Raw genomic sequence first — 55,864 nt, 5'->3', positions numbered from 1 at the left:
TGTCGGCCGAGGAGCACCTGGCCTGGATGGAGCAGCACGACAAGCTGGTGGATGACGTCCTGGGGCAGATGATGCGCGAGCACAAGTTGATGATGGCCGACAAAGAATGCCATCCGTAAAGAATTTCCCCATCTTCCAGGCCTTTCGTGATTGCTCCTTTGGCCTAGCGGCGCCTCTTTGGCGCCGCACTTTTTGTTGCTGACGCATTTGTAGTTTGGGGGTAAGCCGCCCGACAGGAAGTGGGCAATAGCATGAGATTTTCAACCATCCCAGCGAGGTCTCATCATGAAATACTCCCGTCCCAAAATACTGATCGCGGCGCTGCTGCTGGCCAACACGCCTCACGTATTTGCCGACTCGGCTGGCACTGATTCCAGCGCTGCTCGGCAATCCCCGGCCACGCCCGCCACACGCACCGTCTTCATCAAGCTGGATGACATCAGTTACGGCACAAAGTCGATCGATGTGAAGCCGGGCGAGACCGTCCGTTTTGTGCTGAAGAACGAGGGCGCATTGATGCACGAGTTCAACATCGGCCAACGCGCATCCCAGCTCGACCATCAACGCGAGATGGCCGCCCTGCTCAAGGATGGCACGTTGACCCCGACGGGCAAGGCCCAGTCGATCGTGTGGCGAGAACGCAACACAGGCCCTGGCGACGCCAGCCCGCCTGGGTATCCGGAAATTGTAGAGGCGAAGCACGACGATCCGAATGCTGTGCTGGTTGAGCCCGGGACGACCAAGGAATTCGTCTGGACCTTCGCCAACGCCACCAACCTGAACTTCGCCTGCACCATGCCAGGGCACTATCAGGCCGGAATGGTGGGCGACTTTGTGATGCGCTGAGTCGACGACCCATGCCCCCGGAACCCCCTACTGGGGGCATGAGGCCCGCCGAACCTTACAGATCTGTAGTTTTCGCGTAAGTCTGCCGGCAGCTCCGCCTGGCTAGCATCAAAGGCGTTTCAAACCACACCATCTTGCGAGGTTCAAAATGAACAACACCAAGCTCGCTTCTTCCCTGATTGCCATTGTCTCCCTGCTCACCGGTGCTATCGCCCAGGCCGATGCTGGCCACGCGAAGAATGATGTAGGGCGCCCCGGTACCTTGGCAGAAGTTGACCGCACCATCGAGGTGAAGATGGGCGATGTCTACTTCGCCCCGGAAAGCATCGATGTCAAAGACGGCGAAACCATCCGGTTCGTGCTGAAGAACGACGGTGCAATGCTGCACGAGTTCAACTTGGGTAAAGCGGCCGCCCATGCCGCGCACCAGAAAGAAATGGCGGCCATGTTTCAGAACGGCACGCTCAGCCCGACGGGGCGCAATCACGACATGCAGGCAATGGACCATACGATGGGCGGCATGAAGATGGTCGGCATGGAGCACAACGACCCCAACAGCATGCTGGTCGAACCTGGGGCCTCTAAGGAGCTGATCTGGACCTTCAGCAAAACCACCGGCTTGCAGTTTGCCTGCAATGTGCCCGGTCACTATCAGCTCGGCATGGTCGGTCCGGTCAACGTGAAGTGAGCGGTATTGATTGGCGTCAATTGGTGAACAAGGGGTGTCGTCTAGGCTGAGGTACGCGACAGCGGACGACATCTCCATCTCAGCTCAGGAGTTGACTCATGACGGAAACCCATCGCCATGGCCCCGAACCGGCCACACCCTTCTGGCGGAGCAAAGGGGGAATCGCGCTGATCATGCTGGTTGTGATCGGCCTGTTCTATGTGGCACGAGAGCACTACGGCCACCTCTCCCTGGCTTTGCCTTACCTGATCCTGCTGCTTTGCCCGCTGATGCACCTCTTCGGGCATAACCACGGTGGGCATTCTCATCAGAGCCGCGAAGATTCGACCAACACGGACAACAGAGGGAACTAGTCCATGCCCACCGCATCGTGCCAACACGACCATGACGACTCACATCCGAATGAGCAAGCGGATGGAAGTCAGCGCGATCCGGTGTGCGGCATGGCAGTGCCGCCGGACAGTCGCTTCAGCGAGCAGTACCAGGGGCAAACCTATCGCTTCTGCAGCGAGAAGTGCCTGAGCAAGTTCCAAGCGGAACCTGCGCGATACACCGGCTCAACCGTCGACCATGCGCATGCAGGCCACGGGCACGCCAGCCATGACCAGCCTGCCGTCGCGCAGTTACCCAGTGCAGGAGCTGCCGAATACACCTGTCCAATGCACCCGCAGATCCGCCAGCCTGGCCCCGGCAGCTGTCCTATCTGCGGAATGGCCCTGGAGCCTGTAATCCCTGAGCTGGACGAGGAAGAAAATCCGGAGCTCAAGGATTTCACCCGGCGGTTCTGGTGGACCTTGCCACTGACGGTCATTGTTACGTTGCTGGCCATGACGGCGCACCAGATGCAGTTGCTCCATGGCGCTACCCAGAACTGGGTGGAGCTCGTGCTGGCGACGCCAGTGACCCTGTGGGCCGGCTGGCCCTTCTTCGTGCGCGGGGTCGCCTCGATCCGCCACCGCAGCCCCAACATGTGGACTCTGATTGGCCTCGGGACGGCTGCGGCGTACCTCTACAGCGTCATCGCCACCCTCATTCCTCAAGTATTTCCGGCGACCTTCATGCAGGATGGCCGCATCGGCGTTTACTTCGAAGCGGCAGCGGTCATCATTTCGCTGACGCTGTTGGGACAAATGCTTGAGCTGAAGGCGCGCTCGCAAACCTCCGCGGCCATCAAGTCACTGTTAGGTCTTGCCCCCAAGACCGCTCGCCGCATCAAGGCCGATGGCGAAGAGGAAGACATCCCCCTGACCCACGTTCATACGGGGGACCACCTGCGGGTTCGCCCAGGTGAGAAGGTCCCAGTCGACGGGATCGTGCTGGAGGGCGAAAGCGCCGTCGATGAATCCATGCTGACCGGTGAGCCGGTACCGGTGATGAAAAAGGCCGGTGAGACCCTCATCGGGGCCACGCTGAACACCCATGGCAGCTTGGTGATGGAAGCGCAGAAAGTCGGCGCGGACACCGTGCTGTCGCAGATCGTGCAGATGGTCGCTCATGCTCAGCGCTCGAAGGCGCCCATGCAGCGCATGGCGGATATCGTCGCCGGCTACTTTGTCGTGGGGGTGGTGCTGATCGCGGTCCTGACCTTCTTCGGCTGGGGGCTTTTCGGACCAGAACCGGGTTGGGTCTATGGCCTGATCAATGCCGTCGCGGTGCTGATCATTGCCTGTCCGTGTGCACTGGGTCTTGCCACGCCGATGTCGATCATGGTGGCGACCGGCAAGGCTGCCGGTAGCGGCGTACTGTTCCGGGACGCCAGCGCCATCGAAAACCTGTGCAAGATCGACACCTTGATCGTGGACAAGACCGGCACCCTGACCGAAGGACGCCCCGTATTTCACAGCGTCGTGGGCACCAATCGGTTCGCACCGGCGGAGGTCCTGCGCCTGGCAGCCAGCCTGGACCAGGGCAGCGAACACCCCTTGGCTCATGCGATCGTCGACCATGCACGGGCAGCCGGGGTGGGCCTGAGCAAGCCGGACGCTTTCGAGTCCGGCTCCGGTATTGGCGTTCGTGGCCAGGTGGAAGGTCAGCAGCTGCAGCTGGGCAATACCGCCTTGATGGAGGACGCCGGGCTGGATATCGCCCTGCTCAGAGATCGAGCTGAGCTGCTCCGCCTGGATGGCATGAGCATCATGTACCTGGCCGTTGATGGTGTGCTGGCCGGTCTGCTCGCTGTATCCGACCCGATCAAACCGAGCGCCAAGGAGGCGGTGAAGCGTCTCCAGGACGAAGAGGTGAAGGTCATCATGGCCACCGGCGATGGGGTAACCACGGCTCGCGCGGTGGCGAAGCAATTGGGGATCGAGGAAGTCCACGGCGAAGTCAAACCCCAGGACAAGGAGAAGCTGGCGGCCGACCTGCAGGGATACGGCCGCCGCGTCGCGATGGCCGGCGACGGGATCAACGACGCGCCGGCACTGGCGCGTGCCGATGTCGGCATCGCCATGGGGACCGGCACCGACGTGGCGATGAACAGTGCCCAAGTGACCCTGGTGAAGGGCGACCTGATGGGCATCCTGCGCGCTCGGCAGCTTTCCGTGGCCACCGTGAAGAACATGCGCCAGAACCTGGGCTTTGCCTTTCTCTACAACGCGATGGGCATACCGTTGGCGGCTGGTTTGCTCTATCCCCTGACGGGTCATCTGCTATCACCAATGATTGCCGCGCTGGCCATGAGCGTCAGCTCGGCCTCGGTGGTCTTTAACGCGCTGCGCCTGCGGCGTACAGACATCGGCTAACTCGGTCAGCTACCAAGGTACGGCAAGCGGCGCGAAGATACGTGGTGTACCAGTCGCCAGGTCGTACCTGATCGGTGAGATACCCCCGTGATACTCGCGGGGGCCCTAGCGATTACGTGAGAGAGGCCTCAGCCATGATGCGCCACAAGTACTTCCCCCTGTTGCTCACCTTTGTCAGCTTTCTGCTCGCCGCAGTCACCCAGGCCGCGGAGCTGCCAGCGCCCATCAAGGCGATTGAGGCGCGCGGCGTCACCATCGTGGGCGAGTTCACGGCACCCGGCGGTCTGCGAGGTTATGCCGCGCGCTATAACGGCCAAGGGCTGGCTCTGTACCTCACGGCCGATGGCCAGCACGTGCTGGTGGGTACCCTGTTCGATGCCCAGGGCGAGGATCTGACGAGTGCAACGCTGGACCGTCTGGTTTTTGAACCAATGGCCAAGGAGGTGTGGGCACGTCTGGAAAAGAGCACTTGGATTGCCGATGGGCGCAAGGATGCCCCACGCATCGTCTACATGTTCGATGACCCGAACTGCCCCTACTGCAATAAGTTCTGGCACCAGGCGCGCCCGTGGGTTGAGTCCGGCAAGGTCCAGTTGCGCCACATCATGGTGGGCCTGCTCAGTCCCGATAGCGCCGGCAAGTCCGCGGCGCTGTTGACGGCCAAGCAACCAGAAGCCGCGCTGAAACAGCATGAGGTGGCCGGTGGCGGGAGCTCACTCAAGGCTCTGGAAACGGTACCCAGCACTGTCCAGGAACAACTCGACGCCAATCTTGCGCTGATGACTGAGCTGGGCAGCGAAGCAACGCCCACGATCGTCTATCGCGATGCCAAGGGCCGCCTGCAAATGCAGAAAGGATTACCGCCAGCTCAGGCCATGCCAGAGCTTCTGGGACCGAAATAAACCCCGGCCGGGGTTGACCTTCCCATCATGTCAAGGTCGAAGCTGCATGGGCGGCAAGAGTTGCCGGTCCAGCATGAGAGGCCCGCTATGTTCGTCTTGGAAGTTTCCGGTATGGGGTGTGGCAGTTGTGTCAGCAAAATCACCAAGGCCATCCAGGCAGCAGATTCGGAGGCCAAGGTCACAGTCGACCGCGCAGCAGGCAAGGTGACTGTTGAAAGTGCCATCGGCGCCGATCGTGTAAGGGAACTGGTGGAAACGCAGGGTTATCCGGCCAAGATCGACTGCAAGTAGCGCCGAACTGATTGTTTCTGCGAGACGATAAGGGTTTCCATCATCTCGTAAGCCAGCAATTGCGGTTAAGTTCCAACTCCACATGAGGCGCATACTTTGACTTGTTCTCGGCGAATTCAATCTTTGCACGGTAGCGTGTCATCGTGACCTTCCTTGCTCCGTTTGCAGGCTCTCCAGCTGCCTGTCTTCCGAAACCGGCCCCTTGCGGGGCCGGTCCTGTTTTTAGATCACACGCTTGATGCTGATGTAATCGCCCTGGGTTCGCAGGGTGACGGTAACCGGCTTGTTGGTGCGGTTGCGCCAGAACCAGCCATGCTTGCCGTCGAAGGCGGCCTCCAGCACGCCCGAGTCTTCGGAGGTGGCGCGGCCCTTGCCATAGCCGTGGTAGAAGTCGCGCGGGGCGCCGTAGGGGTCGCCGTGGGTGTCGTAGTTCACCGCGCCGCCATTGGCGGACCAGAGGTAATTCACCTTGGCGCCTTTCTTCATTTCCAACTTGATCTCGGCCCCCTGGTTCGGGCTCAGGGTAACGCTCATCTCATGCTGTAGGCCCGTGACCTGGGGCTCGGCAGCGGGTTGTTGAGCCTCAACCGGCGCGGTCTGAGTCGGGGCTGGAGCGGCTTTGGCAGGAGTTGGGGCTGACGGAGTGGTAGGCTCGACAGCGGCCACGGCCGGCGCCGTATCTGCCGAAGCGGGCTCGGCCTTGGCTGCTACCGCTTCGTCGGCAACAGCCTCCTCGGCCAGTTGCAGTTTGATTTCGCCCATCTGGGTCAGGCCCAGGACACGACCGACACCGGTGGGGTCGATGGCGTATTCCGAGGGCATGACCACGGTCACCAGCAGCACGCCGGCGGTGATCAGCGCGGTCACCGTGGAACGCAGCAGTTGGGCCGAAGAAGGAAGTTCGTTAAGGGTCGGAAGCTTGGTATTGAACATGGTCGGGAATCCTTACTGGGAGACGATGAGGCCGATGAGCTGGTAGCCCATCAGGAGGAAACCGGCGCTCATCATGGCGACGTTGGCGGTGTAGGCGTGGCGCCAGAAGCTGGCGGTACGCCGCCAGTAGCCCATGAGAATGAGGATGGTGCCGAGGGCCAGCAGTTGGCCGATTTCGACGCCGACATTGAAGGCGATCAGGTTGGGAATCAGGCCGTCCGGGGATATCTCGAATTCCTGGATCTTGGTGGCCAAGCCGAAACCATGAAGCAGGCCAAAGATCAGCGTGGCTGCATGGGTATCGGGCTGGTAGCCAAACCAGCGCTGGAAGGCGCCCAGGTTGTCGAGTGCCTTGTAGACCACCGAGAAGCCGATGATGGCGTCGATGACGTAGGCACTGATGCTGACGCTGGTCAGCACGCCGAACAGCAGGGTGACCGAATGGCCGACCGCGAACAGGGTGACGTACAGCCCCACGTCCTTGAGTCGGTAAAGGAAGAAGATCACGCCGAAGAGGAACAGCAGGTGATCGTAGCCGGTGATCATGTGCTTGGCGCCCATGTAGATGAAGGGCAGCAGCAGTACGCCGGTACTTTCCTGGATGAAGCCCTTGTCGCCTTCGGGCACGCCGTGGGCGAGTGCGTCGGGCATGGCCGCGAAGAGCAGGGCGAGTGCCAGCAGGGGCAGGAGTAGCGGCCGACGCAGGCGCGCGATAATGGCGCCCACTCCGCTCTGGGATTGCGATTGCATTGAGGTAGTCCTGGTTGTAATGGTCTGGAGCCGCTAAGTGGCTGCGTTCAGAGCACGAACCGGGAACGTGGAGGCCTTTCGATGAGGAACACCGGACCGTTGGGCAGCGACAGCTGCGAACGGGCAGCGGGAAGGCTGCGGTGAGGTTGCGCTGGGAGATCCAGCCGCGCGTTGAGGTGCGGGGTTTCGTGCAGATGATCGACGGTGTAAGGCGCGTGGTAATGGTCGCTACAAGCCTGGCAGCTCAGCGGCTCAACGTCGTCGTGCGAATGGCCATGCGCGACCTCAGAGGCGGGCTGGTTGACGTTGGACAGCAGTGCGGAGGCGTGTCCGACCCAGCCCATGAGCATGGCCAGGAGCAGCGCTACTACCACCTGTGTTCTGACAGCGTTGCCAAGCATTTCCGCTCTACCAGCCCCGAAGAATGACTGTTGGGTGTGTTTGCTATATCCCCCCCGGGGGGATAGGATGCGACGGTCAATATCGTTGCACGGGGTTTTGCGATGAGCAAGCACGAACATGGTCATCAGCACCAAAGTCATAGCGAAATCGTCAAAAGGTTGAAGCGAGCCGAAGGCCATCTGCGCAGCATCGTCACCATGATCGAGGACGGCCGCGCTTGCGTGGATATCGCCCAGCAGCTGCATGCGGTGGAAAAGGCTGTCTGCCAGGCCAAGCGCACGCTGATCCAGGATCACATCGACCACTGTCTTGAGCACACCGTGGGTGCGCTGACCAGTGGTGAGCGTGCACCCCTGGAAGAGTTCAAGCAGATCACCAAGTACCTCTGAGACCACCATGTCCAGCTTCGCCGAATTGCTGCAACAGGGCCCGGTCCACGCCTGGCTCTACATCCCCAGCGCCATTCTCCTGGGCGCGCTCCATGGCCTCGAACCCGGTCATTCCAAAACCATGATGGCGGCGTTCATCGTGGCTGTGCGCGGCACGGTGAAGCAGGCGATCCTGCTGGGGCTGGCGGCGACCGTCTCGCACACTGCGGTGGTCTGGCTGGTGGCCATGGCGGGCATGTACCTGGGCCAGAACCTGGATGCCGAAACCACTGAGCCGTACTTCCAGCTCGCGTCCGCCGTGATCATCGTGAGCATTGCGCTGTGGATGCTCTGGCGGACCTGGCGTGGCGAGCAGATGTGGCGCTTCGAGCAGGACGATGACCATCACCACGACCACCCACATGACGAAAGCCGACGCATCGACACCGGCCATGGGCGTGTTGAACTGTCGATTTTCGAGGAAGGGGTGCCGCCACGCTGGCGGTTGAACGTGCTCAGTGGCCACGCTTGGGCGGCCGGTGAGGTGGCCTTGCAGACCACCCGAGCGGACGGACGCATGCGGCGTTTCGCCTTTGCCGAGCGCGGTGGCTATCTGGAGTCCGTGGACGAGATTCCGGAACCTCATGAGTTCAGCGTCCGGCTCAGCCTGGGCCACGGCAATCACTCCCACGACTACGACCTGGACTTCTGCGAACAGGGGCACGAGCACAACCATGCTGAGCTGGAAGGGCTGGAGCTATCGCTGGAGGGCTACCAGGATGCCCACGAGCGGGCTCATGCCAACGATATCCGCACGCGCTTCGCCAATCGAAAGGTGACGACGGGGCAGATCATCCTGTTTGGCCTGACGGGAGGACTGATCCCCTGTCCGGCCGCCATCACCGTGTTGCTGCTCTGCCTGCAAGTGAAAGAGGTCGCCCTCGGCGCGGTGCTGGTGTTGTGTTTCAGCATTGGCCTAGCCCTGACGCTGGTGAGCGTGGGTGCGGCGGCGGCCATCGGTGCACGGCAGGCCTCCAACCGCTGGCCCTGGCTGGGCACCGTGGCGCGTCGCGCGCCCTATCTATCCAGCTTGCTGATCATTGGCGTGGGCATCTATGTCGGCATCCATGGCTGGATGGGACTGAGCGCGTAGGTGGTGTGGGAGGTAACCGGCTACCTGGGGCTGTTCCTGGCGGCATTCGGCGCCGCGACATTGTTGCCGTTGCAATCGGAAGCCGTGCTGGTGGGACTGCTGCTCAGCGAGCAGTACAGCGTTCTGGCACTGCTGCTGGTGGCCACCAGTGGCAACGTCCTGGGCTCGCTGGTGAACTGGTGGCTGGGGCGGTCAGTGGAGCACTGCCGTCACCGCCGCTGGTTCCCGGTCACCGAGGCCAAACTGGACAAGGCCCAGCAGGCCTACCACCGCTATGGGCGCTGGTCACTGCTGGCGAGCTGGGTGCCGATCATCGGTGATCCCCTGACCGTCGTCGCAGGGCTGATGCGAGAGCCACTGTGGAGCTTCCTGCTGATCGTGACCTTGGCCAAGGCTGGTCGCTATCTGGTACTCGCCGCATTGACTCTGGGGTGGGCGGGATGAGGATACCAACTCATTCGACAGCAGTCCCTGATCGCGATGGCAGCCTGGATCTCATCAAATGGGCCGCCATGCTGACCATGCTGATGGATCACCTTCGCTATCTCTGGTCAGATGCCGAGTGGTTGTTCATTGTCGGTCGGGCCGCTTTCCCGCTGTTTTGCCTGGGAATCGCAGCTAATGTCGCCCGTACCCGTACTGGGGACTTGTTCAACGACGGTAACGTTCGCTACCTCGGCTGGCTCATGGTCTTCTCGGTGCTATCCGAATTGCCCTACCGCCTGCTTTCCCCTTTGAGCAGTACCCTCAACGTGATGCCAACCCTGATGCTCGGGCTTCTGCTGGCGTGGGGCGTATATCACCGCGACCGTACGAGCGTTATGTTGGCGATAGCGACGTTGTTGATCACCACCGTTCTCCATTCACGCCTGATGTATGGCGCTGTCGGGGTGCTGTTGCCCGCCGCACTGCTACTAGCGATCAAACGCCCGTGCTGGTGGTGGCTACTCCCGTCGACGGTGGCGGTGTTGGCCAATAGCCGCAATCGCTGGTTGGCCGACTCGGGACTCACCCTTGAGACCGTGGCGATACTCACGACGGCATTCGCCACGCCGCTCTGGGGACTTTGGCTACTTCGCCAGAGGATTGCCCTGGATATCTGGCCGGTCCGGCGCTGGGGTTACTTCTTCTACCCCGGCCATCTGGTGGTGCTTCAAGTCCTGCGGCTCGCTTTGTAGCGATTGTCGGAGGTCTACGCGCTGTCCTCTTTGGCGATTTTGAAGCACAGGCAGACACTGATGCCTTCATTTGAACTTGGGAAATCACGTCCTTAGGACGTTGTCATTAGTCACCGGCTCTGCCTGTGACGATTGCTGGACTGAAAGGTGTACGACATAGGTGGCCAAAGAAAGCCGGACCGAATGCTTTTCGTAGGCTGGTGCTGAGCTTGCGAAGCCCAGCGATGTGCGGGTTGTTGGGCCTCGCTGCGCTCGGCGCCAACTTTCTACAGAGCGAGCAGGAGGCTTCACAAGCAGGAAAGGCCAACCTTACACAACTGTAATGTTCAGCTCAGGTTGCTGACAGCACGGGGTGGTTAAGGTGGCTTCGAGTCTGATACTCAGCCCGTACCTACCGGGCTAACCCGTACATATTCGAGGATACCCACATGAAATCCATGAAAGCTCTGTTTGTTGTTGCCGCCCTGACTGCTTCGTCCTTCGCTATGGCCGCTGGTGGCGGTGATCGGACCATGGCGCGTGCTGACAAGCTCGCCCAGGCGTCGATGGAAGCCTACCGCCTGGAGCAGCAGAAGGCCGAGTCGTCGGTCGCTGAAAAGGCCAAATCGGCTGAACATGCCAACTGCTGAGTCGGGGCGCGTTGGCCAACCTTACAGAAATGTAATCTTCTGAAAGGTTGGGATGTGGCAGCTTGTATGCTCGCGGGCGCGCGCCTCAAGGATGGCCGACCGCGGGCAAGCCCTCTAGGGTGCAGGAATCACCTGGTGCGGCAGCCTAATCGCGTTGGTTGTTCAGCGCTGGCTCCATTGACTCATTGGACATACACGGCATGCATTGCAAAACCTCAAGGCGAACCTTCGTCAAGGGCCTGGCCGCCGGCGGCATTCTGGGGGGACTGGGCCTTTGGCGTACTCCCGTCTGGGCGGTGACCAGTCCTGGTCAGCCCACTGTGCTGAGCGGTACCGAATTCGATCTGTTCATTGGTGAAACCCCAGTGAACATCACGGGCTCCGCGCGTACGGCCATGACGATCAATGGCACCATTCCGGGGCCAATTCTGCGTTGGCGTGAGGGTGACACCGTCACTCTACGCGTGCGCAACCGCCTGAGCGAAGACACCTCCATTCACTGGCACGGCATCATCCTGCCGGCCAATATGGACGGCGTGCCGGGCTTGAGCTTCCACGGCATCGCCCCGGATGGCATGTATGAGTACAAGTTCAAGGTCCACCAGAACGGCACCTACTGGTACCACAGCCACTCCGGGTTGCAGGAACAGATCGGCGTCTACGGCCCCATCGTGATCGAACCGAAGGAACCCGAGTCGTTCCAGTACGACCGCGACTACGTGGTGATGCTGAGTGACTGGACCGACGAAAATCCGGCCCGCGTCATGGCCAAGCTGAAGAAGCAGTCGGACTACTACAACTTCCACAAGCGCACCGTTGGCGACTTCATCAACGATGTGAGCGAGAACGGCTGGGCTGCCAGCGTGGCGGACCGGAAGATGTGGGCCGAGATGAAGATGAGCCCCACCGATCTCGCCGACGTCAGCGGCTACACCTACACCTACCTGATGAACGGCCAGGCGCCTGACGGCAACTGGACCGGACTGTTCAAGCCGGGCGAAAAGATCCGTCTGCGCTTCATCAACGGCTCAGCCATGAGCTACTTCGACGTGCGCATTCCGGGGCTGAAAATGACCGTGGTGGCGGCCGACGGCCAGCACGTCAAGCCGGTGAGCGTCGACGAGTTCCGCATCGCCGTGGCGGAAACCTACGACGTCATCGTCGAACCGACCAGCGAACAGGCTTACACCATCTTTGCCCAGTCCATGGATCGCACCGGCTATGCCCGCGGCACCCTGGCCGTGCGTGAGGGCCTGAGCGCTGCGGTGCCTGAGATCGATCCCCGTCCCTTGATCGGCATGGGTGACATGGGCATGGACCATGGCAGCATGGGCGGCATGGGCGGCATGGATCACGGCAGCATGGGGGGGATGGACCACAGCGCCATGCAAGGCGGTATGGCCGGCATGGATCACAGCAAGATGGCTGGGATGGACCACAGCGCCATGCAAGGCAATATGGCCGGCATGGATCACAGCAAGATGGCTGGGATGGACCACAGCGCCATGCAAGACAATATGGCCGGCATGGATCACAGCAAGATGGCTGGCATGGACCATGGCAGCATGGGTGGCCAGATGCAGGCCCACCCTGCCTCCGAGACCAACAACCCGCTGATCGACATGCAGACCATGACCCCAACCCACAAGCTGGACGATCCGGGGATTGGCCTGCGCAACAACGGCCGCCGCGTACTCACCTATTCCGACCTGCGAAGCACTTTCATCGATCCGGATGGCCGCGAGCCCAGCCGCACCATCGAACTGCACCTCACCGGCCACATGGAGAAGTTCGCCTGGTCCTTTGACGGCATCAAGTTCTCCGATGCCGAGCCGCTGCGCCTCAAGTATGGCGAGCGCGTCCGCATCACCCTGGTCAACGACACCATGATGACCCACCCCATTCACCTCCACGGCATGTGGAGTGACTTGGAGGATGAGAACGGCAACTTCATGGTCCGCAAGCACACCATCGACATGCCGCCGGGCTCCAAACGCAGCTACCGCGTCACGGCGGACGCTCTGGGTCGATGGGCTTACCACTGCCACCTGCTGTTCCACATGGAAATGGGCATGTTCCGCGAAGTCCGTGTGGACGAATGAGGAATCTTTCAATGAGCGAAATTATGAAGCGCAAGACTTTGATGGGCAGTGCGTTGGCCATGGCTGTGGCCGGGGGCCTCACCGCCGCATTGATGGTTCCGGTAGCCCTCGCCGGTGAAGGTAATACCGACCAGCAGAAAGGTCAGGCAGCCCAGGCGCAGCAAATGGACCATAGCCAGATGAACCACGGGCAGATGGACCACAGCCAGATGAATCATGACCAGATGCAAGGCATGGATCACAGCCAGCTGAAGGATCACGGCTCGATGAAGCACGAGCACAACGCGGACGAGGCTAAAGCGGGCCAGGATCATGATCAGTAGGATTTCAGCTCCATCTGCCCTAGCGCTGCTGGTCTCGTTCAGCGCCCTACATGCAGGCCTGGCGAGCGCTGCCGAGGAAATGGATCACAGCAAGATGAACCATGACCAGATGCAGGGCATGGATCACAGCAAGATGGACCATAGCCAGATGCAGGGTATGGACCACAGCAAGATGGACCATAGCCAGATGCAGGGTATGGATCACAGCCAGATGGACCAGGGCCAGATGCAAGGCATGGACCACAGCAAGATGAACCATGACCAGATGCAGGGCATGGACCACAGCAAGATGGACCAGGGTTCGGCCGAGACAGCCCCCGTCACGACCAGCCGGACGCCTATTCCGGTCCTGACCGACGCCGATCGCGAAGCGGCCTTCCCGCCGCTACCTGGGCACGGCATTCATGACAGCAAGGTCAACACCTTCTTCCTGCTCGACCAACTGGAGTATCAGGACGCCGACGAAGGAAGTGTGCTCAGTTGGGATGCTTCCGGCTGGATTGGCGGAGACGTCGACCGCCTATGGCTGCGTTCGGAAGGTGAGCGTACTAACGGGGTGACCGAGGAGGCCGAAGTTCAGGCGCTCTGGGGACACTCCATCGGACCTTGGTGGGATGTCGTCACCGGTGTTCGCCAGGACTTCAAACCCGGGTCGCCACAGACCTGGGGTGCCTTCGGTCTCCAGGGCATGGCGCTCTATGCGTTCGAGGCTGAAGCTACCGCTTTCGTTGGCGAGAATGGCCAGACCGCTGCGCGGTTGGAAGGCGACTACGACATTCTGCTCACCAATCGGCTCATCCTGCAGCCGACCGCAGAAGCGAATTTCTACGGCAAGAACGATCACGAGCGTGGCGTTGGCTCGGGCCTGGCCAACACCGAAGTCGGTCTGCGCCTACGCTACGAAATCCTCCGTGAATTCGCCCCGTACATCGGTGTCACGTGGAGCCGTTCCTACGGCAACACCGCCGACATGCTGCGCGACGAAGGTGAGGACGTAGACGAAGCACGCTTTGTTGCCGGTATTCGGATGTGGTTTTGAGAGGCCGACATGAAAAGAACAATTAAGACCTTGGCCATTGCGAGCACTGTGGGTTTTGTTGGAGTCATGGGCGTGGCGTATTTCGGCCTGGTCAATGTGGGCGCCGATGATCCGCACCTGGCCCCCGTCCACGCGTTTCTGACGATGGCCCGGGAGCGTTCGATTGAAGTGCGGGCGCGGGATCTGGAGGTGCCGAATCTGGAGGATGAAGCGCTGATTCGCGCCGGCGCCGGCAACTACAACTCCATGTGCATCGGTTGCCACCTGGCCCCCGGCGTGGCTCAAACCGAACTCAGTCAGAGTCTCTACCCTGCGCCGCCAAATTTGACCAAGGTCGGTGTGGATGGCAGTCCTGCTAGCGCGTTCTGGATCATCAAGCATGGCATCAAGGCCACAGGCATGCCGGCCTGGGGCAAGAGCATGGGTGACCAATACATCTGGGGCATGGTTGCCTTCCTGCAGAAGCTTCCTTCCCTGGACGCTGAGCAGTACCGCACGCTAGTGGCCAGCAGTAGTGGTCACCAGCACGGCGGCGGCGAAACCAAGATGCACAACCACGAAGGCCAGCACGGCGACAATGTGTCCGGGGGCGGAAGCCACCATGATGGCGCGGGAGAAGATCATCATGGCGCTGAGGCGGCGAGCCAGGCAGGCGATGATCACCATGGCGCTGGGCAGGCTGCTGAAGATCACCACGCCGGTGAGTCGGCCAGCCAGCAAGAGGATCATCATGCTGCTGAATCGAATGCCCAGGGCGGCTCGGATCATAATGCCGGCGAAGAAGGTGAGGCTAACCACCACGAGATGGAGCAGGCGCAAGACGAAGCAGCTCCGGCCCCTAAAAAGCACACCCATGCCGATGGCAAAGAGCACGTCCATGAAAGCTAAATCTCATCGCGTACTGCGGTTTGTCGCGCTCGCCTCTCTGTTCACCGTTTCCGCCGCCCAAGCAGCGGAAGCTTTGACGGTTGATGTCCACCGCAGCGCCAGTTGCGGCTGCTGCAAGAAATGGGTGGAACACTTGGAAGCCAACGGCTTCAAGGTGATCGATCATGTCGAATCGGATATGACCTCGGTCAAGCAACGCCTCGGCGTTGCGCCACGGTTGGCGTCCTGCCATACCGCGGTGATCGATGGCAAATTCATCGAGGGTCATGTCCCGGCTGCGCAAGTCGTCGAGCTCAGCAAGCGCTCTGATCTGCGAGGCATTGCCGTACCGGGGATGCCAGCCGGCTCTCCCGGCATGGAAGTGGGCGGAAAACAAGACGCCTATCAGGTCATTGGCCTGACCCAGGCAGGTACCGACCAGGTAATCGCCGACTACCCGGCCAAGTAACTACAAGTCCGACCGGCACGCCCGGCCAACCCTCAGGTTGGCCGGGCTTGCCTTCTTGGTTCCCCTCGCTTGCAACCGGCCCTGAACGGTTGGCGTCGTCCTGCTCCCTCCAGGCCGTTCGGACGGGAGCCCCCGCTGCAGCGCTGCTCTAGACTCTAAGTGGAGTGCTCGAACTTCCATGGTGAGTTCAGGATTCAGCGGAAGATCGGCACGGCAGCAACATTGTCCCGGAGGCTATGCAGCCATGTCGCGACCAATGTTCAGTTGCGCAGAGACCGATAGTGCGGACCTTGCTCAGGTGGCTTTAGAGCGCTGGCCCCGCGTCTGCTCCGCAAGATCAGTTCACATGCACGACCAGGGGAGCCAGTTGGTCACGACGACACCCGCCAAGTTACTTCAGGGTGCCATTGTCATCGCCTTGCTTTCGCTTGCCACGGAGGCTGCCGGGGCGGCAGACAGTGTCTCGCCAGCGAGTGCAGCTGCGGATGACCTGCAGCGCGTGGCTATCGTTGGTGGCAGCTATTTCTTCCGGCCTGACCATGTCGTTGTCAAAGCGGGCCGCCCCTTAGAGCTGGCCGTGCGGGTGGAGGCCGGCATCATCCCGCACCGGTTCGTCCTGGAAACGGCCGACGGAAGATCCCTGGCTGATGTGCCGATTAACGAGAAGACGAAGGTTCTGCGCTTTGCATTGCCGGCAGGGAAGTACCTGTTCCAATGCCCCAATCGGCTGCTGTTCTTCAAGAGTCATCGCGAGCGCGGGATGACCGGAGTGCTTGAGGTCAAGGAGTAGCCAGTGCGATGGAGTGCTCTGCTCATTGCGCTGCTTATCGGTGAAGCCATGGCTGACCCACTTGCCGAGGCGGTCATTCGCTTCCAGGAACTGAGCAGCTATCAAGCCACTGTGCGCTCGGTGGCAGCTGACGGCGAGCGGCAGGTCATCCGCTATTTCTTCCGTAAGCCCGGGTGGGTCAGGATGGAGTTCGCTGAGCCTCACAGAGGCGCCGTCCTGATCTACGATCCCTCGGCACGCCGTATCCACCTCTGGCCATTCGGCCTGAATAACCCCTTGGTGCTTCCCCTGGCCGCGGACAATCCCTTGATGCGTAGCCCCCGCGGCCACCGGGTCGATCGCTCCGATGTGGGCGCCTTGCTGGACACTCTCATCGCGCTACGCGCACGGGGCAACCTGGTCGCTCTGGGCCCTGCCGTGGTGTCTGAGCATCCTGCAGTGGGCATCGAGATTGTCGGCGCAGCCGCCATCAGCGTTTCCGGCGTTCATCGCTTTCAAGTCTGGTTGGCAGAAGACAGTTTGTTCCCGCTAAGGGTCAAGAGCTTTGACGTAGAGAACAAGCTGATGGAGACCGTTGACCTGACCGACGTGGCGATCGGCGTCCGATTCTCCGAGGACTTTTTCACCCCTTGAACGGGCGGATTGAGCATGGGCGGACGGGATTGTTATCACTACCACCTGATCACGCGATGGCAGCTCGATGCCCCCCTCGAATCCGTGTGGGATGCGATCTATAACGCCGAAGCTTGGCCGACCTGGTGGCCAGGTGTTCAGTGCGTCGAGACCCTCGACCGCGGCGATGCTGATGGTCTGGGGGCTCGGCAGCGCTATGTATGGCAAAGCGCGCTGCCTTACCGTTTGGCCTTTGTTACTCGGGTCACCCGGGTGGAGCGTCTGCGCCTACTGGAGGGGCGGGTCGAAGGGGACCTCGACGGAAGCGGCTGCTGGCACTTCAGCCAAGAAGCAGGACTGACCACCGTGTGCTTCGACTGGCGGGTGCGTACCACCGAGCGTTGGATGAACCTGCTCAGCCCGATGGCGGACCCCATCTTCCGCTGGAACCACAACGCCCTCATGCACAAGGGCGGCATGGGCCTGGCCAAACACCTGCATACGCGACTGCAAACGTCGGCCACACGGTCCCACCATGCAACTGGCGGACTGGGGCGTGGTGGCGGTCGGACGATGAAGCCCCTCAGCCTGCTTGGTCCTCTGCATGCTCAACCGTCGCACGTGGTCGCGGGGGTGACGGGCATTACTGCGGGCACTTTGGCGACCGCAGTGCAAATGCTCTTGTGGTGGATGGGTGGCACGCCGATGCTACCGACGCTGCTACGAGATGCCCGGCTAACCGCAGCAATCGTCCTGGGCCCTTCGATTCTGGCGACCGTTCCCGCGTGGCGCTGGGACATCCTGATGGTCGCGACACTGATTCATTTCAGTCTGTCCATCCTCTACGCTGCCATTGCCATGCTCTTCGCCTATCGTCGCGCTACTCCAGTTGCTCTCGTGGTAGGCGGACTCTATGGCGTACTGCTGTACGGCCTCAACTTGCATGCATTTACCGAACTCTATCCCTGGTTCACGCAAGCGCGGGGCTGGGACACCTGGCTGACTCATGTGATTTTCGGGATGGCCTTGATCGGCGGATGCAGGCTCTTTGAGCCTCAGGCAACGTAGGGGACCAACCGCCCGCTTGGCATTCGGCAGTGAGCTTGTTGCGTCGTTCAACGTGGCCGTATGAGCAGGTCCGTGGCGCAACAGGGTTTAGACCGTCGTCGCTCCAGCTGAGCGTTCGGACGGAAAAAAAAGAGGCGCCCGCAGGCGCCGAGGATTACCTCCAAGGGAGCACAATGGAGGTAATGGTGATGGATCTGGATGATCACCTTGCGAGCCGTTCACCCAAGTGCCGTTTACAGCACTTCAAGCGGGTATTCGACGATCAGCCGGAACTCATCCAGGTCCGACTCAAAGTCGGTGGCTCGCGTGGTGGCCTGGCGGATACGGAAGGACAGGTCCTTGAGCGAGCCACTTTGGACCACATACTTGGCCTCGATATCCCGCTCCCAGCGCTGCTGATTAGTCAGCGGATCGCCGTTGGCATCCCGGCGCATGTAGACGGCGTTGGCGTTGGTGTAGTCCGCGTCCCAGCCCTGCGCATAGCGGGTCATGAAACTCAGGCCGGGGACGCCAAAGGATTCCATGTCCAGGTCGTAACGGACCTGCCAGGACTGCTCCTTCGGCGAGTTGAAGTCGCTGTACTGGATGGAGTTGTCCAGGTAGATCGAATCGGACTGCCGCAGGTAATCGAAGTCATCGTCACCGTTGTTGCGCTGATAAGCCACGATGAGGCTGTGGGCGCCGAACTTCACCCCGGCCTTGCCGCTCCAGATGTTGTTGTTGAAGCTGCCGAGCAACTGTTTACCCTCGTCAACAGCCTTGTAGTAATTGAACCCACCAATCAGCGCTACGTCATCCGCCAGCGGATAGCTCAGCGTGGTGCCAAAGTAGTACTGGTTCCAGGCGTCCTTGAGGCGGCTGGTGTACAAGCTGACGGCAACGTTGTCATTCATCGAGTAGTCGCCGCCGAAGTAGGCGATCCAGGGCGAGTCCACCGCGCCGGCGTAGAAGGTCGCAAAACCATCCCGCATGCTGCTGGAGTTGGGCTGGCTCATCGCATGCAGGCGCCCCCCCTGCAGGGTCAGTCCATCGATGCTGGTGTTAGCCAGGGTGATACCCCGGAAGCTTTCCGGGAGCAGGCGCGAATCGCCGTATTGCACCACTGGCGTCACCGGGAACACATCACCGGCTTTGATGACGGTATCCATGTAGCGGGCTTTAACCGCACCCCCGATCTTGGAGTAGTCATCTTCGGGCTGACCAGCGCTGTTGTAGGGCATGACATCAACCGAACCGCCGGCACCTGATCGACCGTCACCCGAGTCGAGCTTGATCCCCAGCATGGCGAAGGCATCGACCCCAACGCCTACGGTGCCCTCGGTGAAGCCGGATTCGAACCGGCCCATGATTCCATGGGCCCACTCTTCGGAAAACCCGTTACCGGTGCGACTCGATTGGCCTTTGCGGAAATCGCGATTGAAATACAGATTGCGGTTGAGGATGGTAAGACTGCTGCCCTCGATGAAGCCTTCTGGCTTTGGCTCATCGGCCATTGCGCCGTGCCCAACGCCGATACCCAACGCAATGAGCGATAGACCAAACAGGCTCTTGTTGTTCATTTTCTACTCCTGGCGTGATTGGCAGTTCTTCTGTTAGTGGTTTCTTATTAAGAAGAGGTGGTGCGCTCACTCCGCTGATACGCACCACGGCCATAGTTCCACACGCCAACTAACGCGAGGATGACTTCAAAATTACTTTTCTGTCAGCAAAAAGTCAGAAAGCCAAGCTCAAAGTATCTCGATGTTATTCATTTATCAGCCGCCATGGGGACAGCCAAAGCCTTGGACGCGATACTCAATGGTGTGCAATTCGCCTTGGGGGTCCTCATAAGTCATTCGCGCTGGCACTACGCCGCAGGCACTGCTGCTGGGCGTGACGCTGACCACCTTGGCGATGTCCAGCTTCATCCCGTATTTGTAGTGTTTTACTGCCGGCGCAGCTTTACCTTGTGCTTCAGCATACTGCGCCATGGCTTTCTCATTGGACTGGAGCATTCGCCCAAATACCCGATCAGCCCCGCCTTCAGCCATCGCGAAGGATGAAACCGCCAAGAGCGATATGACTAAACCTGTTTGGAATGCTTTCATTTTGTTCACCTTAAGTTCGGTATACCCTCTGAAATGCTAGAAAGTTGACCTGTCATCAAGGTGAGATGAAAATTACATTTGTGTAAGCGTCGCGTCAGAAATCATGCCAGTTAACCGAGAACAACTTTATTAGAAACATCAATATTAGGATTGATTTCAAATTAATGGGGTGGGTGAACAAAGCGGCGCTTGACCTTACCGCAATAGCAAGGTCCAAACTGATGTGAAAGAGATGGCCAGAAGCGGGCGTAATAAACCTAGTCTCCTTAACAACTGCTGCCATCCTTACCCCTCGCGACATTCGCACGCCAGGGGAGTACCAGAACACGGTCGTGGTTCAGGAGAGTCCCCATGCGTAATCCCATTACCTACGCCACCCTTGCTGCCTTCATATCCCTTGCAACTGTTACCACAGGCTTTGCCGACCAGGCTCAGCCTGCTGCTCAAGGCAGCTCCGCAGCAACCAAGGGCGAGGACACGCACATGATGGATGGCAAGCAGATGCCGATGATGGACATGCAGGAGATGTCCAAGATGATGAAAAACTGCAATGCCATGATGGAGAGGATGAACAAGCAGATGGACAAGGCGGCTGCTCAAGGCGACAGCAAGGCCCAGTAGCGCCCTGACTCAGTCGCTGGCGTCCGCCCGAGCAATGAGGGGCCATCCGGTCTAGGCGGGGCCGCTTTCCGGGCCTCCTGCAGCGGGTTCCAACGACTGAGCTGCCACCGAAGCTCCGCTGCGTTCTGAGGAGGCGTCCGGCCATGAGCGACTTTTCCCTGCACTATGGGCACTGGTGGTGGGTGCTGGTGATGGTGCTGATTGCCTCCTGGCTGCTCTATCGCTTCGTAGCCCCGCGCAGTTGGCATGACTGGACCGGCGCCGGCCTGGTGCAGGCCTTTATCATCGCCTTGTACGCCGAGATGTATGGCTTCCCGCTAACGATTTATCTGCTGACGGGTTTCCTGGGCATCGAGCTGCCGCTGACGGGCTTCTCCGGCCATCTGTGGGCCACTTTACTGGGCTACGGCCTAGCCGGGGCCATGCTGGAGATGCTGTTGGGCGGTGTCTTCATCATCATTGGGCTGATGCTGGTGATTCGCGGCTGGGTCCAGGTCTACCGCGCGACCCTCCAGGGCCGGCTGGCCACCCAAGGGGTATATGCACTGGTCCGGCATCCGCAATACACCGGGATCATGTTGGCCGTGTTTGGGCAGATCATTCACTGGCCGACGGTGATGACGGTGCTGCTGTTCCCCCTGATCATCTATGCCTATGTGCGCCTCGCCAGACGGGAAGAAGCGCGATTGATAGAGCAATTCGGGGACGCATACCTGACCTACCGGCAGCATCTTCCGATGTTCTTGCCGCGCTGGCAGGCGTGGGGTGGTTGTCTCCGAGCGCTGTTCTCCCCGCAGCCGGATTAATCGGGGCCGGTCCATAACTGACCGAGTTCCGTGCCTACGGGACAAGGCCAGCACTCTCATCCCAACCTGCTTGCGAAGGCCCGCTAAGCGGTCATTTCAGCGTCTGACCGGCCTTGGCGATGACGCTCCAGGATTTGCCGCCATCCTTCGACACGTAGACGTCACGCTTGAAGGTGGCCATCGCCCATTCCTGCGGTTGAGTCGGGTTTTGTGCCAGGTAGGCTACGGCATCTTTTTGCAGCTCGGGCACGCTGAGCGGGGAAACCTGGCCGGTCGACAGCTCCAGCCTCGACAGCTTCGCTCCGTTGCCGTAGCTGCCGAACCACAGACTGGTGCCGTCCAGGCTGAAGGCAATGCCCAAGGCTTGTTCGCCCAAATTGAGGGCCTGGAACTGCTCGCCCGCATCGCGTGACAGATGCAAGCCGGTGCTGGTCGCCAGTGCGACCACTTTGCTGTCGGTCGGATGCACCGCCAGGGCGACGGGCGCTTCAGAGAGCCCCTGCGCGGCTGCGCGTTGCCAGTCGACGCCATCGTTCAGGCTGAAATACAAGCCGGGACTGCTCATGCGCGAGTTCGGGCGGTCGGTAAAAACGTAGAGCGCCCCATTGTCGAAGCCGCTGGCCAACAGGTGGAAGTCCGCTTCGCCCTGCAGACCCAGTTGCTCCCAGGAGCCACCACCATCAGTGCTCTTGATCACGCCGAAGGGGTTGGTCAGGCCGCTGCCTTGGGCCGGATGACCGCTGCTGTAGATTGCCCGACGGGTCACGGCATAGCCCATGTAGTCGTGTTCCGGTCCGGGGGCCTTGCTCCAGCGTCTGGCGCCGTAGATGGCCAGCCCGTGGTGGCTGGGAATGGACAGCCGTTGACCGTCCGGACTGTAGGCCAGGCCATGCACATGCATAAGGGTAACCGCCGCGTCACCGCACGCGGTGAGCAGCGCGAAGGCCATCAGACATCCGAGCGTCCTCGTTTGGCGTAGCCGCTGTTTCAGTTGCATCGCCAGTCCTCCAAGATCAATTGTTGAACCACGCCTGCCACGTAGCTGGGCGGTAACAATGGCCCCTTCCAAGCTCAGCGGCTAGCGGATTGATCGATGTGCCGGGGCGCGGTCGCAAGCCCAGCTTGCCGACAGGGGCGCTCAGCCGGGTGTTGGAGCAAGTCCCCCAGCCGCCGATCAGGCAAGTCCGCTGGAGCTGCCGGAGCATGGCACGGGTCTCCGGCATTTTCCCCGCCAGCGTGCAATTGATCAGCACTTTGAAGCGATATTCTGATATCTCATCGGGCTGTATTTGGCCCCGCCGGCCAAGGCCCTGGTGCTCCGCTGCGATGTGAAGAGCAGGTGCAGGCCCCGGAACGCACGCAACCCGACTTGCCGTTGGGAATCGGCCATATCCGCACACAAACTGGAAACAGGCTTTTCGTCATTCCGCAATTCCCAACCAAGTCTCAAAAATCAATCACTTATACGATCCATGGTGGAATTTTTGCTTTATCTCGGCATGCCCCCGTAAACGAACTATACGGACACTCCACTAGTCAACTAACGAAAGACAGGTGAGTTGGGGCAATCGACGCCCACCCCGTCGAACCCGGAATCGCCGGCAAAAGAAAAGCCCGCTGGCGCGAACGCTCAGCGGGCCTTCCCAACAGCGATCCGCTTAAAGTTCGGTATTGGACCCAGTGGCCGCAACGGCCGAATCGGGCTCGGCAATTTCCACCGGCAGTCCGTCTTCTGCCGCTACCACCTCACGCATGACATCCCACTCCAGGCGAATGGCGTTGGCCAGTTCCTCACGCTTGAACAGCGCGTTGATCACCGCCGTGTGCTTGTCCACTACCGACGGATCGCCGCGGTCGTCCAGCGGCGCATGAGCCTCCAGGTAAACCTTGCCGCCGCTCACACCGAACTTGTAGGGCTCGTTCATGATGCGCACCGGCGTACCCACCGGGGCCATGGCCGCCAGGGCCAGGACGTTGTTGTTGAGCATGCGGAAGCAGCCGTGGCTGACGCGCATGCCGATGCCGAACTTTTTGTTCGAGCCGTGGATCAGATAACCCGGCACGCCCAGGCTGAACTTGAACGGCCCGAGAGGATTGTCCGGCCCCGGCGGCACCACGGTCGGAAGCGGATCACCGTCAGCAGCGTGCTCTTCACGGATAGACTTCGGCGGATACCAGGCAGGGTTGGCCGTCTTGGCTGTAATGGTGGTAGCAGCAATTGGCGAGCCCCAGCCTTCACGGCCGATCCCCAACGGGTAGGTATGCACCACGTTCTTCCCTTTCGGGTAGTAGTACAGACGGTACTCGGCGAGGTTGATAACGATGCCTTCCCGCGGCCCCGGCGGCAGGATGTAGCGGGTCGGCAGGACGACCTCGGTGCCGGCGCCAGGGAGCCAGGGGTCCACGCCAGGGTTGGCGGCGACCATTTCCAGGTAGCCGAGGTCATTGGCCACGCCTATATCGGCGAAGGTGTCTTCATACTTGGCCTTGATCACCTGGACCTGGCCGACGATATCTTCGCCAGGCGGCGGAAGGGGCAGCTCCAGGGCTGCGACGGGGCCCGCCACCAGCAAGGACGCTAATGACAGGGAGCGGGCGACGGCTGGAAAGCGCGGCAACATCCGGGAATCCTTGTCAATTTGACTGATTTAAAGATTCAGAATTGTACACCGGCGCAGCCTCCGCCGGGAGCCCTCAGGCCTCCGACCAGACCGCGTGCTGGCCCCGCCTCTGGGTCTCCAGGGTCAAGCGACAGTTGGAGCACAGGCGCCGATCACGCTGTCCAGCCTACTCCAGCGCAGCTGCGCTGGGAGCAATCCACCGCACAGGGTATGGTCCGCGAGCCGCCAAGCTCGAGCTGGCGCGCGACCAGGTGCATGGGCCAGCTGCTGCGCCACCCACTGGCCGCAGCGGCGTCCTGATCAAAAACCAAGCGGAACATTAGGCCCGCAAAAACAAGAGGTTATAGAGCGAATGTCCTAATTTTCCGTTATCTCGGCACAACCCCTGATTCAGGCGCCGAGGGCCAGCCTCCATTCCAAAGGAGCACCTCATGAGGCTGGCGAACACAATTCCAGTTCCACCACTTGGTACTGGAACTTCGGCAAGCTGAGTCCATGTCTGCAAATGACTGGTGCGAGATCACCTGCTATGCATCGAGCCGGCCAGTCCTACCGCAACTGCTACGCCGGCTCGATTGGGCCGAGATTCGCCTCCCTGCTTCGGTGTGGACCAGCAGCGCGACAGACATGGCAGTCAGAGCTTTCTTCCTATAGTTGCTCCCTGGTGCTCGGTGGCTACGGCAGGGAGGTGCCCGCGGCGCATCAGGCGGTAGGCGGCCGGCAGGACGAACAGGGACAGCAGGGGCGCGGTGACCATGCCGCCGACCATGGGCGCGGCGATGCGGCTCATGATTTCGCTGCCGGTACCGCTGCCCCAGAGGATCGGCAGCAAGCCGGCGATGATCACCGCCACCGTCATGGCCTTCGGTCGCACACGCTGCACAGCGCCTTCGCGAATCGCCGCGAGCAGACCCTCCTCAGTAACGTCGCCGGCATCTTCGCGTTCGGCCCAGGCATTCTTCAGGTAGAGCAGCATGATCACGCCGAACTCGGCGGCGACGCCGGCCAAGGCAATGAAGCCGACGCCGGTGGCCACTGACAGGTTGTAGCCGAGCACATAGAGGAACCACATCCCTCCGGTCAGGGCGAAGGGCAAGGTGGCCATGATCAGCAAGGCCTCGTCGAACCGGGCAAAGGTCAGGTAAAGCAGGACGAAGATGATCAGCAGCGTGGCTGGCACCACCAGCTTGAGCCGGGCATTGGCCCGTTCGAGAAACTCGAACTGCCCCGAGTAGGTGAGGCTCATCCTCGGTTTCAGTTCGACCTGTTCGCTGACGACCTTGCGCAGGTCGGCCACCACCGAGGCGATATCCCGACCACGCACGTCGATATACACCCAGCCGGAGGGCCGGGCATTTTCGCTTTTCAGCATGGGTGGACCGTCGGTGGTCTTGATCCTGGCCACCATGCCCAGGGTGATTTGCAGGCCCTGCGGAGTGTAGATCGGCAACTGCTCCAGAGCCTCTGGCGAATCCCGCCACTCCCGTGGGTAGCGCACGCTGATCGGGAAGCGCGCCAGACCTTCGATGGTTTCGCCGATGTTCTCGCCGCCGATGGCACTGGCCACGATGGACTGGACGTCAGCGATGTTTAGCCCATAGCGCGCGGCGGCCTGGCGGTCGATGTCGACATCGACGTAGCGTCCGCCGGTGAGGCGCTCGGCCAGCGCCGAGCTGACACCAGGTACCGTCTTGGCGACCTGTTCCACCGCCTGCGTAACGGCATCGATGTGCGCCAGGTTGGGGCCGGCGACCTTAACCCCAATCGGGCTCTTGATCCCGGTGGCAAGCATGTCGATACGGTTGCGGATCGGTGGAATCCAGATGTTGGTCAGTCCAGGCACCTTCACCACCCGGTCCAGTTCTTCCACCAGCTTTTCCGGGGTCATGCCCGCGCGCCATTCTTCGCGCGGCTTGAACTGGATCGTGGTCTCGAACATCTCCAACGGCGCCGGGTCGGTGGCCGTCTCGGCACGGCCCGCCTTGCCAAAGACGTGTTTGACTTCCGGTACCGTCTTGATCAGGCGATCGGTCACCTGCAGCAGCTGGCTGGCCTTCTGTGCGGACAGGCCTGGCAGTGCCGAGGGCATGTAGAGCAAGTCGCCTTCGTCCAGGGGTGGGAGGAACTCACCGCCCAACCGCGAGATTGGCCACAGGGCGCTGACAAAGACCACCACAGCCACCACCAAAGTCATTTTGGGATTGCGTAGCACCCACTCCAGTGCGGGCTCGTAAATTCGGATCAGCCCGCGATTCAGCGGATTCTGCTCTTCCTTGGGAATGCGCCCGCGAATCCAGTAGCCCATCAGCACCGGTACCAGGGTCACCGACAGCGCGGCAGCGGTCGCCATGGCGTAGGTCTTGGTGAAGGCCAGCGGCCCGAACAAGCGGCCCTCCTGCGCCTCCAGGGTGAACACCGGGATAAAGGACAGCGTGATGATCAGCAAGCAGAAGAACAGCGCAGGCCCGACCTCGGCGGCGGCATCGGTCATCACCTGCCAGTGATGCTTGCCCTTCAACTCCTCGCCTGGATGGGCGGTATGCCACGCCTCGATCTTCTTGTGGGCGTTCTCGATCATCACCACCGCAGCGTCCACCATCGCGCCGATAGCAATGGCGATCCCGCCCAGGGACATGATGTCGGCGTTGATCCCTTGCTTCTGCATGATGATGAAGGCGATGAGCACGCCGATCGGTAGAGAGATGATCGCCACCAGCGAGGAGCGCAGGTGCCAGAGGAACACTGCACAGACCAAAGCGACCACGATGAACTCCAGCAGCAGCTTGTGGCTGAGGTTTGTCACCGCGCGATCAATCAACAGACTACGGTCGTAGGTGGTCACGATTTCCACGCCGGCCGGCAGGCTTTTCTGAAGTTCGTCCAACTTGGCTTTCACCGCGGCGATGGTCTCGCGAGCGTTCTTACCACTGCGCAAGATAACCACGCCTCCGACCGTCTCGCCCTGGCCATCCAACTCGGTAATTCCGCGACGCATCTCCGGCCCTTGCTGAATGGTCGCCACGTCGCCGAGGGTGACCGGCACACTGCCGCTGGCGAGTTTGAGCGGCACGGCGCGGAAATCGTCCAGTGATTTCAGGTAGCCAGTGGCGCGCACCATGAACTCGGCTTCAGCCAGGGTCAGCACGGCGCCCCCGGTTTCCTGGTTGGCCTTGCCGATGGCCTCGATCACTGCATCCTGGGTGATGCCCTGACTGGCCAGACGCACAGGGTCGAGCACCACCTGGTATTGCTTGACCATGCCACCCACCGTGGCCACCTCAGCGACGTTGGGCAGGGTCTTCAGTTCAAACTTGAGGAACCAATCCTGCAAGGCGCGCAATTGCGCCAAGTCGTGCCCACCGCTGCGGTCCACCAGGGCGTACTGGAAGATCCAGCCAACTCCAGTGGCATCCGGACCCAGCGCCGGTTTCGCGGTGGCGGGCAGGCGGCTCTGGATCTGGCTGAGGTATTCCAACACGCGGGAGCGGGCCCAGTACAAATCGGTGCCATCCTCGAAAATCACATAGACGAAGCTGTCCCCGAAGAAGGAATAGCCCCGCACCGTTTTCGCCCCCGGGACCGAGAGCATGGTGGTCGCCAACGGATAGGTGACCTGGTTCTCGACAATTTGTGGCGCCTGGCCCGGGTAAGGTGTGCGGATGATCACTTGGACGTCGGAGAGGTCGGGCAGCGCATCCATCGGCATGTTCTGAACCGACCAGACGCCCCAGGCCGTCGCGAACAGGGTGGCCAGTATGACCAGGAAGCGGTTGGCCAACGACCAGCGAATCAGCGCGGCAATCATGGCTGGCCTCCGAGCTTCTCCACGCGCTCAACCACCAGACCACTGTCGGTCTGGCGCACCGTGACACGGACCTTGTCGCCAGCCTTGATGCCAACCACCAGGGTGGGATCGGCCAGCGGGTAGGCCATGGTCATGCCCGGCATGCCCACTGTCTCGAATGGCCCATGGGCCAGGATAATGCTGGCAGCGTCGAACGCCATGACCTGCGCTTCGGCTTCGTCCCGCACGGGGGCGGCAGTGGAGGTGGGTTTGCTTTCGGTGGGCGCGGTCAGGCCCTTGAGGCTAGCCTCGGAGTCCAGCAGGAATTGCCCGGAAGCGACCACCTGCTGGCCTTCCGTGAGCCCTTGGGTCACCACGATGCGGCCGGCGCTCTCCGGCCCCAGCCGGACTTCCACCGGCCGGTAGCGCCCGCCGTCCTCAGCGAGCATGACCAAAGCGCGGCGGCCCGTGCGCATGACAGCTTCGCTGGATACCCACAGGACGCTCTGCGCGGAGGAACGATTCAAACGGACCTGGGCGGTCAGGCCGGGGCGCAGACGGCCATCGGGATTGGGCAATTCGACCCGTACCCGCAGTGTGCGACTGTCGGGGTTGGTTTCCGGCAGAATCGCATCGACTGTCCCTGCGAGCACTTCGCCAGGAAAGGCCGGCAGGCGTGCTTCAACCGCCTGGCCTTGCGCAATCGAGCCAGCTTCTGATTCCGGGACAGCAAGGCTCAGCCAGACGCTGCTCAGACCATTGATCCGGGCCAGATTGGTGCCGGCCGCCACCGTCATGCCGGCGCGCACGTCCAGTTCCTGGATGACACCACCAATCGGACTGCTCAACGTCAGAACCGGTCGGGACTTGCCGCTGCGTTCGACCTGGCTGATCAGTGCCGTCGGCATGCCCAGGAGTTGCAGCCGCTGACGTGCCGCTGCCAACAGGCTGGCATCGCCGTTGTGTTTCAGCGCGATGAACTCTTCCTGGGCGGCGGCCCAGTCCGGGATCAACAGGTCCACCAGCGGCGCTCCGGCCTTAAGCACATCCCCTGGCGCCCGGGCGTAGACCCGCTCGACGAAACCACCAGCACGCGCCTGGACCACCGCGACCTCACGTTCGTTGAGGGCCAGCACACCGACCACATCCAGGCTATTGGCAAGGGGGCCGCGAGTGACGGTGGCCAATCGCAGGCCCAAGTTCTGCGTCAGACTGGGATCGATGCTAATGGCGGTGCTGTCGGCGGCTTCGTCGGCATACTTGGGCATCAACTCCATGTCCATGAAGGGCGACTTACCCGGCTTGTCGAACCTCTGCTGCGGGTTCATTGGGTCGTACCAGTACAGCACCTTGCGTCCATCCTGAGCGGCAGAGCCGTGCTCGGCTGTCGCGTTGGAAGCGTCGTCCATGCTGGAGGAGGCGTACCAGTAACCGCCCGCCAAACCCAGGGCGATCGAAAGGCCGCTCAACAGCGCACCTTTCCAGAATTGTGCGCTCATTGGTGACTCTCCCCGTAGGTGAAGTGGAGCCTGGCGCCGGTCAGGGAACGCTGTCCCTCGACGTCAATGTGATTCAGGCGTGCCTCAATCAGCTCGCGGCGCGCTGCAATGACGGAGGACAGGTCACCCGTGCCGGCGCGGTAGCTGGCCGTGGTCAGGTCGACCTTCTCTTTCGCCAGCGGCAGCAGGCTGTCCTGGCTGCGACGGACTGAGCGGTTCAGGCGCTCGTACTCAGCAAGGTCCGCTTCCAGTTGCTGGGCGCTTTCCCGCGTGCGAGCTTCGCGCTCAGCCTCCAGTTGGTTGAGCTCGGCACGGCGGGCGGCGATCGTGGGGTTCTGCCGGGACCCTGGAAACAGCGGTAGGTCGAAGGTGAACTCCACGCTCACCATGTCGCCAAACTCACGGGCCCGGCGTTGGTAGTCGACCTCCCAGCTCCAGTCGGGCTTCTTCTCCGCCTCTGCCTCTCGAACTTTGGCTTCGGCCTCACCGGTGATGTGCGCATAAGCTGCCAGCTCAGGATTCCGCTCCAGCTTGCCGGCATACTCCGCAGCCGCAATCGGCCAGACTGGCAGTTCGCCGACCAAGGGCTCGTCCGCGGCAGGGCCGATCCAGCGGCGCAGCGCAGCACGTGCCTCGGTCTGCTGGCGAACCAGTTCGTCCTCCTGCTCGGCGAGTTGGGCCGCCTCCTGTTTCGCGGTCACCGCATCCGCGGCCTGGGCACGCCCCCCGGCAATTTGCGCGTTCACCGTAGTGGCCAGGAGCCGATTCTCCCGGAACAACTCGCCAAAGAGCGCTTGCTTGCGCTCCACCGAATAACGGGTGATCCAGGCTTCAGCTGTGCCCTGGCGAACCTTCAGGCGCTCGATGCGGCCATCGGCGGCCGCGCGATCAACGGCCGCATTGGCGACCTCACTGCGCGCCCGACGCTTGTCGCCGTTGGGCATTTCTTGCATGACCCCAACCATCTGCATGGTCATGAAGTCTTCCTTGAGGGTCCAGCGGTCGGGGCCGCCAACGGGGTAGTTCTGCACGCCGAGGATCAATTTTGGGTCTGGCAGTTCACCGGCAGGGATGGCTGCACTGCTGGCGGCTTGCAGTTTGTACGTCTGGGCGGCGAGAGATGGAGCGTTGTCCTCGGCCAGCCGCAAGGCTTCGTCGAGGGTCAAGTCGGCGGCGTGGCTAGGTGCGCCAATTACAGATGCCACCACGGCGGCGATTGGCCAGCCGGTGCAATAGCGTGTGGGGTTCATCGTCACGATTCCTGTGAAGCTCCGCTGCGCGGCATACGGCACGAACGGAGATTAGCTGCGCCGCGTGAGTTGCGCGGCAGTCAGTAGGGAACAGAAATCAAACGCGGGGGGGATGCCAGATGCTGGATGGCATTCGCTCAGGCAGGAAATCGCTGAAGGAGGTTGTTGCTACGGGGAAAGCCAGGTCTACAACTGGCTTCAGGAATCTCACCTGCAGGATGCTGAGGGTCTTGCATTCCAAGCCTGGCTTGCAGAGCTTGCCATGATCGGAATTGCCATGACAGCAGTCCGCGCCCGTGTCCATCACTTTGCTCATGCTCGCGGACTTCATCGGGCAGGGCTCCGACGGCGACTGCTCACCCGCCATCCCGTTGAAAGGAAGCGCGAAGCTAAACAGCAGGAGCAGACACAGGCGCAGGTAGCGTTGCATGTGGGGCAGTTTAGACCGGGCTCTGGGGGCTAACAATTACGATTCTGTAAGGCTTGGAGAGCGTTCGCCGAGGTTGATCGAGGGCTCCAAGTTGCCCATTTTTGACGCTCGCGTTCGCCCCTTGTGCCCGACAGAGCCCTCGTCTGCTCGTTCATGGAACGCTCACACACCGGACGTGGCTCTTGTGTGACTCAGATCGAAGCTTTGCTGCTCCATACTTCAGCCTCCCTGACCCGCTTGGAACCCAGCTCGAAAGCGCGGAATGAACCTGGGTGTGGCACGGGCATAAGCGTCGTAAGCAGCGCCAAACTCCTTGCGCATATCCCGCTCTTCGGTAACCGCCAAGCGTCCGTACATCACCAGCAGCACTGGGAACATCGCCAGAGTCAGAAGGGTTGGCCACTGAAGCAAAAAGCCTAGGAGAATCAGGACAAAGGCTACGTACTGCGGATGTCGAATCCAGGCATAGGGCCCAGCTGTGGCGAGAGAGTGTCGGCGTTGCGCGTGGTAGAGCACGTTCCACGCGGCCGAAAGCAGATAGAAGCCAAAACCCAGGAATATGTAGCTGGCAATGTGCAGCGCACTGAAATGCGGATTGCCCTTATCACCCAGCAACGTCGACCACAGATGCCCGGCGTCGTGGGACAGCAGATCGAGGTTTGGGAACTTGGACTGCAACCAGCCTGAAAGCAGGTAAATCGTCAGCGGAAAGCCATACATTTCCACGAACAGGGCGACGATGAACGCAGAAAATGCGCCGAAGCTCCTCCAGTCTCTGGCCGTCGCAGGTTTGAAGAAACTGAAAGCAAACATGATGAAGATCGCTGAGTTGAAGAAAACCAGCGACCAGAGACCATATGCGGTTTCACCATGGTTCATGATGGGTCTCCTGGATTACGGGTATCGGACTTCCCAGAGGGGGCCGATTTGCTCTGGCCTGAGTGATGGTGCCCCCCGTGCCCACGGTGCATGAAGACATGCATCAGTGGGCAGGCGAGTAACAGCAGATACGGCAGGGCGCCGACCACATGGGCCAGGTGTTCGGTCAGCAGGAAATAGCCGGCGACTCCACCGATCACCACAAGGCCGATTGCGTAGCGGGAACGCCAGAAGCTGGCTGGCGAGCTGTGTTCATCGGAATGATGGTTCATAGCGCCTCCTCGGAATGGTGAAGAGCTACTTCGACGGCGTGGAGGGCATACGGTCCATCATCATCTGCATCATGGATTCCATCATGTCCATGCGCTTTTCCATCATCTGCTGACGTGCGGCCATATCACCGTCCATACCCTTGCCGCCTTGCATTCCCCCCATACCCGACATTCCATCCCCCATGGACTTCATTATGGCCATGCCGCCCTTCATCAGCGTCATATGGTCGGCCATCAGCGCCTGACGCTCTTCCGGCGTTTTCGCTGCAGCCATCTTTTCGTGCATGGCTTGCATAGCCTTCATGTGCTGGTCCATCGCCGCCATTTGCCCTTTGTCCATTTGCTGGGCAGGGGGGATCTTCTCGGCGGCCTCTGCACCAGCAGTATCGGCCGGGTGATGCGCCGAGTGTTCATCGGTGTTTTGCGCCATGGCCCCCAGAGACGCAGCAGCCATGCAGAGTCCGATCAGCACATTGCGAATGTTAGACATCATCATCTCCTTAACCATGCTCGAAAATTTGTGTGGCGGCCTCAGCAACACGGCTATCGGTTGAGTCGTCGTCAGGTCGCTCGAACCTCGTTCAAATGACCCCATCCGTGCCGCAAGACTTGGTTTTGGTGCCATTCCCTGCGGCATATCGAAGGGCTAGTTGGCCTTTGGCGGCTTGTAGCTGATCCCGTTCGGACCGGCGCCGACCTTGTGCGTGCCAATGACCTTGCGGCTGTTCGTATCAATTACGGAGACGGTGCCCGCTTCGATATTGCTGACAAACACATAGGCGCCGTCTGTGCTAATGGCCACACCATGGGCGCCCTTGCCGGTGGTCACGGTGCCAATGCTGCTGCGTGTTTGGGGATCGACGATGGAGACTCGATCGTCCGGATTCTGGCCACTGCCTTGGTTCGCGACATAGACCTGGCGGCCGTCAACGGTGGCCATCATCTGGATCGGTGTACGGCCCACATCAACCTTGCCGATCACCTTGCGTCCGGCGGTGTCGATGATGCCAAGCTGGTTCGCGGCACTGAGTGACACGAACGCCAGGCTTCCGTCGGGGGCAAAGCCCACCTGGACAGGACCTTTACCCACTGGAATTTGCGCGGTCTCCTTGAGCGTGGTGACGTCGATAAGCGAGACGCTGTCGCTCCGCATATTGGCGACGTAGAGCGTTTGGCCATCTGGGCTCAAGCGCAGCCCATGGGGATAGCGCCCAGTCGGAATGCCAGGTAGTTCAACCTGCTTTTTGAGGTCGAAAACTCGCACCTGGTTGGCGGCAGAGTCGGTAACAAAGGCGCGCTGCCCAGTAGAGTCGGTGACCACATGAGCCGGGTGATCGCCGGCTGGCAGGCTGAACTGCGGTCTATCCAGCGCGGTGGTACTGAAAACCAGCAATTGACCACTGGCCTTTTCACCACTCGAATGCCCGGCATGCCCGGATATCCCAACCACCAAAAGCAAGCTGCCGTCAGGGGAAACCTGCACGTTGTGCGGGGAGATGGGCAAGGCAACCGTGCTGATCACGCCTGTATCGAGGTCGACCTGGCTTATGGAGGCCGCCCGCTCGTTCGCGGTGTAGACGCTGCCAGTCGGGTTTGCCATGGTCAGACCCAGGTGGGTCACCAGGGATAGACCTAAGGCCAGGGAAGTAAACCGCTTAGCGTTCATCGTGGCGTCTCCAACGAAGGACATGGTCTTGAGCCAGACAGGCCTAAACCGATGCTTAAGCTAAGCGCCAATCGCGAAGTAGTTTGTTGATCGCGGTCAACGATCTCTACCAGGCTCGATACTGAGTGATCGAACGCGAAAATTTTCTCGGGGAGTAGCGCTAACTAGCCGATCCAGCCGAGGATGGGAAACACCTCCAGCAGCCACCAGGCAAAGTCGGTCAGCTGGCCCGTGACCATGGCCGCCCCCATGAGAATCAGGATGACGCCGGCCCCTATGTGAATGACCCGACTCCAACGGCGCAGGCGTTTCATGTGGGCAAGGAAGTGGTTGGTGAACCAGGCGGTCAGCAGGAATGGGAGCCCCAGGCCGAGCGAGTAAATCGACAGCAGGGCGACACCACTGGCGCCAGTACGGCCGGTGGCGGCGCTCAGCGTCAGGATGCTGCCCAGGATCGGGCCGATACAGGGTGTCCAGCCAAAGGCAAACGCCACGCCCAATACATAGGCGGCCAGTGGTCCTCCGCTGGACTTAAGCTGGTGGACGAAGCGCACGTCCATGTTCAGCCAACGCGAGTTGATTAGACCAGTGATGAACAGGCCGAAGGCAATCACGATAATGCCGCCAACCAGGTTGGTTTCCTGCCGATAGGCGATCAGCAGCTGGCTGATGGCAGTGGCGCTGGCCCCCAGCGCAATGAAGATGGTGGAAAAGCCCAGCACGAAGCTCAGGCTCATACCAATCACCGCAAGCCGCTCCCGGCGGCTTTCCAGGACCTGAAGTTCGTCCACCGAGCGTCCGGCGATGAAGGACATATAGCCGGGTACCAAGGGCAGCACACAGGGCGACAGGAACGAGATCATTCCCGCGGCAAACGCGCTGAGGATGCCGATGTCGCTAAGGCTCATCGCAGACTATTTCCTCGCTGTGCTGGCCATCACTTCCTGCACAAACTCAATGACCTCCGGGCTGTCCCACTCGGCCGCACCGGCTTTACGGCCGATTTCTCGTCCCTCGCGGTCCAGCAGCAGGGTGACCGGCAAGCCGAAGGCGCCGAGGCTTTGGATGGCTTGCATGTGCTCATCGAGGTAGACCGGGAGGTGCTGGATACCAATCTCTCGGTAAAAGTCCCGCACCACCGGCAACCCGCCTTGATCGAGCGAGAGCGCCACCACCTGGAAGTCGCTGCCGCCCAGCTTTGCTTGAAGGCGATCCAAGGTCGGCATTTCCTGACGGCAGGGGACGCACCAGGTGGCCCACAGGTTGAGCAGAACCACCTTGCCGCGGAAGTCAGCCAGGCTGAGTGGCTTCCCTTCGCCATCGACGAAACTGACTGCATCCAGCGGTTTGGGCTCTGGCCAGATGATCAACCCCGCCCGAGTGCCGGTTTCCGTAAATGGCTCGGCGCCGAACGAAAGACGAGCCCCGACCAAAGGCAAGACAAGGCACAGCAGCAGCCCGCAGGTTCGTAGATGCCAAGGCAGCCCCGTGCTACCTGAGGCCAGGTAAATGGAGCAGGGAAACGCGCTGGTCATGGCACACCTCACGAGCAGCTGTCCGTTCAAACCGCCGGAACGGCACTGGCTGGCTGCAGTCACCAAGGAAGCAAGGCTGCTATTGCGACTATAGCAGTGCCGACCCGCCGTTCATGTGGCCCCTTGCCATTCCTCGACGCGGACCTCTTTAATCGGCGTCTCAGGCAAAGGAGGCTGATATGGCACTGTTGGATGAGATTGTCGGCTGGGCGGGCGGGTTGAGACCGTGGCAGCAAGAGGCACTGCGTCGCATCTTTGCGCGACCAGAGCTTCCTCAGGCTGACGTGGATGCCATCTTGCAACTGGTTCGCGAGCAGGAAGGGGATGGCACCGTTCCCCCAGAGTGGAGACCGTTCACCGTGGACGACGTCCCGGGTACCGGCAGTGGCGCTACCGTGAGGTTGGTGGGGCTATCCGGCCTCGATCAGGTCAACGGTTTCCCATCCGGCCGTGCCTTCGATTTGGCACCGGAGGGCATGACCATCTTGTTTGGTCACAATGGTGCCGGCAAATCCGGCTATGCCCGTGTCCTGAAGAATGCATGCAAGGCCCGGCATCGGGTAGAAGTTCTGCCTAATGCGTTTGATCCGACGCCTGAACCACCTTCTGCGGACTTCGCCATCCTGGTGGACGGGGAGCCAGATACGGCACGCTGGGTGCAAAATAGCCCAGCTCACCCTCACCTGAGTTCGGTCTCGGTGTACGACGTTGCCTGTGCCAACGACTACATCGATGCTGAAGGCGTTCCCGCCTTTCAACCCTACGGGTTGCCACATCTGACCCGTCTGGTCGCACTACAGCGCGACCTCCAGGCTCGAATCAATACCGAACGTGGCGCGCTTGCGCTGGACGCCCGGCAATTTGAGCCCTTGAAGGGCGACACCGAAGTGGGCCGTTTCATTGCCAACCTGGGAGAAAGTTCCGACCTGAGCGCGCTCGCTCGGCTGGGTACGGTCAGCGAGGCGGACGCACAGCGGCTGACGTTTCTCAACCAGACGCTGCTAGAAACTGATCCTGGGCCCAAGGCGCTGGCCCTGGAGCGCCTGGCCACTCGCTTGGATCAAGCACAGCAACGGGCGGCGGCTGCCCAACGCTGGGTGAACGATCGGGCCATCACGCGTGCGAAAGAGCTGCTCGACGCCGAGAAAGCGGCGAACTTCGCCATGACCCTGGCGCAAGCCAGGCTTCACGGCACCGCCGCGCAGCCTGGAGAACCAGCTTCGCAAGTATCCGCGCCCGCCGCCCCCTTGCTGGAGGGAACGGGGAATGCGCTGTGGCAAACCCTTTACCGCGCCGCCGAGGCTTTCTCACAGCAGTCCGCGTACCCTGATCACCCATTTCCGCACCTCGATGCCGACGCGCACTGCGTGCTCTGCCAGCAACCCTATGCGGCCGATGCCGCCGAGCGCATGCGTCGATTTGCGGCCTTCGTCGCGGATAGCGCAACGGCCGAAGCCCAGGCTGCGAACAACGCGCGGCTGGAGGCCCTCGGTAGAGTGAAAGCAGTTGATCTCAGTGTGCTGGACGAACCGACGCTGGCTGACGTGGGTGAGCGCCTGCCCGAGCTGCATGCAGCGATAACGCAAGCGACATCGGTGTGGGCAGCGCGGCATGCCTGGGTGACTCAGGTGTTGGAGTCCGGCAATTGGCCCGCCGATGTCGAGGCACTACCTCCTGAGACCAACCTGGATCAGTCTTTCGCTGCCAACGCCACAGCGCTGCGGGCCGACGCCAACACGTTACGGACTTCGGCCGATCCTGCAGTACGTCTGGCACTGGTAAACGAACGGGCGGAGCTGGAGGCGCGGCAGCGGCTTACTGGACACCTCGCCGCGGTGGAGCGCTTTGTTCAGGACAGCCGAACTCACCAGAAGCTGAGTCGATGCCATACCGCCCTTAACCCACAGGTAGTTTCGCGCAAGCTGACAACACTCGCCACGGCGCATGTAACCGATGCACTGGCGACCGCTATGAATGCCGAGCTGAAAGCCCTGGGCTATCGGCGCCGGGTGCAACCCGAACTGACCGGTCGCACGGAACTCGGCCTGACCAAGGTCACGCTTCGGCTCAGCGACATTGCCCTGAAGGCCTCGAAGGTGCTTTCCGAGGGTGAACAACGGGCCATGGGATTGGCCATGTTCCTCGCCGAGCTCGAATCGCAGGCCCATAAGTCCACCGTCGTTTTTGATGACCCCTCCACCTCACTGGACCACGTTTACCGTCGGGCCATTGCACGGCGCTTGGTCGCGATGGCAGCCACGCGCCAGGTGCTGGTGTTCACCCACGACGCGGTGTTCCTGACCGAACTCGGCATGGCGCTCCAGCAGGCTGAACGAACCGCCAGTTACAAAACCATCAGTTGGGATGAAGCGCCAGGGCTAGTAAGCGATGGGCTGACCTGGGCCACGATGGACACCAAGGCCCGCTTGAATGATCTGCGGGCACGCACAAAGGCGCTGAGCGCCGATCTAAGTGAGTATCCAGCGGATGAGATCGAGCGCCAGATCTCAGATGGCTACACCAGACTGAGAGGGACGATCGAGCGAGCGATTCGTGAGGTTTTCCTGAACAACACAGTCCAGCCGTTTAGCGATGTCGTCAGCGTCGATTCATTCGGCGCCGTGGTGGGGCACCCTCAGGACGAGTGGGAGGCCCTGCAGGCAACCTATGCGCGGGCCTGCGAGGCGACCGACGCCCACGACACTCCCGGGGAGCGTCAACTCCCACTGCCACCGCGCGAGGACCTGCTTCGCGACATCGCCTTGGTCATTGACCTGGTCGACCGTGCGACGGCGCGTCGTAAGGCCTACGAGACTCAGCGCGGTGAGCGGACGGCTCAACGCAAGAAGGTTTTCGGCGGCTAGTCCTCCCGAGCATTCAAGCCGACCGCTGTTTGGGGCTCGGCTTGAGCCGAGTCGTCATTCGGTTGCGGATCTGTGGCCCGACCAGGACAGGCTACTGCTCGTGGTTGGGCACTAGTTTGACCTACTGGGCAAGACATGGTTGTGCGGCGCGGGCCCACACAAGCCAGCGCTTAACGACCCAATTTGGACAAAAGGCAATTAGTGAGAAACGAAGGAATATTTTGAGACAGGTGGCAGACCCGCGTCTTGCTGAGAGATGGATTCATAAAGCCGATCACGTGCTACCTGCACAGGCTCTATGAGCTTTTCTCTGATTTATGCGGCTTTATGCAGAAAATCATAAATTATGGAAAAAAGCATAATTTGTACGAACGACTTGCGTTCGCATTGACTGTGGCAGCTGCCCCCTATGCCGCCACGCGAGCTCCCCGAAGGTATGAACCCGCATCGCCTCGACGTGGCCGCAGTGGGCGAAAACCTAGAAAAGCGCCAACAACTGATGGTGATAGCGCTGTGAAAAACTGACTTGGTAGGTCGATGTGGAGTCCGAACTGTCCAACGACATGTCCAGAGCAGCACTCGTACGCACTGGATGCTCAGCATCATTGTTTTGCAGGTTACTCAGGTGGAAACTGACAACCGTTTCACCAGCGGCGTCACCAGCGACCGTAGCAGTCGTATGCACACGGCTCAAAAGGGCTAGATCCTCTGGCAGATCATCCGCCACGCGCAGGGAGAATCCCTCGAGTGTTGACTCTGCTAAAACAAATAACCAAGCCTGATCATCACATGTGCCTGTACGCCGCAGCACACGCCCCAATACCTGCCGATAGTGCAGCTCCGTGCGAATGCGGCTGAGGTAGCAACAAACTTGTAAACGGGGAATGTCCGTCCCTTCACTGATCATCCCTACCGCAACGATCCAGCGGGATTTTCCGCCGCGGAATTCGTTTATCAGGTGCTGGGCACGTGCATCTCTGTTGGTAACAATGCGGCAGGACTCCCCCTTGGCTTCAAGTGCCAGGGCCACCTGGTGGGCGTGCTCGACGTCGGTGGCAACTACTAGTCCGGCTGCATCCGGCTTGATCGCCCGGAGCTCATCGAGCTTGGCGATCCCAAGCGCGAGCATTTGATTGATCATGTCGGGATGGCGAAGAAGCTCCTCGTACGAGACCGGCGACTCATTGAGAAGCTGATCAATACTAGGAAAGAGTCTTACCGCGCTGTCATTTTCTAGCTCTTCTGTCAGCTTCACCGCGTGGTTATCCAACAGCACGATTCGAGGCGAGCGGCATACGTTGTCCGCGATGGCCTCTTCCAAGCCGTAGCGATAATCACAGATCAAGCGGCCCTCAGGCGCGGAATAACGAGCCAGCGCAATGCCCTTGTCGTCGGAGCGCCACGGCGTGCCAGAGAGCGCCAGGGTAAAAGCTGCACGATCCTGTATTTTCTGGATGATCTGCTGTCCCCAGGCATTGCTCAGCAGTGGATCATGTCCGGCGCAATGGTGAATCTCATCGAACACCGCTAACACACGGTAGTCGTCCAAGAGCGCCCAGAACGCCTCTGCCTGATACTCCATCGCCTGGTAAGTGCAAGCGTCGCCGATAGCGCCGATCAAGCCATCAAGTCGCTTGCCTAACACCCTGGAGAAGGTGGACCGGAACCCGTCGACGACTTGGCAGGAAGGCGCAAAACAGAGCACCAGATCGATCTCGCCTTGCTGGAGCAAGCAGTTGGCCAGTTCTGCTGCCATCCACGTCTTGCCAGCACCGGGTGTCGCTTGGCAGAAAAAGTGCGGTGTCGTGACGTAGTGCTCCAGCGCCGTCTGAATGCACCGGCGCTGCCAGTCTCGCAAAGACGCCCTCATCACTTTGGAGCAAATGTCTTGAGGGTTTTCTCGACTGCGCGCAGATGCCCCAGCAGGCGCGAGCTGCGATCTCGTGCGTCAAGATAGTCACCTTCGACCCTGTCCTTGAGGTGCGGCATTTCGTCGAGGAGTTGCTTGTAGCGCTCCGTTTCCCCCATCGACGTCAGGAAGTCGAGCCGTATCTCCTTCAACAGCGCTTCTAGATGTTCCAAGACATCGGGATCTGAGGTTGGTGGAACCCCATGAGCAATGTCCTGGGCTTGCTGCAGCATTGGCTTGTCCTGCGGCTTGGAAGTGCTCTCGAATCCGTTGTCGACGAGTTCAAGATTCAGGCCTTCGGGGATTGGCCCCAGGTGATAGACCTGTCCCCGCCTGCGTCGCTCAGCATCCTGAATGATCCAGCCAACTCGCAGCATGCGTCGGATCTGCTCATACACGTAGCGACGCACCTCACTGAGGTGGAAGCTCGTTCCCGCAAGGCATTCGGCATAGGCATCGCGCAAGTCACGGGTTGTAAATTGCGCGTATCTCTCCTGCTGCAGCAAGTCGTACAGCCGCCTGTCGAAGATGAACGATTCCGATTTCATGCGGGTACCTGGAGCGGGTGTCGCGGAGCAGCTAAAAATACGGATTATAGTCCGTGGCCGATTCGTCCGCAAACGCAGGATATTGCCGCCTCAAGGGTACCGAGGCGGCCATGGGTCAGCTTGCGAACGCGTTGGGCAAGAACATCCGAGCACAGAGGAAGGCCAAGGGGCTTTCTCAGGATGCCTTGGCGTTGTCCTGCAAAATTGACCGCAGCTATATGGGACGCATTGAGCGCGGTGAGGTAAACCTCACCGTAGAGAAGCTGTACTCCATAGCCGGTGTTCTGCAGTGTGAGCTAGGAGCTCTGCTGCCCCCAATGTCCATAGGCCTCGATTGATGGCCAGGCAGGGGCTCAAGAAAGGCTTAGCAAATTTCTTCCCTTTGGCTCTTCGAGCTACCTGCGAGTAAGGTTGCTCCCACTGCGCTCATCCAGCCCAAAGCAGGGAGCGGACCAGCGTCTGCTAAGCATTGAGCCGAGGCCCTCAGACCCGCATCTGAAGGTATTGCTGATCGGCTGGAAACTCTTAAAACCCAAGCAGTGCAATCCCAAGCTCCCAATTAACTAGCCTTCCTTCGAAGGGAGTTTGACCACCGAACCGCCTTTGGCGGGCTTGCGGAACACCGGGCTCTCATCTAAAAACTCCGCAGGATCAATGTTCTTGCGTCGAGCAATCATTGAGGCGTAAAGGACCCTTTCGCGCTCCCTATTCAACTGCCTCGTCAGCTCCTCGACTTGCGCCTTAAGCATTTCGATCTGATGATCTCGATCACGATCTCTAGCTGCTTTCAGCGATATTTCCTGATCGAAATGCTTCTCCCCTCGGACATAACTTTTGACCACCTCCTTGATACGCTGGAATTCCCTTTCGAATTCCTTGTTCCGCCACAGCGTAGGCTTAGAGACGCCACATTTCTCGGTAATAAACTTCCAGCCAAAAAATGAAGGGGGTATCAGCTGTCTCTCGAATTGTTGGAGAATGGAAAATGCTTTGTCCCATTGTTCAGCAGGAATAGTCACAATCAAGCCGCCCCACATTGAAACACACAATCATTTGGAATCGATCCTTCAAGCCTAAATGGCTGATAGTCCTTACTCTGTTTAACTTGACCGTCAGTAAGCACCACCTCGGAGCGATCCAATATGTAGGAGGCGTTCCTGTAAACTGTCATTTGATGTTCGATATGCATTTCAACAGACTCAACTGGGATGCCTGGCCTATTCAAAACTTCGAACAGCCTTGCCAGTTCAATTTCAGCCCGACTACGCTCTGATTCAATTTGCTTGATTTGTACTGGATCAGAAAGATCAACAATAAACTCCCTGCATCCCTTACCAGAATTCCCAGTCAGGCACTTAAGATGAAATTCACAAGGCTTCAAATTGATATCTCGGAAGCAATGCCCGAGCGGACCGTAATGTACGGTTTGCAGCATATCATTCAAGAAAATCTGCAGGTCCTCGGCGGGAACATCATTTTCAGACCACGTCTTGACCTTATTTGCCAGATCTCCAATAAATCGGGACTGCTCTGACAGCATCAGTTCACTGACTTTCGCGGCGCGCTCCTTTGCAGTCTGATGGTCATAGTGGTCGCCTTGGCCATCAGTCCTTCCCATCCACTTATTCACGATGCTTGCGGCCAAGCCAGCCCGGAAAAGTGAATTAGTTTGCCAATGCCGCCCCTTGTGAGTCTGAAACGTCTTTAAAATCTCTTCATCGACAGTAACGCCGTAGCGGATAAAAGCTGACTGCCCCTGCCTAGCTGGCTTTATTGCATACAATACGGAAAAATAACTAAGAATACATGGAATCTGCTCGTTATACACACCCCCAAGATTGCTTGGCACAACGAACAAATAGTCAGAAACTTTCTGGTTAATGCCAAGCGCGGCCGAACTGATCTCAACTCCTTCAGCCAAAAACTCCTCTCTAATCTCCTGGATTAGCTCGGAATTAACCTTAGTATTGACTGAAACAAAAGTATCTACGACTGCATCTTTAATGCTAGCCCGCTCAACTAAAAAACCAGATACGGCACGGTACTTTAGGCCAGAACTGACAGCCGAAGGCCTATAGAAGTGTTTTCGACCTTCGGAAATCCGCAGGAAGGAGTAAAAGCTACTCAAACTCCCACCAGCAATAGAAGTCATAGTTTTTTGGTTAAAGAGTTCTGGAAATAGATCCTCAGCATAATTTATCGGGATATACGTCTCGAAATCATACCCACCGCTAACGATGATACGCATCGCCGCCACTGCGTCGGCACAATTTAGATAGACCACTCTTTTTCCTTGCGGACAGGATTCGCCTGTGAAGGCAAAAGCCTCCACCGAAGTCATAATCTTAAACTTCAACCGCTCATTAAGAGCGTAGGTATCTTTGGATCGACTTCCTTCGGGCTTCCGCTCATGGAGCACCTCGAAGAACTCATCATAAAAAAACAAACCGCGCCTGAGTTCAATCAACTCAGCTATACGATTCTTGACATCACGCCCCTGCACATAATGTGTACGCTTTACTTTACCGAGGGGTTTAGAAACCACGTTAAAGCCATTGTTACTGTAAAACTTAAAGAGCGAACAAGAATCATGGGCTGTAGATGCGAAAGGTAAATACTCACGGAGCCTCTTAAGCTCGATCAGTTCATCATCAGGAAGGTGCTTCAGAACACGCAATCTGCTTTCAGTCGTTGAAACATTAGACTCTATCGCTTGAGAGAGGCGAGTTAGAGCAGACTCAACACTAAGATTAATCGTCTCTACCCTAGCTAGAAAGCGATCATCCAAGCTTTGTGCAAAGGTTCCATCTTCGATGCTCATGGCCCGCTTTCTGAAGGGTTCGCAAATGGCGTCAATCCTGTCCACTGCATCGCGCAATGCGGCTCTCCAGATGGTCGGTACATACCTAGCAACTGGCTCAGAGCCTTTTTCTGTCCATACCCGGCAATGCATCTCACCGTTCATCGTTAGCAGGCAGTTCTTAGGTAACCGCAGAACTTCTCCAATCCTTAGGCCCAGTCCATACTGAAATGCCTGAGTCAAAACCGAAAGCATATCCATTTGTGCGCGAAAGCTACCATCCCACTGCTCTTGTACAGCCCATTTCAAAGAGATAATTGCTTTCACTAACTCAGGAAGTGGCAACTTACGATCAAGCGCGACACGTCCATACTGATCCCGCTCCTGAAGATCTTTTGTCCCTATAAGATCAAAACCTTGAACTATCAAAGATGATTCGAAGAGAAATTTAATAAAGATATTTAACGAGCGACATGCCCCGGCAGGCGACTTGTAATTTGAACGAATAAACCCAAAAGTCTTCATGTAAAAAGATTGGCTCAGGTCTTGAAGACTAACAACACCCTGAGCGGCCATATACTTAAGAGATGAAGCTAGTTCAATCACGCGACCAGCAGTAACCTGCTTGCTTTCAGACCTTCTCTCCCAAAGATACGAAACTAAAAAAACCTTGTTTAGCAGTATCAACTCCGCATTGAGTTCACCACGAGCAAGCAAATATATTTTATGTCGGCCTTTATATAGCCAAGTAGAATCCTCCCAACTTGCCCCATTGAAACAACTAAGCTTGGAGAACCGCTTTTCCGCGCTGCGAGCGAGTCCCTTTAATTTTATCCGTAGCTCTTCATGCAAAATGTCCTTAACAGCTATATTTTGCATTCAGACTTCCTTGGTATTAATCAGCACAACGTCATGCCCTTCGGAGTAGGCAATTGCAGCGCGACAGCCGGCTATTGCCTGGTCAATAACCGAAACTACATTAGCGGTACTCACCGTTAGCAAATGATCCTTTCGGGCAACCAAGCCTTCCAGCGCACTTTCATGGGCTACAGTGTTCTTGTTTGGGCAAAACCTGTCGCATGAATAGCAAGCCACAGCCGGCTCTTCGAAACAGATTGAGCGAGATGCGCACTTTCCAATTACATTAAAGTTTCTTGGCTCACAAACGTGGCTATAGATATTGCCTTCGAGGTCACCCTCTCTCATCCAAGCTGCTGTGAATTGCTTCTGCTCAACTCGACTCAATGTGGCATTCTCTAGGATTTCCCACATCTCGTGCGTGAACCTGAAGTAGTGCTTAATACTATTCGTATCGTTGTGATCAAGTAGATCGGCGAGTTCTTCTGGGGTACAACCCGACATTACTGCTTGCGTACCCACGGTATAGCGAAATCTGTATGCACATAAATTGAATCGCTTACCGGTACGAGGCGACAATGGTAGCCTATGCTCATTTCCCCAGAGCATGTAGTTTATTTTACGAATCGATTTGTGATACACCACGGTCCGCTTCGACTGATCAGAAAAGTAGTCACTCGACAACCGCTCTACGTCGTCCCAATAGTGGCTGCCTAAGGAATTACCATCTCTTTCAAGATCCACAGGCTTGGGTGTAATGAAAATTGGAAGCTCTGCCGGATCGACTCCATCAGGAGTGGGAGCAGAATCTATGTAGGCCTGGATAAGATCTGCTGTTCTCTCGGTGAGAATTCGTGAACTAAATTGAGTTCGCCTATCACGTGATTTCTGCTTCACGCGTGGAACATTTATATAACGAATGCCAGTTTTGTTGTCCCTAATGAAATCCTTTCGTCTCAACAGGGAAATCTGAATTGGCCTCAACCCAAAGCACAAACACAGATCCAAAACCAAACGAAAACCCAGTGGAAGCGATTGCCTGTCCACTTGGGCCGACAGTAAGGAAATCTCCTCTTTGGTAAACGGACCTCTATCCTCGTCCATTACAAAGAGAGCTAGGTACGTATTTTGCTTGGACGCATAGTTACGTAGCTTTTGGAAGTCTTCATATACTTCAAGCGATAGATCTTCATAGCCGTGAAGCAACACAAACCTCAAAAACTCCTTGCAAGCAGAAATAAACTCGGCTTTATCTCTACCATCTAACGCAGGAAGATTATCCAAAAATTCATTGATGTGTATTCCCTTTGACATTTCACGGGCAAACACATCCAAAAACTTAAACTTCACCCGCACAGTTGAAGCATGATATCGCTCAATGATATAGCGTAGATAGCTCGTAGCGATCTCCCTCAACTCAAAATCCATCAGGTTCAGATATTGAGACTTGAGATACTCGAACTCACTGGTGTCATCTGGCAACTTTATTACCTGACGAAAGTCGCCATTATCATCAAACAACTCAATGTCGTAGCCCAAGCGACTTTTTACGAATGTGACGTCCTTCCACAAGTCTGGCTGGGCATCGGAGGCGGTCAGTATTCGCTGACTCTGGATAGTCTCCATTTAATTAGACACCTGATTTTGTAGAGTCTCTTGTTGAAGCAGGATTTGTAGCTCGGCCACTTTGGCTTGTATCGAGCCCTTGGCATAATGCTCAGGCATACTACTATTCCTAGCCCAGCCTCCTGCCGCTTCCTGGATGGGTGCCTTCATAGTTTTACGACTTAAGCCACACGCATTCTTGAACTTCTTATCCAGCGCTTGATTCAAAATATCATGGAATGTATTTCGCAGGCGATGTGGACTTAACAAGCCAGAAAACTCTGGATATTGTTGAACTAGTTCGTTCAGAATTGAATTTGGTGTTTGCACTGAAAGGGGTCGCCCATCTCGGTATGACAAAAACAAATAACTTGTTGACTGCCAACCGATGAATTCCTTTCTGACATTCACTATGTAGTGCTCGATCAGCGCAGCGAATTGATCATGCAATTCCACTTGCCTACCTAGCGTTTTGACGGATGGAGACTCTGCACGGGGATAATCAAAACTTTCTCTATTTTTGATGATGTCGTAATATTTTCGCCTACCTGTCAACTGGAAGTTATTCAGCTTCAACAGCAAGGTTTCACCCTTACGATTTCCGCCCAGCATCAAAAGAAGCAGAAGGATATAATTTCGCCACCTGACCTTATAAGTCTTCCAGGGGTTCAATCCGTTGTCGTCACTTGGGTCAATAATAGCGATGAATTTCGCTTGGAGTTCTGGAGCAAGGCCAATCTTGTCTTTCTTATCGCCTTTATAGGGTGCCTTCATATACAACTTGAAGCCCGCAGCCATCCGTTCATACAAGCGCTTAGCGATCTTCAGTTGCTCTAGGTTTCGCGCGCACCGTCCTTCATAGAACAACCATAGGTAGTCTATGAATTTTTTTGCGCAACGCATGCGTGCACTATACCAATTGGGATCTACTCGCTCGCCGGTCTGTTGTGCCAAGCCACAGTATGATGAAAGGGACTCTATCTCCCCAATTGTAAGAGGGCTAAGTTCAGCGATGCGCTGGATTAAATCTATTTTCTGAGTTTCGCAGAATCGATAAAGAATCAGAATGGCGCTCTGATCAACTCTTATTGTATTGGGCTTTGAACCATTATCGAATCGTTGCAAGGCATATGCGCCAGCAAACACATCAACCTGGTTATCCGAAGTTACTAACTTGAGTTTAAGACCGCCCAACTTTTCGAATACGACAGTTGTGAGCGAATAGACTGAATCCTTCAAATGAAACACCGTGCTTTTTGCGAGCGCGGCAGCCTATAGCCCAGGTAAGAGAGCGTCAATAATGAAACGTGTCCATTTCAATACGATCACTTTTTCTTTTGATTGCGGAATGAAACACTGTTTCAGGATTTTAGATCTAGGCAGAAAGAGAAAAGCCCCGGCTCGCGGGGCTTTTCAGAACTTATCCACAGAAAATGAAACAATCAATGCCTAATTGACGGCATCTTTCAGCGATTTGCCCGGTTTGAAGGCGACAGTATTGCTGGCCTTGATCTTGACCGGCTGACCCGTCTGCGGGTTCTTGCCAGTGCGGGCACCACGATGACGTTGCAGGAAGGTGCCGAAGCCCACCAGCGTTACGCTGTCCTTGCGGTTCAGCGCGTTGGTGATTTCTTCGAGCACCGCATTGAGTACGCGATTGGCCTGATCCTTGGTGAGATCGGCCTTTTCGGCGATGGCGGCGGCGAGTTCCGGTTTACGCATAGATGCCTCATTGACGGTTTGTTGTTTTTGTGTCCGTGCTGTTCGTCCAGAACAGCGCCCAAGGCGCCGCAACGGCTCTGCGCTGCGGCAGACCACGGGGAGGATGGCACGCCGATTGGCACTCCGCCAGTGTCCTCAGCGGGAATTCCGAAAGAACAGAAGGATTAATCCGACAGAAGGGCTGACATTTATGCCAGAAGCGGCGGCAGCTCCCGGTTCAGGGCCAGTTTCTCCTGCACCGCGGCCCCAGTGAGGGCATAGCCGAGCAGGCTTCCAGCCGCATCGCGGTAAAGCGCCTTGATGTCCGCCCCGGAGCCCTCAACCGTCCAGTTGCCATCCGTGCCACGGGGCGGCGGCGACACCACCAGCGGGCAGACCGGGGTTTTCACCGTGACCGGCATTGCGCCGTACGCCACCGCAGTAGGCGTGCCCGCCAGGGTCTGTGCCAGCGCGCGGGCGCAGGCCATCAGCGGCATCACGTAAAGCAGGTTGAGGCCGTCGACCTCGGCGCAATCGCCCAGGGCGTAGATGTTCGCGTGGGACGTGCGCAGCTGGCGGTCCACCGCCACGCCCCGGTTTACCGCGAGCCCGGCGGCGGCGGCCAGTTCGGTGCGCGGACGCAAGCCAACAGCGGACACCACCAGGTCACAGGCGATCTGGGTGCCATCGGAGAGCAGCGCCTCCAGGCCGTTCTCGCCGCGATCCAGACGGGCCAGCACCGGACCGAGGTGGAAACGCGCGCCGAGGCTTTCCAGCCCGGCCTGCACCGCAGACGCGGCAGCCGAATGCAGCAGACCCGGCATCACCTGCTCGCAGGGCGCGACCAGCTCCACTTCCAGGCCACCCAGGCTGAGGTCGTTGGCGAACTCGCAACCGATCAGGCCAGCGCCGAGGATCAATACCCGGCGCTTGCCCGCCGCAGCGGTGCGGAAGCGAGCATAGTCTTCCAGGTCGTTGATCGGGAAGATCGCATCCTGGGCATCGCCCTCGACCGGTACGCGGATGGTGTCCGCTCCCCAGGCGAGCACGAGATCGCGATAGGGCACGGCTTCCTCGCCTATCCACAGGCGCTGGTGACCCGGGTCTATGCCGGTGATGCGCGTGTGGGTGCGGATTTCCGCCTTGAGCTGCTCGGCCATGGCGCCGGCCTCGGCCATGGCCAGGCCATCGGCGTCCTTGTTCTTGCCGAAACCGGTGGAAAGCATCGGCTTGGAGTAGGAGCGGCCATCGTCGGCACTGATCAGGAGCAGCGGGGTTTCGCTGTCCAGCTTGCGAAACTCCTTGGCCAGGTTGTAACCGGCCAGGCCGGTGCCGACTATTACCACGGGTGCACTCATTGCTCACTCCTGCTCGCGAAACGACGCGACGGCCCCGAGGCCGTCGCTTGAATGGGGGTTGAATGGCGGGATCAGGCGATCTCGATCATCTCGAAATCGATCTTGCCGACGCCGCAATCGGGGCAGACCCAGTCCGGCGGAATGTCTTCCCAGCGCGTGCCGGGTGCGATGCCCTCTTCGGGCAGCCCCTCGGCTTCGTCGTAGATGAAACCGCAGACAACGCATTGCCACTTGCGCATGACCACCTCCGCCGGCGCGGAAAGCCGTACTGAACCTACTCCAATCAACCGGCGACCGCCAAGCGCCACCGGACCAGTCCAGACAGAGGATAGGCTCTTATTTCGGACACAAATAAGCCGGCCCATGGCCGGCTTATTCAGTGCGGGGATCAGTTGATTTCGATCATCTCGAAATCCAGCTTGCCCACGCCGCAGTCGGGGCAGATCCAGTCCTGCGGAACGTCCTCCCAACGGGTGCCGGCGGCGATGCCGTCATCCGGCCAGCCCTGGGATTCGTCGTAGACCAGGCCACATACCACGCATTGCCACTTCTTCATCACTCAGCTCTCCGCACAATCAGGTGTTCTCGAACCGCAGCCTCTGGCGGGCGTTTCCGGTCGCGTCAGGGGCGCTTTTTACTGGTTTATCCCCCCCCCGGGCAAGAGGCAGCCGACAGGCACCGACCGTGCTAATCTGCGCCGTCTTCCATCGCCCAAGCCCCGTCCGTGCCCCACGCAGCCCTCGTCCATCCGCCCCGCTGGCTCACCGCCGCCCAGCTCCATCCCGCTCCGGCCGCCAGCGTCCGCGACTGGCTGTTCGACCAGGGCTCGCTGACCCGCCGGCTGACCGCACTTTCCGATAACGCCTTCAGCGTCACGCCGCTGGAAGAAGGCTGGCAGAACCTGCGCAGCGACGAATGCGCTGCCCTTGGCATTCCCGCCGGTAGCCAGGGCTGGGTGCGCGAGGTGTACCTGCGCGGCCACGGCGAGATCTGGGTGTTCGCCCGCAGCGTGGCAGCTCGCGCCGCATTGGAAGGTTCCGGACTGGACCTGCATCAGCTCGGCAGCCGCTCTCTCGGCGAGCTGCTGTTCAGCGACCGCGCCTTCGACCGCGGCGCCATCGAAGTCACCCGCTATCCGGCCGCCCTGCTGCCGGTGGCCGTGCGCGCCGAACGCCTGTGGGGCCGCCGGTCATGTTTTTCGCGGGGTGCACTGGGGGTGCTGGTGGCGGAGATCTTCCTCCCTGCACTGTGGCGCCAGGCGGGCATCGAGGCCTTATAATCCGGCGCTTCGACGGGAGAGCCGGAGAGCCACCTGTGTACCTGACCCTGCTGCAATCGCTGAACCGCCTGCATCCCCGCGCCATGGATTTCATCCAGCTGACCCGGCTGGACAAGCCCATTGGTATCTACCTGCTGCTCTGGCCGACCCTCTGGGCCCTGTGGATTGCCGGTGAAGGCAGCCCCAGCCTGGCCAACCTGGTGATCTTCGTCCTCGGCGTGAACCTGATGCGCGCCGCCGGCTGCGTGATCAACGACTACGCCGACCGCAACTTCGACGGCCACGTCACCCGCACCCGGGCGCGCCCCATGGCCAGCGGCCGGGTGAGCCCGCGCGAAGCGCTGGTGTTCTTCTTCATCCTGGTGGCCATCAGCTTCGTTCTGGTGCTGTTCACCAACACCACCACCATCTGGCTGTCTTTCGGCGGCCTGGCACTCGCCGCCTGCTACCCCTTCATGAAGCGCTACACCTACTACCCGCAAGTAGTCCTGGGCGCGGCATTCTCCTGGGGCATGCCAATGGCCTTCACCGCGGAAACCGGTGAGCTGCCGGCCGCAGCCTGGCTGCTGTATATCGCCAACCTGCTGTGGACCGTGGCCTACGACACCTACTACGCCATGACGGATCGCGAGGACGACCTGAAGATCGGGGTCAAATCCACTGCGATCCTCTTCGGCGACGCCGATCGCCTGATCATCGTGATTCTGCAGGGACTGGCATTGCTCTGCCTCGTCCTGGCGGGAGGCCGCTTCGAGCTGGGGACAAGTTTCTACGTCGGGCTGATGGTTGCAGCCGCGTGCTTCGCCTGGGAGTTCTACAGCACCCGCACGCGTGATCCACAGGCGTGCTTCAAGGCCTTCCTGCACAACCACTGGGCGGGCCTGGCCATCTTCGCCGGCATCGTCGCCGACTACGCGCTGCGCTGAGGCGCAGCGCGCAGGTCACCTGCTCAACCGACCGGTTGAAAACCCCGGATCGATTGTCGGCGACTAGTAAGCTTCGGGCTTGGCGACGTGCCACACCCCCATCTTGCCGTCGCCGGTGACTTCGCCGGCTTTCTTGTCCATGACGAAGGTGTATAGCGGCTTGCCGTCGTAAGCCCACTGCATGGAACCGTCGTCACGCTTGACCACGCTCCACTCGCCATCGGCCTTGGCGCTGGCATCGGCCATCAGTGGCGGCCAGTTTTCTGCGCACTGGCCGTTGCAGGCGGACTTGCCGTCGGAGTCCTTGTCGTAGGTGTAAAGCGTCATGCCCTTGGCATCCACCAGCATGCCGTCCTTCTCCATTGCCGGCTCGGCCGCCAGACCCAACAGGGGCCAGCTCAGCAACGCGCCGGCAAGCAGCGGAACGACTCGGGGGAACATTCTTCTCATTTTTCTAGCCTCTCCTCGGAATGAACAGCGAAAGCCTGGCGGCAGCTGGATCACGGCTTGAGGTCACAGCAGCACAGGACAGATGGAGCCACGAACACCCATCAGGGCGATGGGGTCCTGTGCCAGGCTCCAGGCCGCCCCAGGTTAGTGGCGGCCTCAATCAGAATAGACGAGCCCCATTCCACTGAGTTCCATGTCAAATGGTGGATCGGCAAGGGACTGCCAAGGTCCTAACACTCAGGTGTCACATCCCTGCAATAATTCCGTTATCTAATGCGGCGCAATCAGTCAAACACGCGACCTTTCTTGAGGCTTGAACATGGTTGGCAAGAACATCCTGATAGTCGACGACGAAGCGCCGATCCGCGAGATGATCGCCGTCGCCCTGGAGATGGCCGGCTACGACTGCCTGGAAGCCGAAAACACCCAGCAGGCGCACGCCGTCATCGTCGATCGCAAACCCGATCTGATCCTCCTCGACTGGATGTTGCCCGGCACGTCCGGCATCGAGCTGGCTCGCCGCCTTAAGCGCGACGACCTGACCAGCGACATCCCGATCATCATGCTCACGGCCAAGGGCGAAGAGGACAACAAGATCCAGGGCCTGGAAGTCGGCGCTGACGACTACATCACCAAGCCCTTCTCCCCGCGCGAGCTGGTGGCACGCCTGAAGGCCGTACTGCGTCGTGCCGGCCCCAGCGACAGCGAAGCGCCGATCGCCATCGGCGGCCTCCTGCTGGACCCGATCAGCCACCGCGTGACCATCGACGGCAAGCCTGCCGAGATGGGGCCCACCGAATACCGTCTGCTGCAGTTCTTCATGACCCACCAGGAGCGCGCCTACACCCGTGGCCAGTTGCTGGACCAGGTATGGGGCGGCAACGTCTACGTCGAGGAGCGTACCGTCGACGTGCACATCCGGCGCCTGCGCAAGGCCCTCGGCGAGGTATACGAAAATCTGGTTCAGACCGTTCGCGGCACCGGCTATCGTTTCTCCACGAAAAGCTGAACCCGCCCTCCCACAAGGACGCGATAGGTGAATCAAGACTGGCGCGGCGTCGTTATCCGCCGCCTGCTTCTGCTGATCGGTGCCTGCCTGCTGGTGGGGCTGGTCACCGGCCACTATGCCTGGGCCCTGGTAGTCGGCCTTGGCGCCTACCTCGGCTGGACCCTGGCGCAACTGCTGCGCCTGTACACATGGCTCAAGGAACACAGGCCTGATGAACCGCCGCCGGACGGCTACGGCTTGTGGGGCGAGGTGTTCGACAGCATCTATCACCTCCAGCGCCGCGACCAGCGCGTGCGCGGCCGCCTGCAGGCGGTGATCGACCGCGTGCAGGAGTCCACCGCCGCCCTGAAGGACGCCGTGGTGATGCTCGACAGCGACGGCAACCTCGACTGGTGGAACCGCGCCGCAGAGACCCTGCTGGGCCTGAAAACGCCCCAGGACAGCGGCCAGCCGGCGACCAACCTGATCCGCCATCCGCGCTTCAAGGAATACTTCGAGCAGGGCAAGTACAACGAACCCCTGGACCTGCCCTCGCCGGTCAACGACCGCCTGCGCCTGCAGTTCCACATCACCAAGTACGGCAACAGCGAGCACCTGATGCTGGTGCGCGACGTCACCCGACTCCACCAGCTGGAGCAGATGCGCAAGGACTTCGTTGCCAACGTCTCCCACGAGCTGCGCACACCGCTTACGGTGATCGCCGGCTACCTGGAAACCCTGCTGGACAACGTCGAGGACGTGAACCCGCGCTGGACCCGCGCGCTGCAGCAGATGAGCCAGCAGGGCAAGCGCATGCAGAACCTGCTCAACGACCTGCTGCTGCTGGCCAAGCTGGAAGCCACCGACTATCCCTCGGACAACCAGCCCGTGGCGGTGGACCTGATGCTGCTGCAGATCAAGGCCGACGCCGTCGCCCTGTCCGGCAACCGCCACCACCGCATCAGCCTGGAAGCCGACCACAACTTCAAGCTCCGCGGCAGCGAGGCGGAACTGCGCAGCGCCTTCTCCAACCTGGTGTTCAACGCCGTGAAATACACGCCCGACGAAGGCGAGATCCGTATCCGCTGGTGGGGCGACGAAACCGCCGCGCACCTTTCCGTGCAGGACAGCGGCATCGGTATCGAGACCAAGCACCTGCCGCGCCTGACCGAACGCTTCTACCGCGTCGACTCCAGCCGCAACAGCAGCACCGGGGGCACCGGTCTGGGCCTGGCTATCGTCAAGCATGTGCTGATCCGCCATCGCGGCCGCCTCGACATCAGCTCGGTGCTCAACCACGGCAGTACCTTCACCTGCCATTTCCCCAGCAGCCAGGTGGTCCGGCGCAGCTGAATGCCCAGGCACCCCGACTTGCAAACTCGGGGTGCAGCATTCAACCTTAGCCGTTCCTTCGTCAGCAAAAGCCCTCCATGGACCCTTCCCCTAGTAGTAACTTCCTCAGTTACTTTGCCGATTTCGGCCTGATTCTCTTTGCGCTTTTCCTCGTGGTGCTCAACGGCTTCTTCGTTGCCGCCGAATTCGCCATGGTCAAGCTGCGCTCCACCCGCGTCGAATCCATCGCCGACAAGCACGGCTGGCGGGGTCGCATCCTGCGCACCGTACACAACCAGCTGGACGCGTACCTGTCGGCCTGCCAACTGGGCATCACCCTGGCTTCGCTGGGCCTCGGCTGGGTCGGTGAACCGGCCTTCGCCCACCTGCTCGGCCCGGTACTGGAATACGCCGGTATCGACTCGCCGAAGCTGCTCCACGGCATCGCCTTCTTCACCGCCTTCTTCATCATTTCGTACCTGCACATCGTGGTCGGCGAGCTCGCACCCAAATCCTGGGCCATCCGCAAGCCGGAGCTGCTGTCGCTGTGGACCGCCGTGCCGCTCTACCTCTTCTACTGGCTGATGTACCCGGCCATCTGGCTGCTCAACGCCAGTGCCAACACCATCCTGCGCATCGCAGGGCAAGGCGAGCCCGGCCCGCACCACGAGCATCACTACAGCCGCGACGAACTGAAGCTGATCCTGCACTCCAGCCGCGCCCGCGACCCCAGCGACCAGGGCATGCGCGTACTGGCCTCGGCCGTGGAACTGGGCGAACTGGAAGTGGTGGATTGGGCCAACTCGCGCGAAGACCTGATCTTCCTCGAGCACGACGCACCGCTGGCGGACATCCTCAGCGTGATCCGCCGCCACAAGTACAGCCGCTATCCGGTGCATGACGAACAGAAAGGCGAGTTCATCGGCGTCCTGCACATCAAGGACCTGCTGCTGGCCTTGTCGGCGCTGGACAGCCTGCCGGAGAGCTTCGACCTCGCCGAACTCACCCATCCGCTGGAGCGCGTCACCAAGCACATGCCGCTGTCGCGCCTGCTGGAGCAATTCCGCCAGGGCGGCGCGCACTTCGCCGTGGTCGAGGAAGCCGACGGCAAGGTGGTGGGCTTCCTGACCATGGAAGACGTGCTGGAAGTGCTGGTTGGCGATATCCAGGACGAACACCGCAAGACCGAACGCGGCGTGCTGGCCTACCAGCCGGGCAAGCTGCTGGTGCGTGGCGACACCCCGCTGTTCAAGGTGGAACGCCTGCTCGGTATCGATCTCGATCACGTGGAAGCCGACACCCTCGCCGGCCTGATCTACGAGAGCCTGAACCGCGTGCCGGAAGAGGAAGAAGTGCTGGAAACCGACGGCCTGCGCATCATCGTGAAGAAGATGAAAGGCCCGAAGATCGTCCTCGCCAAGGTGCTCAAGCTCGACTGAGCACCACATCCGCAGGTTGGGCAGAGCGCAGCGAAGCCCAACGACGGTGTATTCGGCGGAGACCAGTGTTGGGCTTCGCGTAGCTCAGCCGCAACCTACGCCAATCCCACCCCTTACTCCCTGCACACCGCGAAGTGCCGAAGTCGATCCCGGAATCGGTGCGCACAGTGTTCAGCCGGGATACATGGGTAACGCCTGTCGGGGGA

The 55,864-nt window shown here is 59.6% G+C and carries 57 protein-coding genes and 2 pseudogenes (1 of these 59 cut by a window edge); 30 read left to right on the top strand and 29 right to left on the bottom strand.

Annotated features, from left to right (window positions below):
• The 7 genes from MnOB_RS14340 to MnOB_RS14310 form a co-directional block, all read left to right on the top strand.
• On the top strand, positions 1-119 hold the 3' portion of the coding sequence (locus MnOB_RS14340; protein WP_077524896.1) for a co-regulatory protein PtrA N-terminal domain-containing protein. 241 nt of this gene lie to the left of the window's left edge; the window shows 119 of its 360 coding nt (coding positions 242-360); its start codon lies off the left edge, out of view; the stop codon is at positions 117-119.
• Positions 120-285: 166 nt separating this feature from the next.
• Entirely contained in the window at positions 286-846 is a 561-nt protein-coding gene (locus MnOB_RS14335) for a cupredoxin domain-containing protein (protein WP_077524895.1), read from the top strand.
• Between the two features lie 148 nt (positions 847-994).
• A complete protein-coding gene (locus tag MnOB_RS14330; RefSeq protein ID WP_077524894.1) occupies positions 995-1,534 on the top strand; it encodes a cupredoxin domain-containing protein in 540 nt (179 codons plus the stop codon).
• Between the two features lie 98 nt (positions 1,535-1,632).
• Positions 1,633-1,887 carry a DUF2933 domain-containing protein gene (locus MnOB_RS14325; protein WP_077524893.1) on the top strand — a complete coding sequence of 85 codons (255 nt, stop codon included), beginning with the start codon at positions 1,633-1,635 and terminating at the stop codon, positions 1,885-1,887.
• A 3-nt stretch (positions 1,888-1,890) separates the two neighbouring features.
• A complete protein-coding gene (locus tag MnOB_RS14320) occupies positions 1,891-4,275 on the top strand; it encodes a heavy metal translocating P-type ATPase (protein WP_077524892.1) in 2,385 nt (794 codons plus the stop codon).
• Between the two features lie 134 nt (positions 4,276-4,409).
• Complete coding sequence (dsbG, locus tag MnOB_RS14315) at positions 4,410-5,177, top strand: thiol:disulfide interchange protein DsbG (RefSeq protein ID WP_077524891.1); 768 nt, start codon at positions 4,410-4,412, stop codon at positions 5,175-5,177.
• An 87-nt stretch (positions 5,178-5,264) separates the two neighbouring features.
• Entirely contained in the window at positions 5,265-5,468 is a 204-nt protein-coding gene (locus MnOB_RS14310) for a heavy-metal-associated domain-containing protein (protein WP_077524890.1), read from the top strand.
• A 222-nt stretch (positions 5,469-5,690) separates the two neighbouring features.
• On the opposite strand, the gene MnOB_RS14305 is transcribed toward MnOB_RS14310, so the two are convergent.
• Genes MnOB_RS14305 through MnOB_RS14295 form a run of 3 tightly spaced genes read right to left on the bottom strand, consistent with a single transcriptional unit; the run spans position 5,691 to position 7,552 of the window.
• Positions 5,691-6,401: a transmembrane anchor protein gene (locus tag MnOB_RS14305; RefSeq protein WP_077524889.1), complete on the bottom strand. Its 711-nt coding sequence runs from the start codon at positions 6,399-6,401 to the stop codon at positions 5,691-5,693.
• 12 nt (positions 6,402-6,413) lie between these two features.
• Positions 6,414-7,151 carry a HupE/UreJ family protein gene (locus MnOB_RS14300; protein ID WP_077524888.1) on the bottom strand — a complete coding sequence of 246 codons (738 nt, stop codon included), beginning with the start codon at positions 7,149-7,151 and terminating at the stop codon, positions 6,414-6,416.
• 47 nt (positions 7,152-7,198) lie between these two features.
• A complete protein-coding gene (locus MnOB_RS14295) occupies positions 7,199-7,552 on the bottom strand; it encodes a hypothetical protein (RefSeq protein WP_077524887.1) in 354 nt (117 codons plus the stop codon).
• A gap of 102 nt (positions 7,553-7,654) precedes the next feature.
• Here MnOB_RS14295 and MnOB_RS14290 point away from each other — a divergent pair, with 102 nt between their 5' ends.
• The 13 genes from MnOB_RS14290 (at position 7,655) to MnOB_RS29050 (ending at position 18,151) form a co-directional block, all read left to right on the top strand.
• Complete coding sequence (locus tag MnOB_RS14290) at positions 7,655-7,942, top strand: metal-sensing transcriptional repressor (protein ID WP_036991877.1); 288 nt, start codon at positions 7,655-7,657, stop codon at positions 7,940-7,942.
• Between the two features lie 7 nt (positions 7,943-7,949).
• On the top strand, positions 7,950-9,074 hold the full coding sequence (locus MnOB_RS14285; RefSeq protein WP_077524886.1) for a nickel/cobalt efflux protein RcnA: 1,125 nt from the start codon (positions 7,950-7,952) through the stop codon (positions 9,072-9,074).
• A gap of 3 nt (positions 9,075-9,077) precedes the next feature.
• The gene (locus MnOB_RS14280) at positions 9,078-9,518 is read left to right on the top strand and encodes a YqaA family protein (protein WP_077524927.1); all 441 of its coding nucleotides are present in this window, start codon (positions 9,078-9,080) and stop codon (positions 9,516-9,518) included.
• Positions 9,515-10,252 (top strand): TraX family protein, encoded by a 738-nt coding sequence (locus MnOB_RS14275; RefSeq protein ID WP_077524885.1) that lies wholly within the window; start codon positions 9,515-9,517, stop codon positions 10,250-10,252. Before MnOB_RS14280 ends, MnOB_RS14275 begins: the two co-directional genes overlap by 4 nt.
• A 428-nt stretch (positions 10,253-10,680) precedes the next feature.
• A complete protein-coding gene (locus MnOB_RS14270; protein WP_077524884.1) occupies positions 10,681-10,881 on the top strand; it encodes a co-regulatory protein PtrA N-terminal domain-containing protein in 201 nt (66 codons plus the stop codon).
• Positions 10,882-11,081: 200 nt separating this feature from the next.
• Positions 11,082-12,983, top strand: coding sequence for a copper resistance system multicopper oxidase (locus MnOB_RS14265; protein WP_077524883.1), 1,902 nt, complete (start codon positions 11,082-11,084; stop codon positions 12,981-12,983).
• Between the two features lie 11 nt (positions 12,984-12,994).
• Complete coding sequence (locus MnOB_RS29425) at positions 12,995-13,306, top strand: copper resistance protein CopB (protein ID WP_077524882.1); 312 nt, start codon at positions 12,995-12,997, stop codon at positions 13,304-13,306.
• Positions 13,296-14,345, top strand: coding sequence for a copper resistance protein B (locus MnOB_RS14255; protein ID WP_077524881.1), 1,050 nt, complete (start codon positions 13,296-13,298; stop codon positions 14,343-14,345). The genes MnOB_RS29425 and MnOB_RS14255 overlap by 11 nt, the downstream gene beginning before the upstream one ends.
• A gap of 9 nt (positions 14,346-14,354) precedes the next feature.
• Positions 14,355-15,233: a c-type cytochrome gene (locus MnOB_RS14250; protein WP_077524880.1), complete on the top strand. Its 879-nt coding sequence runs from the start codon at positions 14,355-14,357 to the stop codon at positions 15,231-15,233.
• On the top strand, positions 15,223-15,681 hold the full coding sequence (locus tag MnOB_RS14245; protein ID WP_077524879.1) for a DUF411 domain-containing protein: 459 nt from the start codon (positions 15,223-15,225) through the stop codon (positions 15,679-15,681). The genes MnOB_RS14250 and MnOB_RS14245 overlap by 11 nt, the downstream gene beginning before the upstream one ends.
• 346 nt (positions 15,682-16,027) lie before the next feature.
• A complete protein-coding gene (locus MnOB_RS14240) occupies positions 16,028-16,471 on the top strand; it encodes a cupredoxin domain-containing protein (RefSeq protein ID WP_077524878.1) in 444 nt (147 codons plus the stop codon).
• 3 nt (positions 16,472-16,474) lie between these two features.
• The gene (locus MnOB_RS14235; RefSeq protein ID WP_234358264.1) at positions 16,475-17,104 is read left to right on the top strand and encodes a LolA family protein; all 630 of its coding nucleotides are present in this window, start codon (positions 16,475-16,477) and stop codon (positions 17,102-17,104) included.
• Between the two features lie 15 nt (positions 17,105-17,119).
• Positions 17,120-18,151, top strand: a complete 1,032-nt coding sequence (locus MnOB_RS29050; RefSeq protein WP_199824537.1) for an SRPBCC family protein — start codon at positions 17,120-17,122, stop codon at positions 18,149-18,151.
• Positions 18,152-18,384: 233 nt separating this feature from the next.
• Here the strand turns inward: MnOB_RS29050 and MnOB_RS14220 are convergent, their stop codons facing one another.
• Both MnOB_RS14220 and MnOB_RS14215 read right to left on the bottom strand, forming a co-directional pair.
• On the bottom strand, positions 18,385-19,710 hold the full coding sequence (locus MnOB_RS14220) for an OprD family porin (RefSeq protein WP_077524877.1): 1,326 nt from the start codon (positions 19,708-19,710) through the stop codon (positions 18,385-18,387).
• Positions 19,711-19,905: 195 nt separating this feature from the next.
• Positions 19,906-20,238 (bottom strand): DUF2790 domain-containing protein, encoded by a 333-nt coding sequence (locus MnOB_RS14215; protein WP_077524876.1) that lies wholly within the window; start codon positions 20,236-20,238, stop codon positions 19,906-19,908.
• Between the two features lie 351 nt (positions 20,239-20,589).
• On the opposite strand from MnOB_RS14215, the gene MnOB_RS14210 reads away from it, so the two are divergent.
• A complete protein-coding gene (locus MnOB_RS14210; protein WP_077524875.1) occupies positions 20,590-20,859 on the top strand; it encodes a hypothetical protein in 270 nt (89 codons plus the stop codon).
• Between the two features lie 143 nt (positions 20,860-21,002).
• Complete coding sequence (locus MnOB_RS14205) at positions 21,003-21,665, top strand: methyltransferase family protein (protein ID WP_077524874.1); 663 nt, start codon at positions 21,003-21,005, stop codon at positions 21,663-21,665.
• Positions 21,666-21,756: 91 nt separating this feature from the next.
• Here the strand turns inward: MnOB_RS14205 and MnOB_RS14200 are convergent, their stop codons facing one another.
• Entirely contained in the window at positions 21,757-22,614 is an 858-nt protein-coding gene (locus MnOB_RS14200) for a F510_1955 family glycosylhydrolase (protein WP_234358262.1), read from the bottom strand.
• Positions 22,615-22,748: 134 nt separating this feature from the next.
• On the opposite strand from MnOB_RS14200, the pseudogene MnOB_RS14195 reads away from it, so the two are divergent.
• Positions 22,749-23,070 (top strand): annotated as a pseudogene (locus MnOB_RS14195) (helix-turn-helix domain-containing protein); the annotation flags it as partial.
• Positions 23,071-23,323: 253 nt separating this feature from the next.
• Here the strand turns inward: MnOB_RS14195 and MnOB_RS14190 are convergent.
• From MnOB_RS14190 to MnOB_RS14135, 12 genes and pseudogenes are all read right to left on the bottom strand, one after another.
• Positions 23,324-24,286, bottom strand: coding sequence for a L,D-transpeptidase family protein (locus MnOB_RS14190; protein WP_077524872.1), 963 nt, complete (start codon positions 24,284-24,286; stop codon positions 23,324-23,326).
• A 73-nt stretch (positions 24,287-24,359) separates the two neighbouring features.
• Positions 24,360-24,543 (bottom strand): annotated as a pseudogene (locus MnOB_RS29235) (hypothetical protein); the annotation flags it as partial.
• A 377-nt stretch (positions 24,544-24,920) separates the two neighbouring features.
• Positions 24,921-28,091, bottom strand: a complete 3,171-nt coding sequence (locus MnOB_RS14180; protein WP_077524871.1) for an efflux RND transporter permease subunit — start codon at positions 28,089-28,091, stop codon at positions 24,921-24,923.
• Positions 28,088-29,569, bottom strand: a complete 1,482-nt coding sequence (locus MnOB_RS14175) for an efflux RND transporter periplasmic adaptor subunit (RefSeq protein ID WP_077524870.1) — start codon at positions 29,567-29,569, stop codon at positions 28,088-28,090. The genes MnOB_RS14180 and MnOB_RS14175 overlap by 4 nt, the downstream gene beginning before the upstream one ends.
• Positions 29,566-30,819, bottom strand: coding sequence for a TolC family protein (locus tag MnOB_RS14170; protein ID WP_077524869.1), 1,254 nt, complete (start codon positions 30,817-30,819; stop codon positions 29,566-29,568). Before MnOB_RS14170 ends, MnOB_RS14175 begins: the two co-directional genes overlap by 4 nt.
• A gap of 97 nt (positions 30,820-30,916) precedes the next feature.
• Positions 30,917-31,249: a hypothetical protein gene (locus tag MnOB_RS14165; protein WP_077524868.1), complete on the bottom strand. Its 333-nt coding sequence runs from the start codon at positions 31,247-31,249 to the stop codon at positions 30,917-30,919.
• Between the two features lie 219 nt (positions 31,250-31,468).
• On the bottom strand, positions 31,469-32,128 hold the full coding sequence (locus MnOB_RS14160; RefSeq protein WP_077524867.1) for a methyltransferase family protein: 660 nt from the start codon (positions 32,126-32,128) through the stop codon (positions 31,469-31,471).
• On the bottom strand, positions 32,125-32,400 hold the full coding sequence (locus tag MnOB_RS14155) for a DUF2933 domain-containing protein (RefSeq protein WP_077524866.1): 276 nt from the start codon (positions 32,398-32,400) through the stop codon (positions 32,125-32,127). Before MnOB_RS14155 ends, MnOB_RS14160 begins: the two co-directional genes overlap by 4 nt.
• 25 nt (positions 32,401-32,425) lie before the next feature.
• Positions 32,426-32,890, bottom strand: a complete 465-nt coding sequence (locus MnOB_RS14150) for a hypothetical protein (protein WP_077524865.1) — start codon at positions 32,888-32,890, stop codon at positions 32,426-32,428.
• Positions 32,891-33,046: 156 nt separating this feature from the next.
• Complete coding sequence (locus MnOB_RS14145) at positions 33,047-34,090, bottom strand: YVTN family beta-propeller repeat protein (protein ID WP_234358260.1); 1,044 nt, start codon at positions 34,088-34,090, stop codon at positions 33,047-33,049.
• A gap of 140 nt (positions 34,091-34,230) precedes the next feature.
• Entirely contained in the window at positions 34,231-34,974 is a 744-nt protein-coding gene (locus MnOB_RS14140; protein ID WP_077524863.1) for a cytochrome c biogenesis CcdA family protein, read from the bottom strand.
• A 6-nt stretch (positions 34,975-34,980) separates the two neighbouring features.
• Positions 34,981-35,601 (bottom strand): TlpA family protein disulfide reductase, encoded by a 621-nt coding sequence (locus tag MnOB_RS14135; RefSeq protein ID WP_077524862.1) that lies wholly within the window; start codon positions 35,599-35,601, stop codon positions 34,981-34,983.
• 179 nt (positions 35,602-35,780) lie between these two features.
• Here MnOB_RS14135 and MnOB_RS14130 point away from each other — a divergent pair, with 179 nt between their 5' ends.
• Entirely contained in the window at positions 35,781-38,465 is a 2,685-nt protein-coding gene (locus MnOB_RS14130) for an AAA family ATPase (RefSeq protein WP_077524861.1), read from the top strand.
• Between the two features lie 478 nt (positions 38,466-38,943).
• Here the strand turns inward: MnOB_RS14130 and MnOB_RS14125 are convergent, their stop codons facing one another.
• Complete coding sequence (locus MnOB_RS14125) at positions 38,944-40,335, bottom strand: DEAD/DEAH box helicase (protein WP_077524860.1); 1,392 nt, start codon at positions 40,333-40,335, stop codon at positions 38,944-38,946.
• Positions 40,335-40,922 carry a hypothetical protein gene (locus tag MnOB_RS14120; RefSeq protein ID WP_077524859.1) on the bottom strand — a complete coding sequence of 196 codons (588 nt, stop codon included), beginning with the start codon at positions 40,920-40,922 and terminating at the stop codon, positions 40,335-40,337. Before MnOB_RS14120 ends, MnOB_RS14125 begins: the two co-directional genes overlap by 1 nt.
• Positions 40,923-41,032: 110 nt before the next feature.
• Here MnOB_RS14120 and MnOB_RS14115 point away from each other — a divergent pair, with 110 nt between their 5' ends.
• A complete protein-coding gene (locus MnOB_RS14115; RefSeq protein ID WP_077524858.1) occupies positions 41,033-41,260 on the top strand; it encodes a helix-turn-helix domain-containing protein in 228 nt (75 codons plus the stop codon).
• Positions 41,261-41,485: 225 nt separating this feature from the next.
• On the opposite strand, the gene MnOB_RS14110 is transcribed toward MnOB_RS14115, so the two are convergent.
• The 8 genes from MnOB_RS14110 to MnOB_RS14075 form a co-directional block, all read right to left on the bottom strand.
• A complete protein-coding gene (locus MnOB_RS14110; RefSeq protein WP_077524924.1) occupies positions 41,486-41,941 on the bottom strand; it encodes a hypothetical protein in 456 nt (151 codons plus the stop codon).
• 2 nt (positions 41,942-41,943) lie between these two features.
• On the bottom strand, positions 41,944-44,601 hold the full coding sequence (locus tag MnOB_RS14105) for a hypothetical protein (protein ID WP_077524857.1): 2,658 nt from the start codon (positions 44,599-44,601) through the stop codon (positions 41,944-41,946).
• Positions 44,602-46,206 (bottom strand): site-specific integrase, encoded by a 1,605-nt coding sequence (locus tag MnOB_RS14100; protein ID WP_077524856.1) that lies wholly within the window; start codon positions 46,204-46,206, stop codon positions 44,602-44,604. It abuts the gene before it with no gap.
• Positions 46,207-47,424, bottom strand: coding sequence for a tyrosine-type recombinase/integrase (locus MnOB_RS14095; RefSeq protein WP_158713821.1), 1,218 nt, complete (start codon positions 47,422-47,424; stop codon positions 46,207-46,209).
• Between the two features lie 210 nt (positions 47,425-47,634).
• Positions 47,635-47,907, bottom strand: coding sequence for an HU family DNA-binding protein (locus MnOB_RS14090; protein WP_003457795.1), 273 nt, complete (start codon positions 47,905-47,907; stop codon positions 47,635-47,637).
• 188 nt (positions 47,908-48,095) lie between these two features.
• Positions 48,096-49,244, bottom strand: coding sequence for an NAD(P)/FAD-dependent oxidoreductase (locus MnOB_RS14085; protein ID WP_077524854.1), 1,149 nt, complete (start codon positions 49,242-49,244; stop codon positions 48,096-48,098).
• 71 nt (positions 49,245-49,315) lie between these two features.
• Positions 49,316-49,483 carry a rubredoxin gene (locus tag MnOB_RS14080; RefSeq protein WP_077524853.1) on the bottom strand — a complete coding sequence of 56 codons (168 nt, stop codon included), beginning with the start codon at positions 49,481-49,483 and terminating at the stop codon, positions 49,316-49,318.
• A gap of 149 nt (positions 49,484-49,632) precedes the next feature.
• On the bottom strand, positions 49,633-49,800 hold the full coding sequence (locus MnOB_RS14075; RefSeq protein ID WP_077524852.1) for a rubredoxin: 168 nt from the start codon (positions 49,798-49,800) through the stop codon (positions 49,633-49,635).
• Between the two features lie 168 nt (positions 49,801-49,968).
• On the opposite strand from MnOB_RS14075, the gene MnOB_RS14070 reads away from it, so the two are divergent.
• On the top strand, positions 49,969-50,523 hold the full coding sequence (locus MnOB_RS14070; protein WP_077524851.1) for a chorismate lyase: 555 nt from the start codon (positions 49,969-49,971) through the stop codon (positions 50,521-50,523).
• A 35-nt stretch (positions 50,524-50,558) separates the two neighbouring features.
• Positions 50,559-51,449, top strand: a complete 891-nt coding sequence (gene ubiA, locus MnOB_RS14065; RefSeq protein ID WP_077524850.1) for a 4-hydroxybenzoate octaprenyltransferase — start codon at positions 50,559-50,561, stop codon at positions 51,447-51,449.
• A gap of 63 nt (positions 51,450-51,512) precedes the next feature.
• On the opposite strand, the gene MnOB_RS14060 is transcribed toward ubiA, so the two are convergent.
• Positions 51,513-51,899, bottom strand: coding sequence for a COG4315 family predicted lipoprotein (locus MnOB_RS14060; protein ID WP_077524849.1), 387 nt, complete (start codon positions 51,897-51,899; stop codon positions 51,513-51,515).
• Positions 51,900-52,218: 319 nt separating this feature from the next.
• Between MnOB_RS14060 and phoB the strand changes: the two genes are divergently transcribed.
• The 3 genes from phoB (at position 52,219) to MnOB_RS14045 (ending at position 55,658) form a co-directional block, all read left to right on the top strand.
• Positions 52,219-52,908, top strand: coding sequence for a phosphate regulon transcriptional regulator PhoB (gene phoB / locus MnOB_RS14055; RefSeq protein ID WP_077524848.1), 690 nt, complete (start codon positions 52,219-52,221; stop codon positions 52,906-52,908).
• Positions 52,909-52,935: 27 nt separating this feature from the next.
• Positions 52,936-54,240, top strand: a complete 1,305-nt coding sequence (gene phoR, locus MnOB_RS14050; RefSeq protein ID WP_077524847.1) for a phosphate regulon sensor histidine kinase PhoR — start codon at positions 52,936-52,938, stop codon at positions 54,238-54,240.
• A gap of 77 nt (positions 54,241-54,317) precedes the next feature.
• Complete coding sequence (locus MnOB_RS14045; RefSeq protein ID WP_077524846.1) at positions 54,318-55,658, top strand: hemolysin family protein; 1,341 nt, start codon at positions 54,318-54,320, stop codon at positions 55,656-55,658.
• The last annotated feature ends 206 nt before the right edge of the window (positions 55,659-55,864 follow it).

Source organism: Metapseudomonas resinovorans, from assembly GCF_002003485.1.
GTDB classification, from domain to species: domain Bacteria; phylum Pseudomonadota; class Gammaproteobacteria; order Pseudomonadales; family Pseudomonadaceae; genus Metapseudomonas; species Metapseudomonas resinovorans_D.
The sequence above is the reverse complement of the archived record's forward strand: the minus strand, read 5'-3'. Positions and strand labels throughout refer to the sequence as shown.

Excerpts from the sequence above, each read along its gene's own strand:
- MnOB_RS14295 (WP_077524887.1), bottom strand. The coding sequence starts at position 7,552 with ATGCTTGGCAACGCTGTCAGAACACAGGTGGTAGTAGCGCTGCTCCTG.
- MnOB_RS14200 (WP_234358262.1), bottom strand. The coding sequence starts at position 22,614 with ATGGCCTTCGCGCTGCTCACCGCGTGCGGTGACGCGGCGGTTACCCTT.
- MnOB_RS14250 (WP_077524880.1), top strand. The coding sequence starts at position 14,355 with ATGAAAAGAACAATTAAGACCTTGGCCATTGCGAGCACTGTGGGTTTT.
- MnOB_RS14330 (WP_077524894.1), top strand. The coding sequence starts at position 995 with ATGAACAACACCAAGCTCGCTTCTTCCCTGATTGCCATTGTCTCCCTG.
- MnOB_RS14090 (WP_003457795.1), bottom strand. The coding sequence starts at position 47,907 with ATGCGTAAACCGGAACTCGCCGCCGCCATCGCCGAAAAGGCCGATCTC.
- MnOB_RS14265 (WP_077524883.1), top strand. The coding sequence starts at position 11,082 with ATGCATTGCAAAACCTCAAGGCGAACCTTCGTCAAGGGCCTGGCCGCC.
- MnOB_RS14305 (WP_077524889.1), bottom strand. The coding sequence starts at position 6,401 with ATGTTCAATACCAAGCTTCCGACCCTTAACGAACTTCCTTCTTCGGCC.
- MnOB_RS14175 (WP_077524870.1), bottom strand. The coding sequence starts at position 29,569 with ATGAGCGCACAATTCTGGAAAGGTGCGCTGTTGAGCGGCCTTTCGATC.
- MnOB_RS14285 (WP_077524886.1), top strand. The coding sequence starts at position 7,950 with ATGTCCAGCTTCGCCGAATTGCTGCAACAGGGCCCGGTCCACGCCTGG.
- MnOB_RS14060 (WP_077524849.1), bottom strand. The coding sequence starts at position 51,899 with ATGAGAAGAATGTTCCCCCGAGTCGTTCCGCTGCTTGCCGGCGCGTTG.
- MnOB_RS14255 (WP_077524881.1), top strand. The coding sequence starts at position 13,296 with ATGATCAGTAGGATTTCAGCTCCATCTGCCCTAGCGCTGCTGGTCTCG.
- MnOB_RS14320 (WP_077524892.1), top strand. The coding sequence starts at position 1,891 with ATGCCCACCGCATCGTGCCAACACGACCATGACGACTCACATCCGAAT.
- MnOB_RS14085 (WP_077524854.1), bottom strand. The coding sequence starts at position 49,244 with ATGAGTGCACCCGTGGTAATAGTCGGCACCGGCCTGGCCGGTTACAAC.
- MnOB_RS14270 (WP_077524884.1), top strand. The coding sequence starts at position 10,681 with ATGAAATCCATGAAAGCTCTGTTTGTTGTTGCCGCCCTGACTGCTTCG.
- MnOB_RS14130 (WP_077524861.1), top strand. The coding sequence starts at position 35,781 with ATGGCACTGTTGGATGAGATTGTCGGCTGGGCGGGCGGGTTGAGACCG.
- MnOB_RS14165 (WP_077524868.1), bottom strand. The coding sequence starts at position 31,249 with ATGCAACGCTACCTGCGCCTGTGTCTGCTCCTGCTGTTTAGCTTCGCG.
- MnOB_RS14140 (WP_077524863.1), bottom strand. The coding sequence starts at position 34,974 with ATGAGCCTTAGCGACATCGGCATCCTCAGCGCGTTTGCCGCGGGAATG.
- MnOB_RS14220 (WP_077524877.1), bottom strand. The coding sequence starts at position 19,710 with ATGAACAACAAGAGCCTGTTTGGTCTATCGCTCATTGCGTTGGGTATC.
- MnOB_RS14045 (WP_077524846.1), top strand. The coding sequence starts at position 54,318 with ATGGACCCTTCCCCTAGTAGTAACTTCCTCAGTTACTTTGCCGATTTC.
- MnOB_RS14210 (WP_077524875.1), top strand. The coding sequence starts at position 20,590 with ATGCGTAATCCCATTACCTACGCCACCCTTGCTGCCTTCATATCCCTT.
- MnOB_RS14240 (WP_077524878.1), top strand. The coding sequence starts at position 16,028 with ATGCACGACCAGGGGAGCCAGTTGGTCACGACGACACCCGCCAAGTTA.
- MnOB_RS14150 (WP_077524865.1), bottom strand. The coding sequence starts at position 32,890 with ATGTCTAACATTCGCAATGTGCTGATCGGACTCTGCATGGCTGCTGCG.
- MnOB_RS14100 (WP_077524856.1), bottom strand. The coding sequence starts at position 46,206 with ATGGAGACTATCCAGAGTCAGCGAATACTGACCGCCTCCGATGCCCAG.
- MnOB_RS14325 (WP_077524893.1), top strand. The coding sequence starts at position 1,633 with ATGACGGAAACCCATCGCCATGGCCCCGAACCGGCCACACCCTTCTGG.
- MnOB_RS14080 (WP_077524853.1), bottom strand. The coding sequence starts at position 49,483 with ATGCGCAAGTGGCAATGCGTTGTCTGCGGTTTCATCTACGACGAAGCC.
- MnOB_RS14290 (WP_036991877.1), top strand. The coding sequence starts at position 7,655 with ATGAGCAAGCACGAACATGGTCATCAGCACCAAAGTCATAGCGAAATC.
- MnOB_RS29050 (WP_199824537.1), top strand. The coding sequence starts at position 17,120 with ATGGGCGGACGGGATTGTTATCACTACCACCTGATCACGCGATGGCAG.
- phoB (WP_077524848.1), top strand. The coding sequence starts at position 52,219 with ATGGTTGGCAAGAACATCCTGATAGTCGACGACGAAGCGCCGATCCGC.
- MnOB_RS14215 (WP_077524876.1), bottom strand. The coding sequence starts at position 20,238 with ATGAAAGCATTCCAAACAGGTTTAGTCATATCGCTCTTGGCGGTTTCA.
- MnOB_RS14335 (WP_077524895.1), top strand. The coding sequence starts at position 286 with ATGAAATACTCCCGTCCCAAAATACTGATCGCGGCGCTGCTGCTGGCC.
- MnOB_RS14105 (WP_077524857.1), bottom strand. The coding sequence starts at position 44,601 with ATGCAAAATATAGCTGTTAAGGACATTTTGCATGAAGAGCTACGGATA.
- MnOB_RS14160 (WP_077524867.1), bottom strand. The coding sequence starts at position 32,128 with ATGAACCATGGTGAAACCGCATATGGTCTCTGGTCGCTGGTTTTCTTC.
- MnOB_RS14075 (WP_077524852.1), bottom strand. The coding sequence starts at position 49,800 with ATGAAGAAGTGGCAATGCGTGGTATGTGGCCTGGTCTACGACGAATCC.
- MnOB_RS14310 (WP_077524890.1), top strand. The coding sequence starts at position 5,265 with ATGTTCGTCTTGGAAGTTTCCGGTATGGGGTGTGGCAGTTGTGTCAGC.
- MnOB_RS14275 (WP_077524885.1), top strand. The coding sequence starts at position 9,515 with ATGAGGATACCAACTCATTCGACAGCAGTCCCTGATCGCGATGGCAGC.
- MnOB_RS14190 (WP_077524872.1), bottom strand. The coding sequence starts at position 24,286 with ATGTTGCCGCGCTTTCCAGCCGTCGCCCGCTCCCTGTCATTAGCGTCC.
- MnOB_RS14245 (WP_077524879.1), top strand. The coding sequence starts at position 15,223 with ATGAAAGCTAAATCTCATCGCGTACTGCGGTTTGTCGCGCTCGCCTCT.
- MnOB_RS14155 (WP_077524866.1), bottom strand. The coding sequence starts at position 32,400 with ATGAACCATCATTCCGATGAACACAGCTCGCCAGCCAGCTTCTGGCGT.
- MnOB_RS29425 (WP_077524882.1), top strand. The coding sequence starts at position 12,995 with ATGAGCGAAATTATGAAGCGCAAGACTTTGATGGGCAGTGCGTTGGCC.
- MnOB_RS14145 (WP_234358260.1), bottom strand. The coding sequence starts at position 34,090 with ATGTCCTTCGTTGGAGACGCCACGATGAACGCTAAGCGGTTTACTTCC.
- MnOB_RS14205 (WP_077524874.1), top strand. The coding sequence starts at position 21,003 with ATGAGCGACTTTTCCCTGCACTATGGGCACTGGTGGTGGGTGCTGGTG.
- MnOB_RS14125 (WP_077524860.1), bottom strand. The coding sequence starts at position 40,335 with ATGAGGGCGTCTTTGCGAGACTGGCAGCGCCGGTGCATTCAGACGGCG.
- MnOB_RS14135 (WP_077524862.1), bottom strand. The coding sequence starts at position 35,601 with ATGACCAGCGCGTTTCCCTGCTCCATTTACCTGGCCTCAGGTAGCACG.
- dsbG (WP_077524891.1), top strand. The coding sequence starts at position 4,410 with ATGATGCGCCACAAGTACTTCCCCCTGTTGCTCACCTTTGTCAGCTTT.
- MnOB_RS14120 (WP_077524859.1), bottom strand. The coding sequence starts at position 40,922 with ATGAAATCGGAATCGTTCATCTTCGACAGGCGGCTGTACGACTTGCTG.
- MnOB_RS14300 (WP_077524888.1), bottom strand. The coding sequence starts at position 7,151 with ATGCAATCGCAATCCCAGAGCGGAGTGGGCGCCATTATCGCGCGCCTG.
- MnOB_RS14170 (WP_077524869.1), bottom strand. The coding sequence starts at position 30,819 with ATGAACCCCACACGCTATTGCACCGGCTGGCCAATCGCCGCCGTGGTG.
- MnOB_RS14180 (WP_077524871.1), bottom strand. The coding sequence starts at position 28,091 with ATGATTGCCGCGCTGATTCGCTGGTCGTTGGCCAACCGCTTCCTGGTC.
- MnOB_RS14115 (WP_077524858.1), top strand. The coding sequence starts at position 41,033 with ATGGGTCAGCTTGCGAACGCGTTGGGCAAGAACATCCGAGCACAGAGG.